Annotated in this window: 71 protein-coding genes, 14 tRNA genes and 4 rRNA genes (2 of these 89 running past the window's edge); 6 read left to right on the top strand and 83 right to left on the bottom strand. The window is 48.3% G+C overall.

What is annotated here, in order from left to right:
* The 15 genes from PGRAT_RS27590 to PGRAT_RS27650 form a co-directional block, all read right to left on the bottom strand.
* Positions 1–197, bottom strand: the start of a protein-coding gene (locus PGRAT_RS27590; RefSeq protein ID WP_042267516.1) for a DUF2793 domain-containing protein. 826 nt of this gene lie to the left of the window's left edge; 197 of the gene's 1,023 nt are visible here — the first part of the coding sequence; it begins with the start codon at positions 195–197; the stop codon falls past the left edge of the window.
* A 1-nt stretch (position 198) separates the two neighbouring features.
* Positions 199–612, bottom strand: a complete 414-nt coding sequence (locus PGRAT_RS27595) for a hypothetical protein (RefSeq protein WP_025705224.1) — start codon at positions 610–612, stop codon at positions 199–201.
* Positions 613–616: 4 nt separating this feature from the next.
* Positions 617–1,675: a baseplate J/gp47 family protein gene (locus tag PGRAT_RS27600; RefSeq protein WP_025705225.1), complete on the bottom strand. Its 1,059-nt coding sequence runs from the start codon at positions 1,673–1,675 to the stop codon at positions 617–619.
* A complete protein-coding gene (locus PGRAT_RS27605) occupies positions 1,668–2,039 on the bottom strand; it encodes a DUF2634 domain-containing protein (RefSeq protein ID WP_238326786.1) in 372 nt (123 codons plus the stop codon). The genes PGRAT_RS27600 and PGRAT_RS27605 overlap by 8 nt, the downstream gene beginning before the upstream one ends.
* Positions 2,040–2,095: 56 nt before the next feature.
* Entirely contained in the window at positions 2,096–2,392 is a 297-nt protein-coding gene (locus tag PGRAT_RS27610; RefSeq protein WP_025705227.1) for a DUF2577 domain-containing protein, read from the bottom strand.
* 5 nt (positions 2,393–2,397) lie between these two features.
* Positions 2,398–3,360 carry an XkdQ/YqbQ family protein gene (locus PGRAT_RS27615; protein WP_025705228.1) on the bottom strand — a complete coding sequence of 321 codons (963 nt, stop codon included), beginning with the start codon at positions 3,358–3,360 and terminating at the stop codon, positions 2,398–2,400.
* Between the two features lie 12 nt (positions 3,361–3,372).
* On the bottom strand, positions 3,373–4,074 hold the full coding sequence (locus tag PGRAT_RS27620) for a LysM peptidoglycan-binding domain-containing protein (RefSeq protein ID WP_025705230.1): 702 nt from the start codon (positions 4,072–4,074) through the stop codon (positions 3,373–3,375).
* A 1-nt stretch (position 4,075) separates the two neighbouring features.
* Positions 4,076–6,037 carry a phage tail tape measure protein gene (locus tag PGRAT_RS27625; protein WP_025705231.1) on the bottom strand — a complete coding sequence of 654 codons (1,962 nt, stop codon included), beginning with the start codon at positions 6,035–6,037 and terminating at the stop codon, positions 4,076–4,078.
* 199 nt (positions 6,038–6,236) lie between these two features.
* On the bottom strand, positions 6,237–6,659 hold the full coding sequence (locus PGRAT_RS27630) for a phage tail assembly chaperone (protein ID WP_025705232.1): 423 nt from the start codon (positions 6,657–6,659) through the stop codon (positions 6,237–6,239).
* Between the two features lie 160 nt (positions 6,660–6,819).
* The gene (locus PGRAT_RS27635) at positions 6,820–7,284 is read right to left on the bottom strand and encodes a phage tail tube protein (RefSeq protein WP_025705233.1); all 465 of its coding nucleotides are present in this window, start codon (positions 7,282–7,284) and stop codon (positions 6,820–6,822) included.
* A gap of 1 nt (position 7,285) precedes the next feature.
* Entirely contained in the window at positions 7,286–8,608 is a 1,323-nt protein-coding gene (locus PGRAT_RS27640) for a phage tail sheath family protein (protein WP_042267517.1), read from the bottom strand.
* Positions 8,608–8,784 (bottom strand): hypothetical protein, encoded by a 177-nt coding sequence (locus tag PGRAT_RS33820; RefSeq protein WP_167337240.1) that lies wholly within the window; start codon positions 8,782–8,784, stop codon positions 8,608–8,610. The genes PGRAT_RS27640 and PGRAT_RS33820 overlap by 1 nt, the downstream gene beginning before the upstream one ends.
* On the bottom strand, positions 8,781–9,194 hold the full coding sequence (locus tag PGRAT_RS27645) for a phage tail terminator family protein (protein ID WP_025706745.1): 414 nt from the start codon (positions 9,192–9,194) through the stop codon (positions 8,781–8,783). The genes PGRAT_RS33820 and PGRAT_RS27645 overlap by 4 nt, the downstream gene beginning before the upstream one ends.
* 100 nt (positions 9,195–9,294) lie before the next feature.
* A complete protein-coding gene (locus tag PGRAT_RS33565) occupies positions 9,295–9,456 on the bottom strand; it encodes a hypothetical protein (RefSeq protein WP_155990450.1) in 162 nt (53 codons plus the stop codon).
* 228 nt (positions 9,457–9,684) lie between these two features.
* Positions 9,685–10,200 carry an ArpU family phage packaging/lysis transcriptional regulator gene (locus PGRAT_RS27650; RefSeq protein ID WP_025706746.1) on the bottom strand — a complete coding sequence of 172 codons (516 nt, stop codon included), beginning with the start codon at positions 10,198–10,200 and terminating at the stop codon, positions 9,685–9,687.
* A 310-nt stretch (positions 10,201–10,510) separates the two neighbouring features.
* On the opposite strand from PGRAT_RS27650, the gene PGRAT_RS27655 reads away from it, so the two are divergent.
* Positions 10,511–10,960, top strand: a complete 450-nt coding sequence (locus PGRAT_RS27655) for a helix-turn-helix domain-containing protein (protein ID WP_025706747.1) — start codon at positions 10,511–10,513, stop codon at positions 10,958–10,960.
* Between the two features lie 37 nt (positions 10,961–10,997).
* Positions 10,998–11,411 carry an ImmA/IrrE family metallo-endopeptidase gene (locus PGRAT_RS27660; protein WP_025706748.1) on the top strand — a complete coding sequence of 138 codons (414 nt, stop codon included), beginning with the start codon at positions 10,998–11,000 and terminating at the stop codon, positions 11,409–11,411.
* 153 nt (positions 11,412–11,564) lie between these two features.
* Here PGRAT_RS27660 and PGRAT_RS27665 read toward each other — a convergent pair.
* From PGRAT_RS27665 to PGRAT_RS27760, 20 genes are all read right to left on the bottom strand, one after another.
* Positions 11,565–11,638, bottom strand: a tRNA-Pro gene (locus tag PGRAT_RS27665).
* A gap of 15 nt (positions 11,639–11,653) precedes the next feature.
* Positions 11,654–11,727, bottom strand: a tRNA-Gly gene (locus tag PGRAT_RS27670).
* 12 nt (positions 11,728–11,739) lie between these two features.
* Positions 11,740–11,813, bottom strand: a tRNA-Pro gene (locus PGRAT_RS27675).
* Between the two features lie 139 nt (positions 11,814–11,952).
* A tRNA-Arg gene (locus tag PGRAT_RS27680) sits at positions 11,953–12,029 on the bottom strand.
* A gap of 14 nt (positions 12,030–12,043) precedes the next feature.
* Positions 12,044–12,118: transfer RNA gene (locus tag PGRAT_RS27685), tRNA-Gly, on the bottom strand.
* A gap of 11 nt (positions 12,119–12,129) precedes the next feature.
* Positions 12,130–12,210 (bottom strand) — tRNA-Leu (locus PGRAT_RS27690).
* A gap of 16 nt (positions 12,211–12,226) precedes the next feature.
* Positions 12,227–12,299, bottom strand: a tRNA-Lys gene (locus tag PGRAT_RS27695).
* A 5-nt stretch (positions 12,300–12,304) separates the two neighbouring features.
* Positions 12,305–12,378, bottom strand: a tRNA-Gln gene (locus PGRAT_RS27700).
* 52 nt (positions 12,379–12,430) lie between these two features.
* Positions 12,431–12,506 (bottom strand) — tRNA-Val (locus tag PGRAT_RS27705).
* Positions 12,507–12,665: 159 nt separating this feature from the next.
* Positions 12,666–12,740: transfer RNA gene (locus PGRAT_RS27710), tRNA-Glu, on the bottom strand.
* An 11-nt stretch (positions 12,741–12,751) separates the two neighbouring features.
* Positions 12,752–12,827, bottom strand: a tRNA-Thr gene (locus PGRAT_RS27715).
* Between the two features lies 1 nt (position 12,828).
* A tRNA-Asn gene (locus PGRAT_RS27720) sits at positions 12,829–12,904 on the bottom strand.
* Positions 12,905–12,910: 6 nt separating this feature from the next.
* Positions 12,911–13,027: ribosomal RNA gene (gene rrf, locus PGRAT_RS27725) — 5S ribosomal RNA — on the bottom strand.
* A 145-nt stretch (positions 13,028–13,172) separates the two neighbouring features.
* Positions 13,173–16,099, bottom strand: a 23S ribosomal RNA gene (locus PGRAT_RS27730).
* A 155-nt stretch (positions 16,100–16,254) separates the two neighbouring features.
* Positions 16,255–16,330: transfer RNA gene (locus PGRAT_RS27735), tRNA-Ala, on the bottom strand.
* A gap of 48 nt (positions 16,331–16,378) precedes the next feature.
* Positions 16,379–16,455, bottom strand: a tRNA-Ile gene (locus PGRAT_RS27740).
* Positions 16,456–16,502: 47 nt separating this feature from the next.
* Positions 16,503–16,619, bottom strand: a 5S ribosomal RNA gene (gene rrf / locus PGRAT_RS27745).
* A gap of 122 nt (positions 16,620–16,741) precedes the next feature.
* Positions 16,742–18,300: ribosomal RNA gene (locus PGRAT_RS27750) — 16S ribosomal RNA — on the bottom strand.
* The 16S, 23S and 5S rRNA genes sit together here with 14 tRNA genes alongside, the layout of an rRNA operon.
* A gap of 382 nt (positions 18,301–18,682) precedes the next feature.
* Positions 18,683–18,913: a hypothetical protein gene (locus PGRAT_RS27755; RefSeq protein ID WP_025706563.1), complete on the bottom strand. Its 231-nt coding sequence runs from the start codon at positions 18,911–18,913 to the stop codon at positions 18,683–18,685.
* Positions 18,914–19,163: 250 nt separating this feature from the next.
* A complete protein-coding gene (locus PGRAT_RS27760) occupies positions 19,164–19,775 on the bottom strand; it encodes a stage II sporulation protein M (protein WP_025706564.1) in 612 nt (203 codons plus the stop codon).
* A gap of 107 nt (positions 19,776–19,882) precedes the next feature.
* On the opposite strand from PGRAT_RS27760, the gene pdaB reads away from it, so the two are divergent.
* A complete protein-coding gene (pdaB, locus tag PGRAT_RS27765) occupies positions 19,883–20,686 on the top strand; it encodes a polysaccharide deacetylase family sporulation protein PdaB (protein WP_025706565.1) in 804 nt (267 codons plus the stop codon).
* Between the two features lie 50 nt (positions 20,687–20,736).
* Here the strand turns inward: pdaB and PGRAT_RS27770 are convergent, their stop codons facing one another.
* On the bottom strand, positions 20,737–21,558 hold the full coding sequence (locus tag PGRAT_RS27770; protein ID WP_025706566.1) for a PPK2 family polyphosphate kinase: 822 nt from the start codon (positions 21,556–21,558) through the stop codon (positions 20,737–20,739).
* Positions 21,559–21,731: 173 nt separating this feature from the next.
* The gene (locus PGRAT_RS27775; protein WP_420329526.1) at positions 21,732–22,340 is read right to left on the bottom strand and encodes a KinB-signaling pathway activation protein; all 609 of its coding nucleotides are present in this window, start codon (positions 22,338–22,340) and stop codon (positions 21,732–21,734) included.
* Positions 22,341–22,450: 110 nt separating this feature from the next.
* Here PGRAT_RS27775 and gerD point away from each other — a divergent pair, with 110 nt between their 5' ends.
* The gene (gene gerD / locus PGRAT_RS27780; protein WP_025706568.1) at positions 22,451–23,134 is read left to right on the top strand and encodes a spore germination lipoprotein GerD; all 684 of its coding nucleotides are present in this window, start codon (positions 22,451–22,453) and stop codon (positions 23,132–23,134) included.
* 46 nt (positions 23,135–23,180) lie between these two features.
* Here the strand turns inward: gerD and PGRAT_RS27785 are convergent, their stop codons facing one another.
* The 40 genes from PGRAT_RS27785 to PGRAT_RS27975 form a co-directional block, all read right to left on the bottom strand.
* On the bottom strand, positions 23,181–24,290 hold the full coding sequence (locus PGRAT_RS27785; protein WP_025706569.1) for an Mrp/NBP35 family ATP-binding protein: 1,110 nt from the start codon (positions 24,288–24,290) through the stop codon (positions 23,181–23,183).
* A gap of 91 nt (positions 24,291–24,381) precedes the next feature.
* A complete protein-coding gene (gene cwlD, locus PGRAT_RS27790) occupies positions 24,382–25,128 on the bottom strand; it encodes an N-acetylmuramoyl-L-alanine amidase CwlD (RefSeq protein ID WP_025706570.1) in 747 nt (248 codons plus the stop codon).
* Positions 25,129–25,200: 72 nt separating this feature from the next.
* The gene (sat, locus tag PGRAT_RS27795; protein WP_025706571.1) at positions 25,201–26,376 is read right to left on the bottom strand and encodes a sulfate adenylyltransferase; all 1,176 of its coding nucleotides are present in this window, start codon (positions 26,374–26,376) and stop codon (positions 25,201–25,203) included.
* Positions 26,377–26,415: 39 nt separating this feature from the next.
* Positions 26,416–27,108, bottom strand: coding sequence for a phosphoadenylyl-sulfate reductase (locus PGRAT_RS27800; RefSeq protein ID WP_025706573.1), 693 nt, complete (start codon positions 27,106–27,108; stop codon positions 26,416–26,418).
* Positions 27,109–27,465: 357 nt separating this feature from the next.
* A complete protein-coding gene (rpsI, locus tag PGRAT_RS27805; RefSeq protein ID WP_025706574.1) occupies positions 27,466–27,858 on the bottom strand; it encodes a 30S ribosomal protein S9 in 393 nt (130 codons plus the stop codon).
* Positions 27,859–27,878: 20 nt separating this feature from the next.
* Positions 27,879–28,316 carry a 50S ribosomal protein L13 gene (gene rplM / locus PGRAT_RS27810; protein ID WP_020427049.1) on the bottom strand — a complete coding sequence of 146 codons (438 nt, stop codon included), beginning with the start codon at positions 28,314–28,316 and terminating at the stop codon, positions 27,879–27,881.
* 232 nt (positions 28,317–28,548) lie between these two features.
* Positions 28,549–29,328 (bottom strand): tRNA pseudouridine(38-40) synthase TruA, encoded by a 780-nt coding sequence (truA, locus tag PGRAT_RS27815; RefSeq protein WP_025706575.1) that lies wholly within the window; start codon positions 29,326–29,328, stop codon positions 28,549–28,551.
* Positions 29,329–29,546: 218 nt separating this feature from the next.
* Entirely contained in the window at positions 29,547–29,912 is a 366-nt protein-coding gene (rplQ, locus tag PGRAT_RS27820) for a 50S ribosomal protein L17 (RefSeq protein WP_020427051.1), read from the bottom strand.
* 34 nt (positions 29,913–29,946) lie between these two features.
* A complete protein-coding gene (locus tag PGRAT_RS27825; RefSeq protein WP_025706576.1) occupies positions 29,947–30,891 on the bottom strand; it encodes a DNA-directed RNA polymerase subunit alpha in 945 nt (314 codons plus the stop codon).
* Positions 30,892–31,022: 131 nt separating this feature from the next.
* Complete coding sequence (gene rpsK, locus PGRAT_RS27830; RefSeq protein WP_019908251.1) at positions 31,023–31,418, bottom strand: 30S ribosomal protein S11; 396 nt, start codon at positions 31,416–31,418, stop codon at positions 31,023–31,025.
* A 19-nt stretch (positions 31,419–31,437) separates the two neighbouring features.
* A complete protein-coding gene (gene rpsM, locus PGRAT_RS27835; RefSeq protein ID WP_025706577.1) occupies positions 31,438–31,806 on the bottom strand; it encodes a 30S ribosomal protein S13 in 369 nt (122 codons plus the stop codon).
* Positions 31,807–31,825: 19 nt separating this feature from the next.
* A complete protein-coding gene (rpmJ, locus tag PGRAT_RS27840; RefSeq protein ID WP_003322638.1) occupies positions 31,826–31,939 on the bottom strand; it encodes a 50S ribosomal protein L36 in 114 nt (37 codons plus the stop codon).
* Between the two features lie 53 nt (positions 31,940–31,992).
* A complete protein-coding gene (infA, locus tag PGRAT_RS27845; RefSeq protein WP_018753971.1) occupies positions 31,993–32,208 on the bottom strand; it encodes a translation initiation factor IF-1 in 216 nt (71 codons plus the stop codon).
* A 2-nt stretch (positions 32,209–32,210) separates the two neighbouring features.
* Entirely contained in the window at positions 32,211–32,519 is a 309-nt protein-coding gene (locus PGRAT_RS27850) for a KOW domain-containing RNA-binding protein (protein ID WP_025706578.1), read from the bottom strand.
* Positions 32,520–32,528: 9 nt separating this feature from the next.
* Positions 32,529–33,281 carry a type I methionyl aminopeptidase gene (map, locus tag PGRAT_RS27855; protein ID WP_025706579.1) on the bottom strand — a complete coding sequence of 251 codons (753 nt, stop codon included), beginning with the start codon at positions 33,279–33,281 and terminating at the stop codon, positions 32,529–32,531.
* Positions 33,282–33,285: 4 nt separating this feature from the next.
* Complete coding sequence (locus PGRAT_RS27860) at positions 33,286–33,930, bottom strand: adenylate kinase (RefSeq protein WP_025706581.1); 645 nt, start codon at positions 33,928–33,930, stop codon at positions 33,286–33,288.
* A gap of 96 nt (positions 33,931–34,026) precedes the next feature.
* A complete protein-coding gene (gene secY, locus PGRAT_RS27865; protein ID WP_025706582.1) occupies positions 34,027–35,325 on the bottom strand; it encodes a preprotein translocase subunit SecY in 1,299 nt (432 codons plus the stop codon).
* Complete coding sequence (gene rplO / locus PGRAT_RS27870; protein ID WP_020427058.1) at positions 35,325–35,765, bottom strand: 50S ribosomal protein L15; 441 nt, start codon at positions 35,763–35,765, stop codon at positions 35,325–35,327. The genes secY and rplO overlap by 1 nt, the downstream gene beginning before the upstream one ends.
* A gap of 40 nt (positions 35,766–35,805) precedes the next feature.
* Positions 35,806–35,991 carry a 50S ribosomal protein L30 gene (gene rpmD / locus PGRAT_RS27875; RefSeq protein ID WP_019908243.1) on the bottom strand — a complete coding sequence of 62 codons (186 nt, stop codon included), beginning with the start codon at positions 35,989–35,991 and terminating at the stop codon, positions 35,806–35,808.
* Between the two features lie 14 nt (positions 35,992–36,005).
* Positions 36,006–36,503 (bottom strand): 30S ribosomal protein S5, encoded by a 498-nt coding sequence (gene rpsE / locus PGRAT_RS27880; protein ID WP_019908242.1) that lies wholly within the window; start codon positions 36,501–36,503, stop codon positions 36,006–36,008.
* Positions 36,504–36,529: 26 nt separating this feature from the next.
* The gene (gene rplR / locus PGRAT_RS27885) at positions 36,530–36,898 is read right to left on the bottom strand and encodes a 50S ribosomal protein L18 (RefSeq protein ID WP_025706583.1); all 369 of its coding nucleotides are present in this window, start codon (positions 36,896–36,898) and stop codon (positions 36,530–36,532) included.
* 84 nt (positions 36,899–36,982) lie between these two features.
* Entirely contained in the window at positions 36,983–37,525 is a 543-nt protein-coding gene (rplF, locus tag PGRAT_RS27890; protein ID WP_025706584.1) for a 50S ribosomal protein L6, read from the bottom strand.
* 30 nt (positions 37,526–37,555) lie between these two features.
* The gene (gene rpsH, locus PGRAT_RS27895) at positions 37,556–37,954 is read right to left on the bottom strand and encodes a 30S ribosomal protein S8 (protein ID WP_019908239.1); all 399 of its coding nucleotides are present in this window, start codon (positions 37,952–37,954) and stop codon (positions 37,556–37,558) included.
* A 32-nt stretch (positions 37,955–37,986) separates the two neighbouring features.
* Positions 37,987–38,172, bottom strand: coding sequence for a type Z 30S ribosomal protein S14 (locus tag PGRAT_RS32855; protein WP_036589425.1), 186 nt, complete (start codon positions 38,170–38,172; stop codon positions 37,987–37,989).
* Between the two features lie 48 nt (positions 38,173–38,220).
* Positions 38,221–38,763 (bottom strand): 50S ribosomal protein L5, encoded by a 543-nt coding sequence (rplE, locus tag PGRAT_RS27900; RefSeq protein WP_025706585.1) that lies wholly within the window; start codon positions 38,761–38,763, stop codon positions 38,221–38,223.
* Positions 38,764–38,793: 30 nt separating this feature from the next.
* Positions 38,794–39,147 carry a 50S ribosomal protein L24 gene (rplX, locus tag PGRAT_RS27905; protein ID WP_019908235.1) on the bottom strand — a complete coding sequence of 118 codons (354 nt, stop codon included), beginning with the start codon at positions 39,145–39,147 and terminating at the stop codon, positions 38,794–38,796.
* Between the two features lie 38 nt (positions 39,148–39,185).
* A complete protein-coding gene (gene rplN, locus PGRAT_RS27910) occupies positions 39,186–39,554 on the bottom strand; it encodes a 50S ribosomal protein L14 (protein WP_019908234.1) in 369 nt (122 codons plus the stop codon).
* A 39-nt stretch (positions 39,555–39,593) separates the two neighbouring features.
* Positions 39,594–39,860: a 30S ribosomal protein S17 gene (rpsQ, locus tag PGRAT_RS27915; protein ID WP_020427063.1), complete on the bottom strand. Its 267-nt coding sequence runs from the start codon at positions 39,858–39,860 to the stop codon at positions 39,594–39,596.
* Between the two features lie 43 nt (positions 39,861–39,903).
* Entirely contained in the window at positions 39,904–40,101 is a 198-nt protein-coding gene (gene rpmC / locus PGRAT_RS27920) for a 50S ribosomal protein L29 (protein ID WP_019908232.1), read from the bottom strand.
* Positions 40,091–40,525, bottom strand: a complete 435-nt coding sequence (rplP, locus tag PGRAT_RS27925) for a 50S ribosomal protein L16 (RefSeq protein ID WP_020427064.1) — start codon at positions 40,523–40,525, stop codon at positions 40,091–40,093. The genes rpmC and rplP overlap by 11 nt, the downstream gene beginning before the upstream one ends.
* A gap of 2 nt (positions 40,526–40,527) precedes the next feature.
* Positions 40,528–41,193 carry a 30S ribosomal protein S3 gene (gene rpsC, locus PGRAT_RS27930; RefSeq protein WP_019908229.1) on the bottom strand — a complete coding sequence of 222 codons (666 nt, stop codon included), beginning with the start codon at positions 41,191–41,193 and terminating at the stop codon, positions 40,528–40,530.
* Between the two features lie 13 nt (positions 41,194–41,206).
* Complete coding sequence (gene rplV, locus PGRAT_RS27935) at positions 41,207–41,539, bottom strand: 50S ribosomal protein L22 (RefSeq protein WP_019908228.1); 333 nt, start codon at positions 41,537–41,539, stop codon at positions 41,207–41,209.
* A 31-nt stretch (positions 41,540–41,570) separates the two neighbouring features.
* A complete protein-coding gene (rpsS, locus tag PGRAT_RS27940; protein ID WP_019908227.1) occupies positions 41,571–41,849 on the bottom strand; it encodes a 30S ribosomal protein S19 in 279 nt (92 codons plus the stop codon).
* 76 nt (positions 41,850–41,925) lie between these two features.
* Entirely contained in the window at positions 41,926–42,756 is an 831-nt protein-coding gene (rplB, locus tag PGRAT_RS27945; RefSeq protein ID WP_020427065.1) for a 50S ribosomal protein L2, read from the bottom strand.
* Between the two features lie 27 nt (positions 42,757–42,783).
* Positions 42,784–43,077 (bottom strand): 50S ribosomal protein L23, encoded by a 294-nt coding sequence (gene rplW, locus PGRAT_RS27950; RefSeq protein WP_019908225.1) that lies wholly within the window; start codon positions 43,075–43,077, stop codon positions 42,784–42,786.
* Positions 43,077–43,700 carry a 50S ribosomal protein L4 gene (gene rplD, locus PGRAT_RS27955; RefSeq protein ID WP_025706587.1) on the bottom strand — a complete coding sequence of 208 codons (624 nt, stop codon included), beginning with the start codon at positions 43,698–43,700 and terminating at the stop codon, positions 43,077–43,079. Before rplD ends, rplW begins: the two co-directional genes overlap by 1 nt.
* 25 nt (positions 43,701–43,725) lie before the next feature.
* The gene (gene rplC, locus PGRAT_RS27960; protein ID WP_025706588.1) at positions 43,726–44,349 is read right to left on the bottom strand and encodes a 50S ribosomal protein L3; all 624 of its coding nucleotides are present in this window, start codon (positions 44,347–44,349) and stop codon (positions 43,726–43,728) included.
* A gap of 39 nt (positions 44,350–44,388) precedes the next feature.
* Positions 44,389–44,697, bottom strand: a complete 309-nt coding sequence (rpsJ, locus tag PGRAT_RS27965; RefSeq protein ID WP_009226637.1) for a 30S ribosomal protein S10 — start codon at positions 44,695–44,697, stop codon at positions 44,389–44,391.
* Between the two features lie 567 nt (positions 44,698–45,264).
* Positions 45,265–45,405, bottom strand: coding sequence for a globin family protein (locus tag PGRAT_RS33570; RefSeq protein ID WP_155990444.1), 141 nt, complete (start codon positions 45,403–45,405; stop codon positions 45,265–45,267).
* A gap of 101 nt (positions 45,406–45,506) precedes the next feature.
* Positions 45,507–46,217, bottom strand: a complete 711-nt coding sequence (locus PGRAT_RS27975) for a Crp/Fnr family transcriptional regulator (RefSeq protein ID WP_025706590.1) — start codon at positions 46,215–46,217, stop codon at positions 45,507–45,509.
* 478 nt (positions 46,218–46,695) lie between these two features.
* Here PGRAT_RS27975 and PGRAT_RS34575 point away from each other — a divergent pair, with 478 nt between their 5' ends.
* The gene (locus tag PGRAT_RS34575; RefSeq protein WP_238326839.1) at positions 46,696–46,827 is read left to right on the top strand and encodes a 4-vinyl reductase; all 132 of its coding nucleotides are present in this window, start codon (positions 46,696–46,698) and stop codon (positions 46,825–46,827) included.
* A gap of 36 nt (positions 46,828–46,863) precedes the next feature.
* Positions 46,864–47,205, top strand: a complete 342-nt coding sequence (locus PGRAT_RS27985; RefSeq protein WP_025706591.1) for a cupin domain-containing protein — start codon at positions 46,864–46,866, stop codon at positions 47,203–47,205.
* A 123-nt stretch (positions 47,206–47,328) separates the two neighbouring features.
* Here PGRAT_RS27985 and tuf read toward each other — a convergent pair whose 3' ends face one another.
* The 6 genes from tuf to rpoC form a co-directional block, all read right to left on the bottom strand.
* Positions 47,329–48,519 carry an elongation factor Tu gene (gene tuf, locus PGRAT_RS27990; RefSeq protein ID WP_020427072.1) on the bottom strand — a complete coding sequence of 397 codons (1,191 nt, stop codon included), beginning with the start codon at positions 48,517–48,519 and terminating at the stop codon, positions 47,329–47,331.
* Positions 48,520–48,628: 109 nt separating this feature from the next.
* On the bottom strand, positions 48,629–50,707 hold the full coding sequence (gene fusA / locus PGRAT_RS27995; protein WP_025706593.1) for an elongation factor G: 2,079 nt from the start codon (positions 50,705–50,707) through the stop codon (positions 48,629–48,631).
* A gap of 48 nt (positions 50,708–50,755) precedes the next feature.
* Entirely contained in the window at positions 50,756–51,226 is a 471-nt protein-coding gene (rpsG, locus tag PGRAT_RS28000; RefSeq protein WP_020427074.1) for a 30S ribosomal protein S7, read from the bottom strand.
* Between the two features lie 45 nt (positions 51,227–51,271).
* On the bottom strand, positions 51,272–51,691 hold the full coding sequence (gene rpsL, locus PGRAT_RS28005) for a 30S ribosomal protein S12 (RefSeq protein WP_020427075.1): 420 nt from the start codon (positions 51,689–51,691) through the stop codon (positions 51,272–51,274).
* 133 nt (positions 51,692–51,824) lie between these two features.
* Positions 51,825–52,076: a ribosomal L7Ae/L30e/S12e/Gadd45 family protein gene (locus PGRAT_RS28010; protein ID WP_025706594.1), complete on the bottom strand. Its 252-nt coding sequence runs from the start codon at positions 52,074–52,076 to the stop codon at positions 51,825–51,827.
* A gap of 183 nt (positions 52,077–52,259) precedes the next feature.
* Positions 52,260–53,137 carry the end of a DNA-directed RNA polymerase subunit beta' gene (rpoC, locus tag PGRAT_RS28015; RefSeq protein WP_025706595.1) on the bottom strand. It continues 2,734 nt past the right edge of the window, so 878 of the gene's 3,612 nt are visible here — the last part of the coding sequence; its start codon lies beyond the right edge, outside the window — the gene reads right to left on this strand; its stop codon occupies positions 52,260–52,262.

The raw sequence follows: 53,137 nt of genomic DNA on the forward strand, positions 1-53,137 counted from the left end.
GCCCGCCCCGCAGAAGCAGCTGCCGGACGTGAAGCCTCCGGACCGGACATCGCCCGGCCCACCATGGAATTGGAAGTGCCGTCACCAATGTAGACTTCCTTCGTATCCGTGCAAAAGCCCATCTCGCCCGCCTGCAGGACTCCATAAGCAGCAAGCTCCGCCCGGGTGCCGCGTTTTAGTTGAATCGTCTGCGCCATTTTACACCTCTCTTCTAAAAGATCCTCCGTCTATGCATCCCGTTGCCTTGTAGCGTTCCAACTCCCTTTGGGCAGCAGTCAACCCCCATTGCAGAACATTAATGTCATCCGCTTCCACAGTATCGCCCGGTGTCTCATAAGTGACATAGACTTCAGGGACTTCGGCAAAAATCTTGATAAGCCGCCGCCAAGGCGCCTCATCTGGAAAGGAAACCGAGAAATTCCGCAACTCCACTCCGCTGTAATGAGAACCTGTATACACCGTGATGCTCTGGTTGTTAATATTGTCATGCGCGAGCAGACCACTGTAAACCCCGTCTGTAAGTAACAGTTTCTCCTCAATAACATAGCTGCCGCCGTTTGATTTTTTGTTCAGCTTGTCCGTAAATTCATCGATCTGCTGCGGGTATCCCATCGTCCTACACCTCCAGCACGACGCTGCTGAACAGCGGCACTTCAGTTTCGCTTAAAGTCACATTGCCCGATCCGCCGTTCAGCTTCAGCCCGCTATAGTCTACAACGCCCTCTGTATCCAGCAGCAGTGAACCAATTACAGATTGGCTGATATAGGAAGCGGTAAAGGCCTTCTCTTTGCGGTATTTTTCCAGTATTTCCTTAAAAGCATCGATTACCGCCTGCAGCGTATATCCGGAAGCAAGGGTAACCTTGGCGGTCACGCTGATGCTTTTCCCGTCTGCAGCCGCTACAGTTACTACTGCTCCTACCGGCGCCTGGCCTTCACCTTGACCCGCAATTGGATCGATATATTGCTGTACCTGCGACACCAGCAGTCCGGAGGCAGGCTGTTTCGCGGCATCCACAATTACCACCTTTACCGTCTTAGGTCCATTCCATAACGGAAAAACCCGCGCTCCCCCTACGCCGTCTATTTGCAGCGCCCACTCCATATAATGATATTTGTTGCCGCTCGTCGACGGACGTCTGGCTGACTCTAAAAAACGCTGGCGCAGCGCCTCGTCATCCTCGGCATTTTCACCGGGAATCAGCAAGGCCGTTATCTCTCCACGTGCTAGACCAGGGATATAATTAATAGGCAGCAAGGAGCCAAAATACCGGTTTCCTTCCTCTCCCGCTGCTTCACTCTCCAGCCTATAGGTTCCCGGAGCCAGTTTCTCCACCGCCGTATAGTGCAGCAAATCTAGTGAAAAGCGGCTGCCTGGCGGAATATCCAGCAGTTCACTCGCGCTATTATAGAACATTGCTTTAAGCTCGGCCTTGCTTGCGGCACGTCTGGTTATTCCCGACCAGGCAATACTGCGCTCCAAATATTCACCAGTAGCCGTATCCGCAAAAAACAGATTGCTGTTCACATCCAGCTCAATATACATCTGCGCCATCTCAGCCGCCGCCGGAGCCAGCGCATCATAGATGATGCTGCCTTCACGTTTATCCAGACTGGATGGTACCCGGTCCAGCATTCGCTCAAGCAGAGCCTCGAACGTCTGATCTTCATACACCCTCACTCATCTCCTTTCTCAGCTCGAAATTCCCGTACTGGGTAATTACCTTGCAGCTGAAGCTCAGATTATCCCCGTTAAAAGAAACCGCAGTGTCCTCCAGCCTGATAATCCGCTCATCCTGAAGCAATGCTTCACTAACAATACGCCTGATTTCAGCTCTCGCCAGCAGTCTGTCTTTTCCCAGCACAAGGCCCCATTCGGTCCCGTAATCAGAACTATAAATCAGATGCTCATAGCGGTCGGTCCGCAAAATTTTTGCCACTGCCTGCTGTACCGCTTCAAGGCCGTCCAGCCGGCCCGTAATTCGTTTCTTGTCCCAATCCATTCTGTAGGTCAGACTGGACATTTCAGTGTTCTCCAAAGAGGTGTCTCCTTCAAGAGTTGCGGTGATAGGGCCTGCATTTCCAATTTCGGGTATCATACCGGATCCACCAGCCTGTCCAGTACAACATAACTCTGCCCGCCCTGCATCCGCACCATCAGGACACGGTCACCCTTCTCAAGTCCCCGGCGCAGAACGATCTCCCTTCCATCCCATTCTAGCTTGCTCTCCATGACGGATTCGGGAAGAACCAGAGCGGCTCCTGACAAAATAAACCGCTGGTCCACCTGAATCTGCAGCGGTGCCGCCACAGTTACCGTCCCATATGAAAAAGCCACAGGATTGGTACTCCCTACGGCGCCGAGACTTGCTTTTTTAATAATATCAAGCATCATTTCTACACCACCTTTATATCAAGAGACATGGTATGCTCCCCGCCGGAAATCTTATGGCTGCATTGCTCCACCAGAAACAGCTTGGTGTCCAGCGCATCCAGCAGCACATAAATCAGGTTGCCTGCACGAACCCGCAGATCGCCTATTGCCTGAACAGAAAGACTTGTTTTTTCCCGGTTATGCATCTTCAGCAGGTTGTCTGCGTTCTCCCGGATTTGAGCGGCGTTCGCCTTGTCATCGGCTTTTTTGTAGAGATGCAGAGTACCCCAGCGTTTCACATTCTCCGGGTCGCTGACCGGGTAGAACTCCCGCTTACCGCTCTCTTTGTTGTCCTTATAGAGATAGATCGTATTGTAGGTATCATCATCAATGCTTTTTTTGAGCGAATAGTCATACAGATAATGTCCTGTTCCCAGCACCAGATCAAGCTTCATCGAGTCCATTCCCCGCAGTGTCAGCTTGCCGAAGTCATCATAAAAAGCCATTAGCTGCCCCTTCTTCTCCATCTCACCGCCAATAGCCCCCATAATAATATCCAGCAGCTTCTTATCATTTTCTATTAAAGAAGGCATGCGGTAGGCCGTCTCTTCCAGCACCCCTGTCTTCAATCCGTAGTCCTTGGCAATTTTTGTGATGAGCTCACTGGCTGTAACATCCTGAAGCACGTAGCTCCCGTTGCCGAGCAGATAGCGGATCTGGTCATAGGCCGTCAACTTGATCTGCTGATCACTTCCGGTATCAATGCTGAACACGAACCCGTAGAACACATTGATGCCATCTTTGCGGAACTGGACAATATCCCCGTTGCTGATCTTAAATTTGGGGTGCTGATAAATGCCACTATCGATAATAGTCATATCCAGCGTTGCTGGCTTACCTGCCCGTGACGTCTTCCAGGAGAGATCTGAGACAATGCCGGCAATATCCCATAAGAGCCCTTCTTTATTCTTCAACAGCAGTTCCATACGCTTCCCCTCCTACGGCAGCTTAAGGACTTTGCCGATGGGCAGCTTTTTCAGCTCAGAGTCCTTGATGCCGTTAAGCTTCTGTATCACTTTATATTTCTGGCCATCACCGAGAACCTTCTTGGCAATGCTCCACAGACTGTCGCCTGCTTTCATCGTGTACGTTTTGGGGGCCGCTTTATCGCTCGCCCGCTTTGGCTCTGCCTTAACTTGGCCCTTTACGATCTTTACAGGACTGGCCTGGTAGAACACGTACTTTTTGAGGGATAGTGAATACTCCACGTCACCGGAGGTGCCCGCGCTAAGCTTCCAGGTAAAGCTCTCGATACTCATGGCCATATTCAAGGCCAAATCATTCGGTACGGACGAATCCTCACGCTCTCCCTTCAAGCTCACTCCAGATAACACAAAACGGATCGGCCTGCGGCTCTTCATCCATTTCTGGATCATCTCCACATATTCAAAAGGCCGCAGCAACCGGTTAGGCCCCTCACTGCGCACCAGTACAAAAGGATAATGCTGCGCCGGGAAGATACTTTCAAGCGTGATCTCCGTCAGCTTCGGATAGGCAATGGCATTGATTTCACCCAGATCGACAATGGTATAGCTTTTGCTGTCTCCCGACTCTTTGATTTCCAGCGTCTCCGGATTCACAGGCAGCCGGAAGAGATCCTCCAGCTCATTAAAACTCAAGAAAAAACCGTATTCTTCCACGTTACGTATACACCCCCTGGGCCGTAGAGACAAATTCCTCATTCAGCTTTTGCCCGATCTTGTTGATGATCGTATCGATGTCCCCGGCATTGTTGATGTTGCCCGTGGTCACCTGCACCGTGGGCGTCAGCTCCACAAAGTTCTGAATGGCCTGAATCTCCGCCAGCTCGCGCATCATTTCAAGATCCTCGCTGGAGATGTCTACGGTGTCGTTGATGGTTCCGACCTCATTTACCCTGTTCACATTGTTCAGGTTGCCGCCCTGATTGGCAAAAAGACTGGTGGTATTCTGGGCCTGTTGTCCGCTTGCTGCCGGCTTTGTTAATTTCTCGGCCGCATCGGAAGCTTCGCGTCCTTTATCAGAAAATGCACTCGAAATACTATCGACCTTGTTGTCTGTCCATTCTTTAGCCTGTGTATAGCTGGAGTTAAAAGCATCTTTCGTATCAACGTAATCTTTATGTTTCGTTTCCTGCTTAGTAATATTCTCAGGCGGTTCCAGCGTTTTGAATTCTTTACGGTACTTATCCACCAGCTCGCTGGCGGCATGGGGAACCTTAAGTCCATCCAGATCAATCTTAATAGTGCCAATCCCCATCTTATCGAAGAAAGGAATTTTGCTTAACGCTTCAGCCATGCCGTTGAACTTGTCAACCACCCAACGGATGGCCTCCGCCATAACCTTCACAAAACCATCAGCAAAGCTCTCAACACCAACCGCCATATTATAGAGGACATCCAGCGTACCCATACCTAAGCCATATAACAATTGCTTCACAAAAAGAATTGCAGTATTAACTCCATTAACAATGCCGTCCCAAACCACGTAAAATCCATTTTGCAGGCCTATCCAAATATTTTGGAAAACCGCCATCAACCAGCTGAACGCCCCCGCGATAGCCCCTACAACCTGCCCCGCCGATATCCCTAGATTCTGAAAGATTAATATCAGAGCCGCGATTACCGCAATCACGATTAGAATCGGCCAGTTCGCAGCCAGCCAGGCTGCAGCAAGCAAATATACCTGAACGATCATAGCCGCCAGATAGACAACCGCTATCGCGATAAGAATCGGTTCAATAATCGCCCAATTCTCCTGCACCACACCAACCAGCCATAATAATCCATCCACAATCATGCCGATTACATTGGCTATCACCAGAAAGCCATTTGCCAGTGCGTCAATCGTTGGGGCCAGTTGGCCGGAGGTGAGCGCTTTACTCAGTGTATCCATTACAGGCCGCAGGGCCCCCAGCGCCTTTTCACCGATTTTGCCCATTGCCGTATCCACATTTTTATTCAACTTGTTCCAGTCGGCAATATCTCCTGGTTTTACAGCAGCCTTAACTGCCTTCTCCCCGAAAGACTTAATCTTGTTGAACGGGGTAACCCAGTCCGCAGTCTTCAAAAAATTCAGTATCTTGGAATCTGGTTGTGGCGGCGTTGGAGGGACTGGCGGAACCGGAGGCTCTTTTTTCAAATTGATCTTGGGTGTAGATACAGGCTCAACTTTAACTTCAGGTTTCTTTTCTTCTTTCTTTTCTTCCTTTTTTGCTTTCTTTTCGAACCCTTTCCACCATTCCACCTTTTTGGCCTTTTCTTCTTCCTTCTTAGCCGCCTGTACGGTTGGAGAAGCATTCAGCATACGCACCCCAAGCTGCTGGGACTGACCCGCCTGCTGACTCTGTCCGGCAACAACGTCTCTGGAGACCAGAATTTGCGGCGGCATTCGCTTGAAGCCTTCCAGCAGCGTATCATTAATATCCAGCAAAGATTGGTTAACTTTGTCCAAGGAACGGTTTAATTCATCACTGGAGCGTGTAAGTGCTGCTTGCATTCCCTTAATTGAACGGTTGGCAAGATCCAGCTTGACACCAATACGCAGGGACTGTTTATTTAACACTTTCCAGATCGCAAGCGACTTGACCGGAAGCATCACGGCTCTAGAAACATCTATTCTCATTCTTCCACCCCCTTCATCCCCTATCTCCTCTTCCCCTTGTTCCGCGACTGCTCCCGCTTCTCCTTCTCCACCCGGACAGCGATCATCGCATAGATGGCAGCGCGCTCGCGCGAAGTCAGCTTCATCAGCTCATGCGGTAAAATGTGCAGCTCGTGGAGGGCGTAATAAGCCAGGTTGGCTTCACTGTCGCCCCCGTTGATTAGTTTTTTACTTCATCCACCAATTCGTTCATGTCAGTGCTGAAGCCGTTAAGCGCCTGCACCCGTTCACCAAGTGCCGCGAATTCGCCGGGGAGCAGCATTTTACGCAGCAAGGCCTCAGCACCAAGTACATTATAGGAACGCTGCAGTTCCGCATTTTTCAGATCGGGATGCACTACGCTCGAAGTCATCAACTTGGCCATATAGTCATTGGGATCAATCTCGGAGGTATACACCCCATTTTTCCCCTTAACCTTGCGGGTAGCCGCCTTGCGGCATTCCTGGTTCTCATCCTCGGTCATGCTGCGCAGCTTCCAGGCCACAGGATGCCCCTCTTTATCCTTAAAGCGCTGGGAAACCACAAATTCCTCCGTTGTATCACAGTCCACATTTTGCGCAAAAAACATACTTAATTCACTCATTGTTTATTCTCCTCCAAAATGTTGTGAGCTTAAGCTACCAGATTCACTTCGTACCAAACCCGCTCTGGAAGCAAAGACTTAGGTTATACCGGACAGATAGAGAAGAGACCCGCCGCCTGCTGCGTCCGGGCCGTACTTGCTCAGATCTGTATTGCTCTTATTACTGAACTCCAGGGCTGCCAAATGCCTGGGCAATCTGTACATCCTCAAAGGTAAAGCTGACTTCTTCCTCCAGTGCATCCGACTCCGTATCCAGTGAAGCCATAATCACGCTGTCCAGGTTTACACCTTTCAGAATGATCCGCTGCGCCCCGACACTTGATGAAGGGTCATCATTAGTAACCTCGATATCGAAGTACTGATCCACACCTGTATGCATGTAGTCGAGCATCATTTGACGGAAACGGCTGGTCATATAAAAAATCGTCATCGTGCCGCTGCCCGACCATCCGGTCGCTTTATGCTGCACCCCCCGGCGTCCGAGTGTTTTCACTTCCGCTTTTGTTTTCTCCACGGTGGCTTCAAGCGTTTTTACATAGAACATCTCTTCTGTTTGTGTGCCAATCACAGCATAAGCACGGCCTTCCTGGCCGGAAAGAGTATCGCTAGCCTTCAAAAATGCCATCTTAGACCACCTTCACTTTCATATATACTTTTTCTACCGAATCGACCGGTTTTACAGCTACATCCAGAACGATGCTGTCGCTATCCGTACCGGCTGCAACCACAACATCACTCTGAGCCTTAAAATCTTCAATGGCCCCGATATTCTGCAGATCATTCATATAAGTCGCACATTGCGACCAGAACAAGGCCCGGCCATCTTCATTATTGGCAACCTTGCCGATGTAGTACGTTTCAAAGATAGACTTCAAATCATTTGCAATCCCATCCAGCACACGGAGTACACGGTTTTTGGAGAAGGCTCTGCCTTTATCCGGTGCATAAGCCGTAAAAGTGTTAATATCCTGCTCCACAACAGCCCGTCCGCCGCTGTAAGTGAAGAGAAATTCACCGCCCAGCAGGGCTTCTGTCGTCTCAGAATGGCTGAGGCGCACATCGGCATCTATGGCATCATCATAGGATTGATGAGTCAGGGACTCGTTTACGGCAGCAGCTGCCGTAGCACCGGCTACCCAGGCAACCGCGTGCTCACCATCAATAGTAGTCCCATCGCTCAGTACAACCCCGTTTTTCACACTGATAATGCCCTCATGGCCGGCAGCAGCATAATCAGACACTACAGCCTGCACCTTTTTGCCTTCCGTATCCCGGAGCCGTTTCACAAAAGCGCTATACAGCGCCTTCAGCGAATTGTCCTTGGACAGCAGCCCGACCGTCTGGAACTCTTGAACTTCAAGGGCACCCAGGAAATCACTATGCGCTGCGTTCGTTACTGTACCACTCGCTCCACCTGCAAGACGCATACCTGCCGTCAGAGTCAAGCCCTCAGTCCCGTTCTTCTGGAACGTGACATAATCGTTAGCTGTGAGATCATCCGCGTTGCCAACAGTTTGTTTATCCAGCTCTGTTCCGCCTACAAGTGTTTTCACATCGAACAAAACATTATTTTCAATATTTTTTTCAATGATTACAGAGATATCATTACCACGCTCGCCACCATACTTGGCCGTAACCTGCAGACCATTATTCGTTACCGCTGCTTTCACGCCTTCATTCAAACGATAGAGCAGCAATGTGCTAGCCCGCTTCAGCGCTTCGCGCACCGGCAGCAGGGAAGGATGCCCCAAATCGTAACCCAACACCTTTTCAAAATCTTCCTGGGCAGTAATCTTTGTAATGACTCCCGGTGCTCCCCAAGAAAGAGAAAGCGCGAGCGCTGTAATGCCACGTGTCCCCATTTTGCCAATTGCACTTTGATTTGATGCTACATTCACGTACACCCCAGGGCGCACCTTATTTTGCGTTGTCCATGTTCCACCAGCCATTAGATAACCTCCTTAGTTAAAAAGCTCTTCAGTTGCTCTCTTGCTTCTTCCAGCGTATAGCTCTGATCCTCGAGCAAAATAACGTTCAGCACATCTTTTTCCCCAGGGGAAAAGTGCGACGAGTTTACAATCTGCTTTGTGCTGAAAGCTGTGTCACTCACTTCATTTGTATTCATTTCAGTCTTTCTCCTCCCGTCATATGACCCATAGGCACCTTCTCAACTGCTGCAGTTTGCAGATAGATCATGAAATCAGCCGTAAACAGCGGTCCTTTCCCTTCAGCGCCTGCCTCCCAAGCTTGTCTAATTACGCGAAAAGCCTCGCCTTCACGCTCCATAGAAGCCAAAGCTTCACTTAAGCCATCAGCCATATTCTCCGCATTCAGGCGGCTTCCTTGTTCATAACGGATACCAAAACGATAGACCGCCAGGTATCTGCCCTCCCGCTGCCTGTCAAGCGTTGCCGAGATTAACCCAGGCTCAAAATAAGCAGCCTGCGGTTTTTCCCCGCTAACATATACCGGTACATCCGGAAAGTAGCGGCCAAGGGCAGCATTGATGTGATTCCGCAATTGTTGTACAGACATAATAAGCATCCTTTCCTGACCCTGCTGGCACGATCACCCGATGGCATTAACCTTTAAGTCCATTAATAATTAGCCTTGTATTCCCCCTCTCATAGGTAAACTAAAAACGGATATCCCCCTCTGCAGGAGTTATATCCGCCTTGTAATGTGGCAGGTGCCAGAAGAAGCTTTCACCGTGAAAAATCAGGTATTCGTCTTTTACAAATGGCTGAATTCTTGGAGCATTCATGCTCCTGCGGTGTCCTTCTGCTTCATTTGCCATGCTAACATCATACCCCCTTTATTTCCGCATGGAGCCGGTATTCGGACGAGATTATAGAGAACATTGAGAGGATTCAGGGCGGTTTTTAAGCGGTTAAAACTTAATTCCCTTTCGATAGGCTGCTAGGGCATATTCCTTCCCAACAAAAAAGCTGCATCATCCCTTCGGACAATACAGCATTCGCTTTTTATTCGAACTTCAGTGTTCTATTTATTTTCACCTCACTCCCTAATATGAGCTCGGCAGTCCCCTGTTGTTCAGCTCTTCTTGCTTCATAGATGATCCGTTTTTCAAAAGTGAATCGAGCGACAACAGCCCCAGGTCCGTCAGTGCAAGAGCCATCTTGTAGAATGCCTTGGACCGTATTTTAACATAAGTATCCTTGCTGACCGGCGGATCAAATACATGATTGTATACGGTGTAATCATATACCTCATCTCTGCGCATATAGCGTTCCCGCACGAGCTGCTGCTCCCGCTTGTCCAGCCTGTCCACTACCGAATCCAATGCAGCACAGTAGGCTCTTCTTGCGGCAGGAACATCTACGTTATGAGTGGCTACGGCAGCGGTCTGGTCAGTAATGGTGTGGGTCGGACCGTGAAATCTCTCGGAGTAGGAATACGTTATACCCGCTTCCTTTGCTTCAAAAGTAACCGTCTTAAAAATACGGTACTTCTCCAACATGCTCTCTATAGTGGTTTGTGTACGACGGCGGTCCAGTTCAGGTAAAGAAGATAAATTCATCATCATATATGCACTCCTTTGCATTTGGGCTGGTTTCGGATGATTATTGCAGAAGTTTCCTGAGATATGTGGTAAAATTCTTCTTGTTCGTATATTGTTCGCCTTTTCCAATAATATACCACCTTATTACCAATTCCGTAAAATCCCATATAAGGCCGTTTGTAAGGAGAAAATACCTATTATCACGATTTCTCTTAGTTACACGACGGGTATTACCTTTTGGCATTATTGTTCACTTCATGTTTACCTATTGACAATAATGGCTTATATTATTATTAATAGAGCAATAGGTGATAAGGAGTGATCAACGATGGCAGAAGAATTCGGCAATTACCTGAAACAGCTTCGGGAACACAAAGGGCTGACAATCAATCAGCTGGCCTCTCTTGCAGGCATAAGCGGTGCGCAGATCTCCCGGATCGAAAACGGACTGAGAGGGGTGCCGAAACCAGCTACCTTGCGCAAGATCGCTGAGGCTGCTGAGATACCCTATGAAGAGCTTATGGAACATGCAGGCTATTTAGCCGGGGATATGCTGAGCGGTGCTGAAGATAAGGTTCCTGAATGGGCCACAAATAAGGATAAGCGGGATTTCCGCAAAATGCTGGAGGATGACGGGGAGCTTATGTTTGACGGGATTCCTTTGAATAAAGAAGACAAACAGCGGATTAAAGATGTGTTGACCGGTCTCTTCTGGGATGCCAAGAAGATGAATAAAAGAACGATACCCAAGCACGATTCAAGCAGCGGCAAGAGTTGAATAACATCACATACATTAATATGCGTGGGTGAAGAATATGGATGAGATCATCAATAAGTTGATCAAAAAATATAAAACGAACAGCCCCTTCGAGCTCTCCGAAGCACTAGGCATACATATTCGGTTCATGAACCTTGGACAGAGTACGAAGGGTTTGTATTACCGGAAGCTTAGACGAAGATTTATCGTAATTCATAATGAGCTTCCTTTGGAGTGGCAGCGTTTTGTTTGTGCGCATGAGCTCGGCCATGACCGCCTGCATAAAGGAATCAACCGTTTTTTTCTGGAGGAGAATTCTTATTTTTCGCCTGGAAAGCTGGAACGCCAAGCTAATTTATTTGCCGTCAAGCTCTTATCGTCCGGGAGTTCACCCGAACAAGAGGAGCCTTTATTGAGCTATTACCTGCGGATTGGCATTCCACCGGAAGTCATCTTTTTTTTGGACGAGTAAGGAACATATGTTCTCTTTAGCGCCAGAATATAGTAATTCATGCCATAAACTTCTTCATGCTATTCGTTTGAATTCAAAAACAAATAAAATTTCTTAAATACAAAAAAACTCTTACAAAAGTAAGAGTTCATTGCCAGCTCACAAGCTGAACGATCGGGATGACACGATTTGAACATGCGACCCCCTGGTCCCAAACCAGGTGCTCTACCAAGCTGAGCTACATCCCGTAACTTATAAAATTATGGAGCGGGTGATGGGAATCGAACCCACGCTATCAGCTTGGAAGGCTGAAGTTCTACCATTGAACTACACCCGCACAGGTGTAAAATCGGGATGACACGATTTGAACATGCGACCCCCTGGTCCCAAACCAGGTGCTCTACCAAGCTGAGCTACATCCCGTTAAATATTCAAGAAATAAAATGGCGCCCTGAGAGATACGGCTGCTTACGCATCCGATTGCGAAGTAATCCTATCGAAGCTTATGCTCCAACGAACTCGTTCGAATCTGGAGGACACTTTGAAGATTCAAGAAGTAAAATGGCGCGCCCTGAGAGATTCGAACTCCCGACCTTTTGATTCGTAGTCAAACGCTCTATCCAGCTGAGCTAAGGGCGCAAAAATTAAACCTATGGAGCGGACGACGGGAATCGAACCCGCGACCCTCGCCTTGGCAAGGCGATGCTCTACCGCTGAGCCACGTCCGCAAATAAAGTAATGCGCGTGAAGGGACTTGAACCCCCACGTCGTAAGACGCCAGATCCTAAGTCTGGTGCGTCTGCCATTCCGCCACACGCGCATGATACTAATAAAAGTGAGCCATGAAGGACTCGAACCTTCGACACCCTGATTAAAAGTCAGGTGCTCTACCAACTGAGCTAATGGCTCCCATTTGGCAGGGGATATAGGATTCGAACCTATGATGACGGAGTCAGAGTCCGTTGCCTTACCGCTTGGCTAATCCCCTATGATGGATACCTATAGTGTGCCCACAATCACTTTCAATATGAGAACGATTATGGTGGAGGCTGAGGGGTTCGAACCCCCGACCCTCTGCTTGTAAGGCAGATGCTCTCCCAGCTGAGCTAAGCCTCCATATGTATGGTTGTCCTCAAGGGAAAATAATTGATCAAAATATTGGGTGACCCGTATGGGATACTCTTCACTCCGTTACGAGATTGCGATGTATTCCTTACGAAGCCGATGCTTCAACGAACCTAATGGATTCTCATCCCAGAATTCGAAGATGTAAATTGGTGACCCGTATGGGATTCGAACCCATGTTACCTCCGTGAAAGGGAGGTGTCTTAACCCCTTGACCAACGGGCCTCAAAAACTTGTGGAGCTCTCAACCGGATTCGAACCGGTGACCTCTTCCTTACCATGGAAGCACTCTACCTACTGAGCTATGAGAGCATGGCTCCCCGAACAGGACTCGAACCTGTGACAACTCGATTAACAGTCGAGTGCTCTACCAACTGAGCTATCAGGGAATATATGCTTGGCGGCGTCCTACTCTCCCAGGACCCTTCGGTCCAAGTACCATCGGCGCTGGAGGGCTTAACGGTCGTGTTCGGGATGGGTACGCGTGGAACCCCTCCGCTATCGCCACCAAACGGGCACTTGCGGTACAAATGCGTAATTCAGGTCTCAGCATCGCCAAATGCTGAAAGCAAATCTTCATCATGTGGCCACTTGGACCGCACGACTTACAATTTGATTCCTGAAAACTGAATCCGAAACGAATCTGCGTTTTACTTTTTGGATAAGCCCTCGACCGATTAGTATTGGTCAGCTCCATGCATTGCTGCACTTCCACCTCCAACCTATCTACCTCGTCGTCTTCAAGGGGTCTTACTAATTGGGAAATCTCATCTTGAGGGGGGCTTCACGCTTAGATGCTTTCAGCGCTTATCCCGTCCGTACGTAGCTACCCAGCCATGCTCCTGGCGGAACAACTGGTGCACCAGCGGTACGTCCATCCCGGTCCTCTCGTACTAAGGACAGCTCCTCTCAAATTTCCTGCGCCCACGACAGATAGGGACCGAACTGTCTCACGACGTTCTGAACCCAGCTCGCGTACCGCTTTAATGGGCGAACAGCCCAACCCTTGGGACCTACTTCAGCCCCAGGATGCGATGAGCCGACATCGAGGTGCCAAACCTCCCCGTCGATGTGGACTCTTGGGGGAGATAAGCCTGTTATCCCCAGGGTAGCTTTTATCCGTTGAGCGATGGCCCTTCCATGCGGTACCACCGGATCACTAAGTCCGACTTTCGTCCCTGCTCGACTTGTAGGTCTCGCAGTCAAGCTCCCTTCTGCCTTTGCACTCTTCGAATGATTTCCAACCATTCTGAGGGAACCTTTGAACGCCTCCGTTACTCTTTAGGAGGCGACCGCCCCAGTCAAACTGCCCGCCTGACACGGTCCCCGTACCCGTTTAGGGTACCAGGTTAGAACCTAGATACGATCAGGGTGGTATCCCAACGGCGCCTCCACCGAAGCTTGCGCTCCGGCTTCTACGGCTCCCACCTATCCTGTACAGATCGTACCCAAATTCAATATCAAGCTGCAGTAAAGCTCCATGGGGTCTTTCCGTCTTGTCGCGGGTAACCTGCATCTTCACAGGTATTAAAATTTCACCGGATCTCTCGTTGAGACAGCGCCCAAGTCGTTACGCCATTCGTGCGGGTCAGAATTTACCTGACAAGGAATTTCGCTACCTTAGGACCGTTATAGTTACGGCCGCCGTTTACTGGGGCTTCGGTTCACAGCTTCGGGTTGCCCCTAACCGCTCCCCTTAACCTTCCAGCACCGGGCAGGCGTCAGCCCGTATACTTCGCCTTGCGGCTTCGCACAGACCTGTGTTTTTGCTAAACAGTCGCTTGGGCCTTTTCACTGCGGCCCCCTCGGGCTATTCACCCTACCGAGGCACCCCTTCTCCCGAAGTTACGGGGTCATTTTGCCGAGTTCCTTAACGAGAGTTCTTCCGCGCGCCTTAGAATTCTCTTCTCGCCTACCTGTGTCGGTTTGCGGTACGGGCACCTTCTCCTGGCTAGAGGCTTTTCTTGGCAGTGTGAGATCATGACCTTCGCTACTGTAATTTTCGCTCCCCATCACAGCCCAGCCTTACGGTGTGCGGATTTGCCTGCACACCAGCCTCACTGCTTAGACGGACATCCATCAGTCCGCGTCACTACCCTCCTGCGTCACCCCATCGCTCATAGCGGATTACGGTGGTACAGTAATTTCAAACTGTTGTCCTTCGACTACGCCTGTCGGCCTCGCCTTAGGTCCCGACTTACCCTGAGCGGACGAGCCTTCCTCAGGAAACCTTGGGCTTTCGGCGGATCAGATTCTCACTGATCTTTTCGTTACTCATACCGGCATTCTCACTTGTATGCGGTCCAGCGCTCCTTACGGTACACCTTCAATCTACATACAACGCTCCCCTACCCCAGATACATACGTATCTAGCCATAGCTTCGGTGGTGTGTTTAGCCCCGTTACATTTTCGGCGCAGAGTCACTCGACCAGTGAGCTATTACGCACTCTTTCAATGGTGGCTGCTTCTAAGCCAACATCCTGGTTGTCTGTGCAACTCCACATCCTTTCCCACTTAACACACACTTGGGGACCTTAGCTGATGGTCTGGGCTGTTTCCCTTTTGACAATGGATCTTAGCACTCACTGTCTGACTCCCGGCAAGAAGTCCATGGCATTCGGAGTTTGACTGAGCTTGGTAACCCTTGCGGGCCCCGCACCCAATCAGTGCTCTACCTCCACGACTCCATTCACCGAGGCTAGCCCTAAAGCTATTTCGGGGAGAACCAGCTATCTCCGAGTTCGATTGGAATTTCTCCGCTACCCCCACCTCATCCCCGCATTTTTCAACATACGTGGGTTCGGGCCTCCAGTGCGTGTTACCGCACCTTCACCCTGGACAGGGGTAGATCACACGGTTTCGGGTCTACGTCCACATACTTAGTCGCCCTATTCAGACTCGCTTTCGCTGCGGCTCCGGCTTCTCACCTTAACCTTGCATGTTAAACGTAACTCGCCGGTTCATTCTACAAAAGGCACGCCATCACCCATAGATCGGGCTCTGACTTTTTGTAAGCACACGGTTTCAGGTTCTATTTCACTCCCCTTCCGGGGTGCTTTTCACCTTTCCCTCACGGTACTGTTTCACTATCGGTCGCCAGGTAGTATTTAGCCTTAGCAGATGGTCCTGCCGGATTCATACGGGGTTTCACGTGCCCCGCACTACTCGGGATCCGTCTCGGAGGGAACAGGGTTTAGGTTACAGGGCTCTTACCTCTATCGCGGGCCTTTCCAGACCTCTTCGCCTACCCTATTCCTTTGTAACTCCATGTGAGACGTCCCACAACCCCAAGGGGCAAGCCCCCTGGTTTAGGCTGTTCCGCGTTCGCTCGCCGCTACTGACGGAATCACTATTGTTTTCTCTTCCTCAGGGTACTTAGATGTTTCAGTTCCCCTGGTCTGCCTCTGCATACCCTATGTATTCAGGTATGAGTAACTGCGAATTACCACAGCTGGGTTTCCCCATTCGGACACCCCCGGATCAAAGCTTGCTTACAGCTCCCCGAGGCAGTTTCGTTGTTCGCCACGTCCTTCGTCGGCTCCTGGCGCCTAGGCATCCTCCGTGTGCTCTTATTAGCTTAACCATGCGTTTTCCCGCAGGGAAAATCGCTGTATCAACTAATAACTATTTCAACTTGCTTACACAAGTTTCAGCTAAAAGATGTTCTAAAACGCATTTTCGTTTCGGTATCCAGTTTTCAAGGATCAAGGTCTTGCCTATACTCTTTTAAAACAAGTTTGGTGGAGCCAAGCGGGATCGAACCGCTGACCTCCTGCTTGCAAGGCAGGCGCTCTCCCAGCTGAGCTATGGCCCCATACATTCATCTCAAAGGTGAGATGCCGTTTGGAGATTAATTGTTATATGGTGGGCCTTGGTGGACTCGAACCACCGACCTCACCCTTATCAGAGGTGCGCTCTAACCAACTGAGCTAAAAGCCCATATAACATATATAACATTTAGGAATCAACCAAAGGATTGGTTGTCCGCTTGGCGGCGTCCTACTCTCCCAGGACCCTTCGGTCCAAGTACCATCGGCGCTGGAGGGCTTAACGGTCGTGTTCGGGATGGGTACGTGTGGAACCCCTCCGCTATCGCCACCAAACGCATACGAAAGAGACTTGCTCTTTCAAAACTGAACACGAGTGAGTGTTCGAACCCAAGGGTTCTAATGGAAGTCAAGCTTCCGATTTGAATGTTTCCATTGCAGGAAACGATTCTCCATAGAAAGGAGGTGATCCAGCCGCACCTTCCGATACGGCTACCTTGTTACGACTTCACCCCAATCATCTACCCCACCTTCGGCGGCTGGCCCCCTTGCGGGTTACCCCACCGACTTCGGGTGTTGTAAACTCTCGTGGTGTGACGGGCGGTGTGTACAAGACCCGGGAACGTATTCACCGCGGCATGCTGATCCGCGATTACTAGCAATTCCGACTTCATGCAGGCGAGTTGCAGCCTGCAATCCGAACTGAGACCGGCTTTGCTGGGATTGGCTCCACCTCGCGGCTTCGCTTCCCGTTGTACCGGCCATTGTAGTACGTGTGTAGCCCAGGTCATAAGGGGCATGATGATTTGACGTCATCCCCACCTTCCTCCGGTTTGTCACCGGCAGTCACTCTAGAGTGCCCAGCCTTACCTGCTGGCAACTAAAGTCAAGGGTTGCGCTCGTTGCGGGACTTAACCCAACATCTCACGACACGAGCTGACGACAACCATGCACCACCTGTCTCAACTTTCCCCGAAGGGCACCTAATGCATCTCTGCTTCGTTAGTTGGATGTCAAGACCTGGTAAGGTTCTTCGCGTTGCTTCGAATTAAACCACATACTCCACTGCTTGTGCGGGTCCCCGTCAATTCCTTTGAGTTTCAGTCTTGCGACCGTACTCCCCAGGCGGAGTGCTTACTGTGTTAACTTCGGCACCAAGGGTATCGAAACCCCTAACACCTAGCACTCATCGTTTACGGCGTGGACTACCAGGGTATCTAATCCTGTTTGCTCCCCACGCTTTCGCGCCTCAGCGTCAGTTACAGCCCAGAAAGTCGCCTTCGCCACTGGTGTTCCTCCACATCTCTACGCATTTCACCGCTACACGTGGAATTCCACTTTCCTCTTCTGTACTCAAGCCACCCAGTTTCCAGTGCGACCCCAGGTTGAGCCCAAGGTTTAAACACCAGACTTAAATAGCCGCCTGCGCGCGCTTTACGCCCAATAATTCCGGACAACGCTTGCCCCCTACGTATTACCGCGGCTGCTGGCACGTAGTTAGCCGGGGCTTTCTTCTCAGGTACCGTCACTCCGGCAGCAGTTACTCTACCGGACGTTCTTCCCTGGCAACAGAGCTTTACGATCCGAAAACCTTCATCACTCACGCGGCGTTGCTCCGTCAGGCTTTCGCCCATTGCGGAAGATTCCCTACTGCTGCCTCCCGTAGGAGTCTGGGCCGTGTCTCAGTCCCAGTGTGGCCGTTCACCCTCTCAGGTCGGCTACGCATCGTCGCCTTGGTAGGCCGTTACCCCACCAACTAGCTAATGCGCCGCAGGCCCATCCTCTAGCAGCAGATTGCTCCGCCTTTCATCCCTAGCCCAGGGGGGCCAGGGAATTATCCGGTATTAGCTACCGTTTCCGGTAGTTATCCCAGTCTAGAGGGTAGGTTGCCTACGTGTTACTCACCCGTCCGCCGCTAACCTACTGGAGTGCAAGCACTCCAGTAAATCCGCTCGACTTGCATGTATTAGGCACGCCGCCAGCGTTCGTCCTGAGCCAGGATCAAACTCTCCAAATAGGTTTTTTCGAGCGGTTACTTCACCCGAATTACTCCGAGAAAATAACCATCCGAAAAAGATATTGAAAAGAGCGATTGCTCATTTTGAAACATCTGACGAGAATAAAATATTCTCTAATTTGGATCTCACTTGCGTGAAATCCCACTCACTCGTTGTTCAGTTTTCAAAGATCAATGTCTTTTTTACTTCATCGTTGCTTGTCAGCAGCGACCTTTATAATATATCACAGCGCCTATGCATTTGGCAAGTACTTTTTTAAAAAAAGATTTTTTCATCTTTACCTGCCATTTGCTGCTCTCCAAAACATTGAAAAGGAGCGCGAGATATAATGTATCACAGCGGCTCCCTTTTAGTCAACCTATTTAATTAAAATCAAATGTTCTAATGTTTAGATTGGGAATAGCGTCCTCCCCATGCATATTTGGACAGCTCCTTCTGCGGGGCAAACCGCGCGTACATCCGAAACACAGTCTTATATCGGTTGGCAATAGCATGCCTGATATTTTGGTCCAAGCGTTGATCACTTAAATCAAGGAGCATTTCATCAAGCTCTTTACGCAAAACATAGTCCAGCTCCTTGCATTCCTTCTCGTTGAACAACATTCCCAACATATGCTTGGCCTCCTTCATGAAATTAAATCCAACAAAATCCGTAAGCGCCGTTGCTTGTGCATAGAAGATAGTCCATGGGATGGGAAGAGGGGGTTATATATCCACTTACACTAGATTAACCGGAGCATCGTATCTGTAACCATAATTATTAAAAAATTCCTTATGGCTTCCTCCGAATCCACGCGTGCATTCCTTCCCGGCAAAACTCAAAATCGAATGCCTTTAATGTTATGCTCATTTCTGTGAAATTTTATGATAAAAGTGAGAATGTAATTGTGCTCTCAATAATGGCTGCCACGAATAATAGTATCACTATCCATATGGAGGCTCTTATGGTTTGGCGCATAAAGGCCGGCCACGCACCGCTTCTCTTTTCTCTTGCAGCAGCTGAACTGAACAGATCGGAGATTACATTCCAGCCAAACTGTAAGCCAAATGCGCAGGCAATGATGATGGCAGGAATTTCAATAATGCCGTGGGGGAGAAGGCCTTTAACGATAAGGTCAAACAAATTCATGCCTTGAATGGCCGAAATATGAATCAGGTAGCCGATTACGCCACCATTAATCAATAAGAACAATGCGGGCAGTATGCCAAAAATAGCGCCCAAAAAGATGATGAGCACGCCTTTGATGCTGTTGTTCATAAAAATAAACTGAAAAAAACTCCACTGCGGATGTGCGGACTCCTTAAGGCTGCCGCTGATTTTACTTAAACCCTCCAACTGCCCGGATAGCAGCGTTTGCAGGCTGCCGGTGCCAATCCAGCCCATCACTCCTCCCGCCACAAATAATAAAAGTGCGAGCAGTAAGGCTTTGCGGATGGTAGATAAATCTCTGGCGAAAGCGGGGAAAGACAGCATAATTACCTCCTGAAAGTATGTTGGACATATATAAGGTCATAAGCGCCCTGTACGAGCATACATTTAGAACAAACAAGCATTTCGCATGGGAGAGGAGCGCTGACATTATGAATTCTTTTTATGTATTCAGCGGCAAAAAGATAAAACGGTTCATTTATATCTTTGCCGCTGCGCTTCTTGCTGCCGGTGTCGTCTATGTCGAGAGAGGCAATATTACCGTTTTTTCGGAAACGGCCCCTTCCGCCATATACAGTGTGCCGACGGAAAAGAAGCTCATCGCCTTAACGTTTGACATCAGCTGGGGAGAGAAACGGCCTGGACCGATTCTGAAGGTGCTCGAAGATAAAAAGGTAGATAAAGCGACCTTCTTCCTCTCATCCCCCTGGAGCAAGACACATCCCGAAATCGTTACAAGCATTAAAGACGCTGGCTACGAAATCGGCAGCCACGGCCACAAGCACGTGAACTACAGTGCCTTAAGCAATGAAGAAATAAAAACCCAAATCACTACTGCACATACTGTGCTGACTGAGCTGACCGGGAAAGAGCCAAATTTGATCCGGATGCCGAATGGGGATTTTGACAAACGGGTACTTCAGGTGGCAACCGACCTGGGCTACAAGGTTATTCAGTGGGATACTGACTCGCTGGATTGGAAAAACATCGGCGTGGACAATATCGTCAAACGAGTAACCAGCAAGGCGCATCCTGGTGATATTGTGCTTTTGCATGCCAGCGATTCCTGCAAGCAGACCCACGAGGCCCTTCCTCAGATTATTGATAATCTGCGCAGCCAAGGGTATGAATTTGTCACGGTCTCCGAACTAATCAGCCAGGGCAGTGCTGACGGCAAAGAAGTCCGGGATTCCGCCATGCTAAATGATGGCTTGGAGGATGCCGCCGGGATGTAAAAATCAGGGTGGTATCGCAGTGCTCCTGGTGCAGGTGGGGCCAACAGTTTTTAATGTCTTGGAGAGATGAGCTTCGAAATATCGGGTGTGGGGGTATCCAGTTTCGGGTAGCTCAGGTCCAACCCCTCCAGGGTTTTGACAACAATGGCTAAAGCCAGGTAATTGCGGTACCACCGGTGATTGGCCGGAATCCAATACCAGGGTGCTGTATCAATACTGGTTTCCTTGAAAACATCATCATAGGCTGCCTGATAATCATCCCAATATTGCCGCTCCTGCAGATCACTTGCATCAAATTTCCAATGTTTGGCCGGGTCCTGCAGCCGTTCCTGAATCTTTTCAAGCTGCTTATCTTTGGAAATATGCAAAAAGAGCTTGATGATGGTTGTGCCTTCTTCGGCCAGCATAGCTTCAAATTCGCGGATGTAGCGGAAACGGCGCTTCATTTCTTCTTTTTTCAAATTTCCATGCACACGCGGCACCAGAACATCCTCATAATGCGACCGGTTGAATGCAGCGATGTATCCCTTGGGCGGCGTCTTCATATGCACTCTCCACAGAAAGTCATGAGCCTCTTCCTCCAGGGAAGGTTTCTTGAAGCTGGTGACCATGAACCCTTGAGGATTAATGCCGGAGAAAATGTGCTTGACCGTGCCATCCTTTCCGCTGGAGTCCATTCCTTGAAGAATGACTAGCAGGGAATGCTTTTTCTGGGCGAAAAGGATATCCTGCAGTTCAGCAAGACGCTCTTTGAGCTTTGCCGTTTTGGCTTCGGCCTCTTCTTTAGATTTGAAGTCCCCGCTCTCGTCGGGATCGAGTTTCTTCAGGACAGATTCATTTGTGTCTTTTATCATATAGCGCTTGATGTTCATATATTCCCTCCTAGTCGTCTCAAACTTTTCAGTTATGTAAGCTGTTCTTAAAGATTAACCTGCTGCTGCCGGTTTTAATCGGATCAAGCTGAAACGCCAACGCCGGCATACTTGTTTTTTCAACAAAACCCCGACTCTCTCATGAACTGAGGACCGGGGTTATTTGCTGCAGCTTATGCGGATATCGGCTTTAAGATACGGTGGAGCATCAGAATTTGGAATGCATTGCAGGCAATCAGCGGAATCACAATAAATACAGTGGCACTGTCCACCCCAATCTGAAGTACACCAATGATCTCAACGATGGTGATGGCTGTCATAAAGAAAAATGTCGGAATCCAGGCCGAGAGGTTCGTGCTCCGCACTTTAAAATAAGCAACAATAAGAGCAGTAAGCAAAATGCCGGTGCCTAAAAGCCAATCGGAGGATACATTTCGTCCACTCCCTATAAATGTGCGCAGAAAAATCAGTTCAAGCAATGCAAGTACGGACAGGCCTACCTGAACATATTGCCAGACCCTCCGCGGAAACACCCCTATACCCGTGTAGTTCAGAATAAGGTACGCAAAAAATCCCAGTTGGGCGTAAACGCTCACAAGCATGCCGTAGCCAAGAAGAATCAAGGGATAGATCAGAGTATCGGCTGTGCTTTTGAAATGAATTGCGCCGTTTACAGTCTGCAGTGCCAATCCGGCAATGACTGCCCCACCAGCCCCGATCAAGAGCGTCGTCCAGAATAAAAAAAACCATTTCTTTATATTCAGCCTGTTCACCTCCCACATGTCAGATTTATTTTACCAAGCTTACCGCCAAAAAACCATTGCCAGGCAACATAAAAGCTTGCCTCTGCGGCATACTACATGCAGGAATCCCATAAAGGAGGGCAGCGCCAATGAAGTGGAGGACTTTGTGGACTGGAAGCTTGGTGCTTAGCATGGTTATAGCCTTAACGGCATGCGGAAGCGAACAGAGCAGTTCCTCTTCCGGACAAGTCAGTTACAAGGAAATGAAGACCATGGTTGTAGATATATTGAAAAGTGAAGAAGGAAAAAAAGCGGTCGAGGAAGCTCTGTCCACTCCAAGCTCCGGCTCCGAAGGAGGCAGCACCAGCGGATTAAGCATGAAAATGATGCCGATGCAAACCACTGAGCAAATTCGTGTCGCTGTAAAGGACACAATTACAGCACCGGAGTACCAGAAGGAAATTGAGAAAATCATGACCGATCCGAAGTTCGCGGGTGACTTTGCCAAAGCAGTCAATTCACAAAGCAAAGAGCTTCACCTGCAGCTAATCAAAGATCCGACGTACCAGAAGTCAGTCGCCGAAATCATGAAATCACCTGAAATGATGAAGATGTTCCTTGATCTAACCAAAACCTCGGATTACCGGAAGCAATCCATGACCATCATGCAGGAAGCCATGCAGAATCCTTTGTTCCGTATGGAGGTGCTCGATCTTCTGAAGACTGTAGTACAGGACGAACTGCAGCCTAAGGTAGAAAAAAAGGGCGGGGGTAAAGAAGGACAGGATCAGGGCGGCGACAGTAAACAAGGCGGCGATGATTCAGGCTCCTAAGTTGACAAAAGAGGCCATCCCGGTAAAGGGAACGGCCTCTTTTTAGTTACTGCTCATGGCTGGCGATCAGCTTGTCAGCAATTTCAGCGAACAGCTGCGCCGTTGCGGTCTCCGCCTTGTATACAGACGGTGAGAAGTCCGGCTCGGAAATGTGATTATCCGGTGCACCCAGAGGTATTTGGGCAAGGAGCTCAGTGTGCAGGGTATCCGCCAGTCTCGCTCCTCCTCCCCGGCCAAAGATATAATCTTTCTTTCCACAGGACGAACACTCATAATAAGCCATATTCTCAATGACTCCAAGGACCTCATGGTCGGTCTGCAGAGCCATTGAACCTGCTCTGGCCGCCACAAAGGCTGCTGTCGCATGAGGGGTGGTAACAATAATCTCCTTACTGTGCGGAAGCATCTGATGGACATCTAGCGCCACATCGCCTGTGCCTGGCGGCAGATCGAGCAGCATATAGTCAAGCTCTCCCCAGCCGACATCGCTGAAGAACTGGCGGAGCATTTTGCCTAGCATCGGCCCTCTCCAGATAACCGGGCTATTCTCGCGGATAAAAAAGCCCATGGACATCACTTTTACTCCGAAACGTTCTACAGGAATAATCGTTCCTTCTTCCACAATCGGGCCTTCTTCAATTCCCATCATATCCGGAATGCTGAAGCCGTAGATATCCGCATCAATCAGTCCGACTTTTTTGCCTTTCCGGGCCAGTGCAACCGCCAGATTGACGGTTACAGTAGACTTGCCCACTCCGCCTTTGCCGCTGGCAATCGCGATGAAGTTCACACCTGAGTTTTCATTGATCAGCTCGTGCCCCTCAAGACCCGCTGCGTGCCCTTTGAGCTTCCCGCTTTGTTCCGGCTCCGGCTTGTCCTCCGTGCTCTCTCCGCGAAGGATAGAGCGCTCATAATCCGTAGCATCCCGCAGCCGGATATGAATATTGCCCGCGCCTCCCTCTGTCAGCAGGTCACGAACCTTCTGTTCGAGCTCCATGCGGCTTTTCTCTTCGGTATCCAGGCATACAAGCGATAGGGAGATCCGGTCTTCTTTGACCATGATATCGCGAATCAGCTGTAATTCAATAAGGCTTTTTCCGGATTCCGGGTCAGTAAGCGGCTGCAATAGTTCAAGAATTTGTTCCCTGGTCAGCATGGAAAACACCTCTATTTCCTCTCCGGACGGGTAAGGTTCCGGTATTTTGGATCTATTATAACATTACCCCTCCGCAAAACGTAGTAACGGCCTAAGGCTGCTCCGAGGTGTACCGCAGAATCCCGCGGTAGATGCTGGTGGCCACCTTCCGCTGGTAGACATCGTCTCCAAGCAGCGCCGACTCCTGCGGATGAGAAAGGAAGCCAACCTCTACAAGGACAGCAGGCATTTTCAGAGCTTTCAGCAAGTATACGGTATTTGCAGTCTTGGCTATCCGGTCGGTATTTTCCAGTGTTGCTTTTAACTCAGCCTGCACAAAACCCGCTAACGCTTTGTTACCTGTGTGATTCGGGTAATAGAAGGTCTGGGCACCGCTCCAGCGCCCTGAAGGCACACTGTTCATATGCACACTTACAAACAGATCTGCTCTCTTCTCTTCAATGCTTCTTACCCGTTGCTTCAGGTCTTCTGTTTTCCGTTTGGAATAACCCTTGGTATCCTGCTGGGCCAGGTCATAATCCCCTTCACGGGTCATCACCACTATCGCTCCCGCCTGCTGCAGGTAATCCCGCAAATATAGAGAAACCGAAAGGTTGATATCTTTCTCAATCAAGCCCTCCCGGCTGACCGCTCCTCCGTCAGGGCCCCCATGCCCGGCATCAATGGCAATGACTTTGCCCGACAGCGGCAGACTCCAGTAATTCAGCGTTTTGGCGGTTGGCATATCATAGGCAATAATGCCGATCATCACCGCCAGCAGGACAGCACCCAGCATGCCTTTTTTAATGCTGCTCCACGAGATCCAGACCGAGACTTTCCCCTGCTTTCGGCCAGACATAACAAAGACCCCCTCGTCCCGATAGATTCTACTCATCTATATGGGACAAGAGGGCCAAATAGTACTGGCTATTTAGGATTGGGCGGTGACTTCCACAGACATTCCCTCGATGAGAATTTCTGCTACTTCAGGACGGGTAAACTCCGGAGGCGGACACTTGCCATCCCGCAGAAGCGCTCGAACCTTCGTGCCCGAAAGCGTCAAATGCTGATCCCCCGGATGCGGACAGGTTTTGCTGGAAGCCATATTTCCGCATTTTACACAGAAGAAGCTGTGTTCAAAAAATAGAGGAGTGATTCCCAGCTCTTCGGCCGTGAAATTCGAGAAAATCTCTTGAGCTTCGTAGGTGCCATAATAGTCACCCACACCCGCATGATCGCGGCCGACAATAAAATGGGTGCAGCCGTAATTTTTACGCACCATCGCATGAAAGATCGCTTCCCGTGGCCCGGCATAGCGCATTGCCGCAGGGAACACGCCTAGAAAGGTACGGTTCTGCGGATAATAGTTCTCCAACAGCGCAAGATAACTCTTCATGCGTACATTCGCCGGCACATCGTCAGACTTTGTCTCCCCCACCAACGGATTAAGGAATAACGCATCCACAACCTCCATAGCGCATTTCTGAATGTATTCATGAGCGCGGTGTACCGGATTGCGGGTCTGGAAGCCTACAACGGTTCTCCAGCCTTTGTCAGCAAAGATTTGCCGCGTCTCTGCCGGATCGAAGTAAAACTCTTTGAACTTCTCAGGTGCAGGACGGTTTAGAACAGTAACAGGTCCTCCAACATAGGTTGATGCTCTAGCCAGCAATTTGCTTACACCAGGATGTGCAGGGTCCGTGGTTTTGAACACATTCTGCGCTTCAAACTGCTGATCCACGTGATAGATACTCTCAATATCCAGCAGTCCATAAATAACACCGTCTTCTTCACCGATCAGTGAAACTCTGTCGCCCACGGCAAGCCCGGAGGCCACTTCTTCCTCAACAGACAACGTAACTGGGATACTCCATACCGTGCCGTCTGCAAGACGCATGCTTTTGACAACGGAATGGTAATCTTCTTCATTCAAAAAACCCGTAAGGGGCGAAAACGCACCTACCCCGATTAAATCCAAATCTGATAAAGTCCAGGTATTCACGGGAATTGATTGGTGACCGGAAGCCTGCTGAAGCAGTTCTTCTCTTTGTGCGCCTTCAGCAACACGTCTAATCAGTGTTCCTCCATGAGGAAGTATCGAAGTCATTTATGCGCTCTCTCCTTCTGTGCAATTCAAATTCTGTTCTTATTTATGCAATCCGCATTCTGTTTTATCTGAGCCTGACCATCTGCCCGCACGCGGATCTTCACCCGGCATAACTGCCCGTGTGCATTGTTCGCATCCAATACTCGGAAAATTGCGGTCATGCAGCGGGTTGTAAACGACATTGTTCTCACGGATATAGTTCCAGACATCCTCGGAAGTCCAGCTGGCAATTGGATTAAACTTAACAAGACCGAACTTATTGTCATATTCGACTTTTTTGGCATTGGCGCGGGTTGGTGCCTGGTCACGTCGGATTCCTGTAATCCATGCATCATACTGCGACAGAATACGGGTTAGGGGCTCTACCTTACGGATCGCGCAGCATTGGTTGGGATCGGTATTCCACAATGCCTCGCCGTACTGGACAGCTTGTTCTTCCGGAGTAATCTGCGGTGATACACGGACAAATTCCATACCGTATTTATCAGCCATGACATCTCTAGTTTCATATGTTTCTTTAAAGTGAAAATCCGTATCCAGATAAAAGACGTCTGTTGATGGGCTAACCTTCTGAATCATATCTACGAGTACTACATCTTCGGCACCGAAGCTGCAGGCAAAGGTTATATTAGGAAAGGTCTCTACGGCCCAGCGGATGATTTCTTCCGGTGCTGCATGTTCCAATTCTTCAGCTTTGACTTTAATTAAAGCTTCTTTTTCCAATAAGTTCATTGTTCTATTCCTCCATCCAGGTATCTCACAAAACATTCAATTCCGCTAATTCCAACTAATCTTATATGGAATAGTATAAGGCATTCAGGGCTGAAGTCAATGGTTTTATCCATTTTGGGTGAAAGTTATGGACAGACTTGGAGCACCACCGGTGCCCAGGGGTTTCTGAATAAAAAAGTGCCCCACCGGTAATCCGGCAGGGCCAACGAGGCATGAATGATTATGATACATACTAACTCGGGATATCTGTAGTGTAACGGAGAAATGTTTTTGGAGTATTTTGAAAGATGCCGGTTTTCTTAAAAATAATCAAAAGCCCCTGACCCAAAGGGCCAGAGGCTTGATATCCAAAAGATATTAACGTTTCGAGAACTGAGGCGCACGACGTGCAGCCTTGAGGCCGTATTTCTTACGTTCCTTCATACGTGGGTCACGAGTCAGGAAGCCGGCTTTCTTCAGTGCACCGCGGTATTCAGGATCAACTTTGAGCAATGCACGGGAAATCCCATGACGGATTGCGCCAGCTTGACCCGAAATGCCACCACCATGTGCAAGAACGATTACATCGTAGTTGCCCAGTGTTTCAGTCAGGTTCAAAGGTTGTTTTACGATCATCTTCAATGTTTCCACACCGAAATATTCGTCCATCTCACGTTTGTTAATGACAATGCGTCCTTCACCCGGTACAAGGCGAACACGTGCTACCGAATGTTTACGACGACCTGTCCCATAGTATTGTACTTGTGCCATGAAACTGTCCTCCTCTATTCTTATCCGCGAAGTTCGTAAACTTCAGGTTTTTGTGCTGCATGTGGATGCTCAGCGCCTGCATATACTTTGAGTCTCAGCTTCATGTGATCCCCTTGGCGAGTCTTAGGAATCATGCCGTGTACGGCGGATTCAATGACACGTTCAGGTTTGGTTTTCAGCAGATCCTCAGCAACAGTAACTTTCAAGCCGCCTGGGTGCATCGAGTGACGGTAGTATTTCTTGTTTTGCAATTTCTTACCGGTCAGGTGAATCTTCTCAGCGTTGATAACAATTACGAAATCTCCAGTATCAACATGTGGAGTGAATTGCGGTTTGTGTTTGCCACGGATCAAAGCAGCGGCTTCGCTGGCCAAACGACCAAGTGTTTTGCCTTCGGCATCAATAATGTGCCAATTGCGTTCAACTTCGTTCGGCTTCGCCATATAGGTGGTACGCATGAATGTTTCCTCCTTGTTCTCGTACGAAAATCATCTGTTTCGTATATCTAAGTTCTCATTAAATTACGATTATGTGAGTTAAAAAAAGCTTGGTTTTGGCATTTCCTTGATCGGGGCTGTGGGATAGCCATCAAGAAAACACAACTTTTATATTACAGCATAAACATAACTAGCGCAAGTGATTTCTAAATATTCAATGCATATTTTTCAGAAAAAATAAATGCGATGAACCCTATAGCCCTGCCTCGTCATATTCCACGCTCCACAGTGCCAATCCCTGAGCTACAGCCGTAGGCCCCGCCGCTGCACGGTCACAGGCTGCAAGAATATCTGCAACCGCCTCCGCACGGATTTTGCCTTCACCCACATGTATCAGCGTCCCCATTATTATGCGGACCATATGCTGCAAAAAGCCGCTGCCCGTAATATAGGTATGAATCACTCCCTGGTCTGCAGTCCCGTTCCGGCACATACTATGGTCTATCTCCATATGGGCCTCAAAAATCGTCCGGACATGAGAAGTCTTCGTAGACTTTCTAGACGCGAACGACGTGAAATCATGGGTACCAATGATATGGGCCAAACCTTGCTGCATTGCAGGAATGTCCAGCTTGACCGGATGATGATACTGCCAGCGCCGCTGGAACGGATCCGGGAACCGGTTGCCGCTAATCGTATAACGGTAAGTTTTGCGCTTAGCTCCTCTGCGGGAGTGGAAGTCAAGCGAAACCTCCCGTGCCTCAGTGACTACGATATCCTGCGGCAGCCTGGCATTCAGAGCCAGACACCACCGCTCTAGCGGAATTTTAGAAGCAGTCAGGAAATTGAACGGCTGGCCATAGGCATGCACCCCCGCATCTGTCCGTCCTGAGCCCGTGATCTTAAGCGCCTCGCCGGTTAGATGGAGAATGGCATGTTCCAGATGGTCTTGAATCGTATTGCCCTGAGGCTGGGTCTGAAAGCCATCATAGCGGGTGCCGTCATAATTGACCTTCATCAACAGATTACGCATTCCGTTCTTCCTTTCACCGTTTCCATACTGCAACAGCTGTTCGACATTAAAAAAGAGCCCCGGCGGGAGCTCCTTCTACTCTATACAAGGTGATTCCCGCGGATATTGTACAGCAGGGCTGAAATGCCCCTGCAGCACAATAACGTTAATACTTCTCTGCCCATACTATTATAAGCATGTGCGTTAAGGGGTACATCCGGAAATCATAACTTGTGATCCTACGCGCGGTCTACCAATTCAAGATAAACCATAGGCGCAGCGTCGCCACGGCGAGGTCCCAGCTTCAGGATACGAGTGTATCCGCCTGGACGCTCTGTGTAACGAGGAGCAATATCAGCGAACAATTTCTGGATTGCATCCTGCTCACCATCTACAGTCTCGCGACGAACAAATGCAGCGACTTGACGGCGAGCATGAAGATCGCCTTTTTTCGCTTTAGTGATCAGCTTTTCAGCGATGGAACGGACTTCCTTCGCTTTAGCTTCTGTTGTCTGAATGCGCTCATAAAGAAACAGATCCGTTACCATGTCGCGGAACAACGCTTTGCGCGCACTGGAATCACGGCCCAATTTTTGGTATGCCATTTGTTTTCCCTCCTTTACTCAAGCAATCTGCCAGCTATTCTTCTGTACGGAGTCCCAGTCCCAGTTCCTCAAGCTTCTCTTGAACTTCTTCCAAAGATTTGCGGCCCAGGTTGCGGACCTTCATCATATCTTCTTCAGTTTTCGTAGTCAGCTCTTGTACGGTATTAATACCGGCACGTTTGAGGCAGTTGTAAGAACGAACAGAAAGATCAAGCTCTTCGATTGTCATCTCAAGCACTTTTTCTTTTTTGTCTTCTTCTTTTTCAACCATAATTTCGGCGTCTTTCGCTTCATCCGTAAGACCTACGAATAAAACGAGGTGCTCGTTCAAAATTTTGGCTCCCAGGCTTACAGCCTCTTCCGGTCTAATACTGCCATCCGTCCAAATTTCCATCGTCAGCTTGTCGTAGTTGGTCACTTGACCGACACGAGTGTTGTCGATGCCGTAATTCACACGGGAGATAGGCGTATAGATGGAATCCACCGGAATAACGCCGATGGGCTGATCGTCGCGCTTGTTACGGTCCGCTTGGACGTAACCGCGGCCGCGGCCTGCAAAAATTCGCATGTGAAGTCTCGCGCCAGGTCCCAGCGTTGCAATATGAAGATCCGGGTTCAGGATCTCAACATCGCTGTCCGCACGGATATCACCTGCGGTAACGATGCCTTCACCTTCAGCATCAATCTCGAACACTTTCTCTTCGTCTGAATGAATCTTCAGAGAAAGAGCTTTAAGGTTCAGAATGATCTCCGTCACATCTTCCATTACGCCAGGAACGGTCGAGAACTCATGCAGAACGCCGTCAATTTGGACCGAAGTCACTGCGGCTCCCGGAAGGGAGGAAAGCAGGATCCGGCGAAGCGAGTTCCCCAGAGTCGTGCCATATCCACGTTCCAGCGGTTCAACTACGAATTTCCCATAGGTTCCTTCATCATTGGCTTCTACGGTCTCAATCTTCGGCTTTTCGATTTCTATCACGAGTGTACCCCTCCTTCAAACGTCGCTCCTATATGAAACTGTCACCCCATCAGGTGCATCATGTAGTATGCCTAAACACCTATTATTAGCAGATGCGTCAGAATTATACCACAATCACAATTCTGATTTCACTATACGCGGCGACGTTTCGGCGGACGGCATCCATTGTGAGGAACCGGAGTTACGTCTTTAATGAGGTTTACTTCAAGGCCAGCGGCCTGAAGGGAACGGATGGCTGCTTCGCGGCCCGCGCCCGGTCCTTTTACCATAACTTCAACGGACTTCATGCCGTGTTCCATAGCTGCTTTTGCAGCAGATTCGGCTGCCATCTGTGCTGCAAATGGAGTCGACTTACGGGAACCTTTGAATCCTTGACCGCCGGAGCTTGCCCAGGAAATTGCATTTCCGTGAGGATCCGTGATCGTAACGATAGTGTTGTTGAACGTGGAACGGATGTGTGCCACGCCAGACTCGATATTTTTCCGGTCGCGACGTTTGGTACGTACGACTTTTTTCGGTTTAGCCATTGTCTCTTATCACCTCTTCTTATTTCTTTTTGTTTGCTACAGTACGACGCGGGCCTTTACGGGTACGAGCATTGGTTTTGGTACGTTGACCGCGAACAGGCAATCCACGACGGTGGCGAACACCGCGGTAACAGCCGATCTCAGTAAGACGTTTAATATTCAAGGAAATTTCACGACGCAGGTCACCTTCAACCTTAACTTGCTTGTCGATCGTTTCACGCAGTTTGCTGACTTCATCTTCCGTCAAATCACGGACACGTGTGTTAACGTCAATGCCTGTTTCATTAAGAATTTTCTGGGAAGTCGTTTTACCGATTCCGAAAATATAAGTCAAGGCGATCTCAACGCGTTTATCACGTGGCAAATCCACTCCAGCTATACGAGCCATTTTACGCTACACCCCCTTCTTAACCTTGTTTTTGTTTGTGTTTCGGATTTTCGCAAATTACCATAACAGTCCCTTTGCGGCGGATGACTTTGCATTTTTCGCAAATGGGCTTTACAGAAGGTCTTACCTTCATGTTAATTACCTCCTCAAAGTTTTGCGAAGCAAAACTTTTGTTGTAGTTCCCATCTATTTACGGTAAGTTATACGGCCTTTAGACAAATCATAAGGCGATAACTGCACGACCACTTTGTCCCCGGTTAGGATACGGATAAAGTGCATCCGCAATTTCCCGGACACATGGGCAAGTATTTGATGACCGTTCTCAAGCTCTACCTTAAACGTTGCATTCGGCAACGGCTCAATGACCGTACCTTCCACTTCAATGACATCTTCCTTAGCCACAGTTAGTCTCCTTTCTCATTAGCACTTTTTCCAGCAGGCTTACCGTACTTCATGACTGCAAAACGCAGTTTTCCGTTCGTCACCCGGCCGGTTTCTTCCAAACTGTCTACAATCTCACTGCTGATGAAGGGTATGAGCTCCAAATGCTGAATATTCTTCTTCTTCGGCGCATCAAACTTGCGTTTGTCCCCATCTGCAATATATACAAATCTGCTATCAACAACTGCGATAACAACGGCAGCCTCTCCGGCATCTTTGCCTTTGAGAATTCTCACGATTTGACCAATCTGCGGGCTGCTCCCAGTATTCACGAAGATCACCTACGCATTCAGTTTTGTGAAAATTTCCATGCCGTCCGGGGTAACAGCTACTGTATGTTCAAAGTGAGCACACAATGAACCGTCTACCGTAACGACCGTCCAGTTATCTTCCAGCGTTCTGACATATCTGTCCCCTGCGTTCACCATCGGCTCAATCGCGAGTACCATACCCGGCTTCAGACGTGGTCCGCGGTCCGCTATGCCATAATTCGGAATTTGCGGTTCTTCATGCAGTTCTGCCCCAATGCCATGCCCAACATACTCGCGCACGACGGAGAATCCGGCATCCTCAATGTATTGCTGAATGGCGTGGGAGATTGTAAACAAGCGCACATCTGGTTTGATTAACGCCAGTCCCGCGTACAAGGAGCCTTCCGTGACGTCCAGCAAACGCTGAGCCTCTTCGGAAATGCTGCCCACCCCGTAGGTCCAGGCGGAATCACCGTGATAACCGCGGTACTCTGCACCAATGTCCAGCGTAACAATATCGCCTTCGATCAGTTTACGCTTACCCGGAAATCCGTGCACCAATTGTTCGTTGACTGAAGCGCAAATGCTGGCAGGAAAACCGTTGTAACCTTTGAAAGACGGCACAGCACCTTGACTGCGAATGTATTGATCGGCAATTCTGTCGAGTTCTCCTGTCGTAATGCCTGGCTGGATAGCCTCAGCGATCAGACGGTGGCTCTCGGCAACAATTCGTCCAGCTTCCCTCATAAAGGCAAGTTCCTGTTCGGATTTACAAATGATCATTACATTAACCCCGCAGCAAAGATACGATTTCGGAAGAAACGACATTGATTTCGTTTTCCCCGTTCACCTGACGCAAAAGACCTTTATTGTCATAAAACGCAAGCAGAGGCGCTGTCTTATTATCATACTCGTCCAGGCGCTTGCCTACGCTCTCTTCGTTGTCATCCGGACGTTGATACAATGCACCGCCATCAATGTCGCAAATGCCTTCTTGCTTCGGCGGGTTAAAAATCAGATGGTAGGATGTTCCGCAAACGGTACAGATCCGGCGCCCGGTAAGACGCGCCATCAGCAGTCCACGGTCCACATTCAAGTTGATTACATGATCCAGCGAACGGTTCAAGCGGCTTAGGATATCTTCCAGCGCTTCCGCTTGCGAAAGGGTTCTTGGAAAGCCATCCAATAAAAAACCTTTTTCGCAATCGGACTGCTGCAGCCGTTCTTCAACAATTCCAATGGTCACATCATCAGGTACAAGCAAGCCTTGATCGATATAAGATTTGGCCTTAAGTCCAACAGGTGTTCCTTGCTTGATTGCCAAGCGGAAGGCGTCCCCTGTCGAAATATGAGGAATACCGAGTTCTTTTACAACTACAGCTGCTTGTGTCCCCTTGCCTGCCCCAGGAGGGCCCATGAATAAAATGTTCACGATTCTCTTCTCCCCCCAAAAGTTCGCCACCAAGCAAGAAACAGCACAATAGGTGCCGGGAAGTCTGAGCGTCCATGCTTCGCCGGAACCTATCGACTATTTATTGATGAAGCCTTTGTAATGGCGTTTGATCAGTTGGCTCTCGATCTGCTTCATCGTATCCAGTGCTACACCGATTACGATCAATAGTGAGGTACCACCAATCTTGACCGAACGGGGCAGACCAGACAAGTTACCAAAGAATACCGGAAGGACAGAGATCAGAGCCAAGAAAATCGCACCTGACATAGTCAGACGGGACATTACCCGGGTCAGATATTTCTCAGTCGCTTTACCTGGACGAATGCCTGGAATGTAGCCGCCGTTTTTCTTCATGTTATCAGCCATTTGCTGCGGATTCATCTGAACGAACGTGTAGAAGAACGTAAATCCGATGATCATGATCACGTAAAGGAGCATGCCGAGCGGCTTATCATAATAAAGATTAGCAGTGACCCATTTAGCCCATTCATGACTTGCCCAGAAACTCGATATTACAATTGGAAATTGTAGCAGTGATACGGCGAAGATAACCGGAATTACACCTGCCGCATTGATTTTAAGCGGAATGTGCGTATTCTGTCCACCGTACATTTTGTTACCGACCACTCGTTTAGCATATTGTACAGGGATTTTCCGGATACCTTGTTGTACAAAGATAACCCCTGTAATAATCGCTACAATCACGATCAGAACAATAACGACTTTAAGAATATTCAGGAACACCTGATCCGGCTGAATAAAGCTTGACTGTGCCGTAGTGGTAATATATCCCGGGATGGCGGCGACGATGCCCGCAAAAATCAGGATCGAAATCCCGTTTCCTATTCCCTTTTCTGTTATCTGCTCACCCAGCCACATCAGGAACGATGTCCCCGCTGTCAGTATGATCGCGATAAGCAGGTAATCCGCAAAGGTTGCATTTGGAATCATCTCAGTTCCATATATCCGGTTAAACCCGATCGATGTAGCAAAAGCTTGAATCAGACCGAGTACTACGGTGCCGTAACGGGTAATTTGCGCCAGTTGTTTTTTTCCGTGCTCCCCTTGTTTGGCCCATTCGGCAAACTTAGGAATAACATCCATCGACAGCAATTGCACAATGATGGATGCGGTAATGTACGGGTAAATGCTGATCGCAAAGATTGAGAAGTTTTTGAGCGCTCCGCCCGAGAAGGTGTTCAAAAGACCCATCAAAGCATCACCGCTCTGATTTGTTGATTCCAGTACTTCTTTGTTCACACCGGGAACCGGTACAAACGAACCGATGCGGTAAATGATCAGAACAAACAGGGTAAACAGGATCTTTTTGCGCAAATCTTCAACATGCCATATATTCTTAAGCGTCTTGAACATTAGATCACCTCGGTTTTACCGCCGGCAGCCTCGATTTTCTCTACCGCAGATTGAGAGAACTTATTTGCTTGTACAGTCAATTTAACGGCTAGCTCGCCATTACCGAGAATCTTAATGCCGCTTTTGGAATTCTTGACAACACCAGTTTCAATCAGCAACTGCGGAGTCACTTCAGTTCCTTCAGCAAAGCTGTTCAGATCTTCCAGGTTCACAATCGCATACTCTTTACGGGTAGGATTGATGAAACCACGTTTAGGCAGACGACGATAGAGCGGGTTCTGTCCCCCCTCGAAGCCCGGACGAACACCACCGCCGGAGCGGGAGTTTTGCCCTTTATGACCGCGGCCGGAAGTTTTACCGTTCCCGCTACTTGGACCACGGCCAACGCGGTTGCGTTCTTTGCGTGAACCAGGAGCTGGAGCAAGTTCATGTAACTTCATCGTTTGCACCTCCTTATTTTTGTTAATTTATGCGAGGCGTTTAGCCTTCAATTTCAGTAACAGACAACAAGTGGCTCACTTTGTTGATCATCCCGCGAATTGCAGGAGTATCATTGTGAACTACGGACGAATTGGTTTTACGCAGGCCGAGCGTCTTAACAGTAACACGTTGTGTTTCCGGACGTCCAATCACGCTGCGTACGAGGGTGATTTGCAATTTTGCCATTGACGTTCCCCTCCTTAACCGCGCAATTCTTCGACAGATTTGCCGCGAAGCTTCGCGACCTCTTCAATGCGTTTCAGACGGGAAAGTCCCTCCAAAGTTGCATTGACCATGTTCATGGAATTCGAAGAACCCAAAGATTTTGTCAAGATGTCGCCAACGCCTGCCAATTCCAATACCGCACGAACAGGACCGCCGGCAATAACGCCAGTACCTTCCGATGCTGGTTTCAGCAACACGCGTCCTGCGCCGAAATGTCCAGTAACCAGATGGGGAATCGAAGTTCCTACGATTGGAATGTGAATCAGGTTTTTCTTGGCGTCTTCAATGCCTTTGCGGATGGCGTCCGGAACTTCGCCGGCTTTACCGATACCTGCACCGACATAGCCGTTGCCGTCGCCCACAACAACAAGTGCGCTAAAGCTGAAACGGCGTCCGCCTTTTACAACTTTTGCTACACGGTTGATGTGTACAACTCTTTCTGTCAGCTCTAAACTGTTCGGATCTATACGCAAGTCGTTAACCTCCTTTTAGAAATATTCTAGAATTCAAGACCAGCTTCGCGAGCTGCGTTAGCCAAAGCTTGAATCCGTCCATGGTACAAGTATCCTCCGCGGTCAAATACAACCACAGCATAACCTTTTTCTTTGGCGCGCTCAGCGATCAATTGACCTACTTTGCTTGCAGCTTCAACGCTGCCGCCATTCCCGATAGTAGCGCTCAGATCTTTATCCAGTGTCGAGACAGATACGATTGTAACGCCTGTCACGTCATCGATCAGTTGAGCGTAGATGTGTTTCGAAGAACGGAACACGTTCAAACGCGGACGCTCAGCAGTCCCCTGAATTTTCTTGCGAACACGCAGGTGTCTTTTGAGACGAGCCTTGTTTTTATCCTCTTTTGTAATCATGACTTCCCTTTCACTCCCTTCAGTTTGCCGTAAACAGCTTCACTTTAAGATGCACGGGGTATCTTACAATTAAGACTCAGCCGATTATTTCTTCTTACCGGCTTTACCTTCCTTGCGGATGATACGCTCGCCTTCATATTTGATACCTTTACCTTTATACGGCTCAGGTTCGCGTACGGAACGGATTTTGGCAGCATATGCGCCAACACGTTCTTTGTCGATCCCTTTAACGATGATCTTGGTGTTCGCAGGAACTTCAAACTCAATGCCTGCTTCCGGTGTAATTTCTACCGGGTGGGAGTAGCCAACGTTCAGTACGATTTTATCTCCGGATTTGCTTGCACGATATCCGACCCCAACCAGCTCCAGAGATTTCGAGAAACCTTCAGTCACACCGCTAACCATGTTGTTGACAACGGAGCGGGTTGTGCCGTGAAGTGAACGATGCAATTTGTTGTCCGACGGGCGAACAACGGTGATTTCGTTATTTTCAACTGTAACCTTCATGTCTTTATGAAGCTCACGAGTCAAAGTGCCTTTAGGACCTTTTACTGTAATAACGGTGTTGTCTAAAGTGACATCTACACCGCTAGGTACTGCGATTGGTTTGCGACCAATACGAGACATGTGTTGCACCTCCTTATCTTGTGACGTTTATTACCAAATGTAGCAGACAACTTCTCCGCCCGATTTAGACTGACGAGCTTCTTTGTCGGTCATAACTCCCTTAGATGTGGAGATAATCGCGATTCCAAGGCCGCCGAGTACACGAGGCACTTCATTGCTCTTCGTGTAAACGCGAAGGCCTGGTTTACTGATTCTTTTAAGACCGGAGATAACGCGCTCCTGGTTCGGGCCGTATTTCAAGAAGATACGGATAATCCCCTGTTTGCTGTCTTCAACGAATTCAGCATCACGGATGAAACCTTCACGCTTCAGAATGTCCGCGATTTGTTTCTTCATTGTCGAAGCAGGCATTTCTACTGTCTCGTGACGCACAGTGTTGGCGTTACGAATACGAGTAAGCATATCTGCGATAGGATCAGACATAGTCATTTGTGTAAACCTCCTTCCCGTTTATAAACTTCTTACCAACTTGCTTTTTTCACGCCAGGAATCTGGCCTTTATAAGCTAACTCACGGAAACAAATTCTGCAAATTTTGAACTTTTGCAGTACCGAATGTGGACGACCGCAACGCTCGCAACGTGTATATGCACGCACTTTGAACTTGGGCTCGCGTTGTTGTTTAACTTTCATTGAAGTTTTTGCCACTTAGCCTGACACCTCCTAAACATTTTCGGAGAAATGGATGAACCGTCCTTATTTTGTGAAAGGCATTCCCAGCTGAGCCAGAAGCTCGCGGGATTCCTCATCCGTCTTAGCAGTTGTTACGATAACGATGTCCATACCGCGTGCTTTGTCTACTTTATCATATTCGATTTCGGGAAAAATCAATTGATCTTTAAGACCAAGTGTATAGTTACCGCGACCGTCAAATGATTTAGACGAAACCCCACGGAAGTCACGTACGCGTGGAAGAGTTACGTTAAGCAATTTGTCCAGGAAGTAATACATGCGATCTCCGCGCAGTGTTACTTTAACCCCGATCGGCATATTTTCGCGCAGTTTAAAACCGGCGATGGATTTTTTTGCTTTGGTGATTACCGGCTTTTGACCAGCGATCAGTTGCATATCGTTTACTGCAGCATCAAGTACTTTGGAGTTTTGAACAGCATCACCCACACCCATGTTGATGACGATCTTCTCGATCTTAGGCACTTGCATAACAGTTGTATAGTTGAACTTCTGCATCAAAGCAGGTGTAATTTCATTCAGAAAACGTTCTTTCATTCTTGCCGCCATGAAGATTTACCTCCTTTCTTTGGGACTGTATTAGTCGATAATCTCTCCGGATCTCTTAGCTACCCGAACCTTCTTACCGTTATCGAGCACTTTGTAACCAATACGTGTAACCTTACCGCTCTTCGGATCAATGTGCATTACGTTAGACACATGAATCGAAGCTTCCTGCTCGATGATTCCACCCTGTGGATTCAACTGGTTCGGCTTTTGGTGTTTTTTCACCATGTTCACGCCTTCGACCAGGACGCGATTTTCACGAGGATAAGCAGCGATGACACGGCCTTTTTTACCTTTGTCTTTCCCGCTGATCACAAGCACCACATCATCTTTTTTCACATGCAGTTTATTGTTATGGGATTCCAGAACTTTTTTCACTCTAGGCATTTATTACACCTCCTATGACACTTTTTGGGACATTTCCTTTAGATTACTTCCGGTGCCAAGGAAACGATCTTCATGTAGTCTTTATCGCGAAGTTCGCGAGCAACTGGTCCGAAGATACGTGTTCCGCGCGGGCTTCTGTCGTCTTTAACAACAACAGCTGCATTTTCGTCGAATGCGATGTAAGATCCATCTTTACGGCGAACGGAACGTTTGGTACGTACGACTACCGCTTTAACAACATCACCTTTTTTGACAACGCCGCCTGGTGTTGCTTGTTTAACGGAACAAACGATCAGATCACCGATTGCTGCTGTACGGCGTCCAGTACCACCCAGTACGCGGATACACATCAGTTCCTTCGCACCAGAGTTGTCAGCCACATGCAAACGTGTAAATGGTTGAATCATTATTAATTTCCTCCTTCCGATCAAGCTTCATAGGTCGTCTTAGATGATAACCGCTGCTTCTACCACTTCAACCAGTCTCCAGCGTTTGTCCTTGGACAATGGACGAGTTTCCATGACTTTCACGATATCACCGATTTTTGCAACATTTTCTTCATCATGTGCCTTGAATTTCTTCGTGGACTTGATGCGTTTGTGGTACAAATTATGCTTTTTATAGGTTTCAACAGCAATTACGATGGTTTTATCCATTTTGTCGCTGACTACTTTACCGATCAGCACTTTACGTGCATTACGTTCTTCGCTCATAGTTAGCCTCCTTCCTGATTACGGATTAAGAATCCGCCGTCACTTAACTGATCCCAAGTACTCTTTGATGGATAACGGTTTTAGCACGAGCTATTTCCTTGCGCACATCACGAATCCGAGTCGGGTTATCCAGTTGGCCAGTTGCCAATTGAAAACGGAGATTGAAGAGTTCTTCTTTGAAACCAGCGATCTTCTGTTCAATCTCGGCAGTGGTTAAGTTGCGAAGTTCATTAGCTTTCATTTGCTTCACCACCCAATTCTTCACGTTTCACAAACTTAGTCTTAACAGGCAGCTTGTGAGCGGCAAGACGCATCGCTTCACGAGCGATTTCTTCCGACACGCCTCCGAGTTCGAACATAATCTTGCCCGGTTTAACTACAGCTACCCATTTCTCAACGTTACCTTTACCACTACCCATACGAACCTCGAGAGGCTTCTGAGTAATCGGCTTATCTGGGAAAATCTTGATCCAAACCTGACCGCCACGTTTGATGTAACGTGTCATTGCGATACGGGCAGCTTCGATCTGACGGTTAGTAATCCAAGAAGGTTCCAGAGCTTGCAGACCGAATTCACCGAAGTTGAGTTCAGTACCGCCTTTTGCCATACCCTTCATGTGACCGCGTTGTTGCTTGCGGTGTTTAACGCGTTTTGGTACCAACATGATTAGTTGCCTCCTTCCTGAGCAGCTTGTTTCTTAGCTGGGGGAAGAACTTCTCCACGGTAGATCCATACTTTTACACCGATACGGCCGTAAGTTGTATGTGCTTCAGCCGTTCCGTAGTCGATATCGGCACGAAGCGTATGAAGTGGAACTGTTCCTTCGCTATAACCTTCTGAACGGGCAATCTCAGCGCCGCCAAGACGTCCGCCTACTTGAGTTTTGATTCCCTTTGCGCCGGAACGCATAGTTCTTTGAATCGCTTGTTTCAGTGCACGACGGAACGATACGCGACGCTCCAATTGTTGTGCAATGCTCTCAGCAACCAGAATAGCATCCAACTCAGGGTGTTTGATTTCATTGATGTTGATGTGCACTTTTTTGCCGCCAGCGATAGTTGTAACTGCGCTGCGAAGTACTTCTACTTCAGCTCCGCCTTTACCAATTACCATACCTGGTTTGGCAGTGTGAATTGTAACATTCACCCGGCTTGCCGCTCTTTCAATCTCGATGCGGGAAACAGAGGAATCCTTCAACTTACCTTTAAGGTATTCCCGGATTTTGACGTCTTCCATTAAAAGAGTACCGAAATCTTTGCCTGCATACCATTTAGATTCCCAATCGCGAATAATACCGATTCGGAGTCCGACTGGATTTACCTTTTGACCCACGTGTTATCCCTCCTTATTTCTCAGATACCACCAAAGTAATGTGGCTGGTACGTTTATTGATCCGGCTTGCACGGCCCATGGCGCGCGGACGGAAACGTTTCATAGTAGGACCCTGGTTAACGAAAACTTCGCTAACAAACAAACTGTTCACGTCCATAGAATAGTTGTGCTCAGCATTGGCAATCGCCGAGTTAAGCAGTTTCTCAACTACCGGAGAAGCGGATTTTGGAGTGTGGCGAAGAATTGCAATTGCTTCCCCCACTTGCTTGCCGCGAATCAAGTCAACAACCAGTTTCGCTTTGCGAGCGGAAATCCGCACCGATCTTGCATGTGCTTTTGCTTCCATTGTTTTCCCTCCTCTCAAACGAAGACCTTAATTATCTTCTGGTTTTCTTATCGTCACCCGCATGGCCTTTGTAAGTACGTGTTGGCGCGAACTCGCCCAACTTGTGCCCTACCATATCTTCCGTTACGTATACAGGCACGTGTTTGCGGCCGTCATATACACCAAACGTATGTCCGATAAACTGAGGGAAAATAGTTGAGCGACGGGACCAGGTTTTAACTACGACTTTCTTATCTGCCGCGTTCAATTCCTCAACTTTTTTCAGCAGGTAGCCATCGATAAACGGCCCCTTTTTTAAACTGCGACCCATGTATGAATCCTCCCTTCATCCGGTTCTTCAAACCGCGAATCGACGCTTCGCGTTAAGCTGACTTACCAGAAGCGTCTTATTTTGTGCGGCGGCGAACGATATATTTATCAGATGCCTTATTTTTCTTACGCGTTTTGTAGCCGAGGGTTGGTTTGCCCCAAGGAGACATAGGCGATTTCCGTCCGATTGGAGCGCGGCCTTCACCACCACCGTGCGGGTGATCGTTCGGGTTCATGACAACACCGCGTACTTCAGGACGTTGGCCGAGCCAGCGACTGCGTCCGGCTTTACCGATTTTGATCAATTCATGATCTTCGTTACCTACGGAACCGATCGTTGCACGGCATACGCTGAGGATTCTGCGTACTTCACCGGAGTTCAGACGAACGGAAACGTATTTTTCTTCTTTACCGAGCAGCTGAGCTTCTGTACCAGCAGCGCGAACCAGTTGTCCGCCTTTGCCTGGTTTCAACTCGATATTGTGGATAACTGTACCTACCGGAATGTTTTCCAGGGGAAGGCTGTTACCAATTTTGATATCCGCAGCAGGGCCGGACTCTACTTTATCCCCAACTTTGAGGCCTTTAGGAGCGATGATATAACGTTTCTCTCCATCAGCATAGTGGATCAAAGCAATGTTCGATGTACGGTTCGGGTCATACTCGATTGTAGCAACGCTACCTGGTATGCCGTCTTTAGTCCGTTTGAAATCGATGATACGGTATTTACGTTTGTGTCCGCCGCCATGGTGACGAACCGTAATTTTACCTTGGTTGTTGCGTCCTGCTTTTTTGCTCAGAGGCGCAAGCAACGATTTCTCTGGCTGGTTTGTTGTGATTTCTTCAAACGTAGACACGGACATTGCGCGTCTTGCCGGAGAGGTCGGTTTGTACTTTTTGATTGGCACTATATTTCCCTCCTTACTTCACAGAATTTATTCTACCGCTTCAAAAAATTCGAGCGGTTTGCTGTCCGGGCTAAGCTTAACAATGGCTTTTTTCCACTCTGGAGTGTAACCAGAATATTTGCCATAACGTTTCAGTTTGCCAGGTACGCGCATTGTGTTCACACTAACTACTTTCACTTTAAAAATAGCTTCAACAGCTTTTTTGATTTCGGTCTTGTTAGCACGGATATCCACTTCAAAAGCGTATTTCAATTCGCTCATGTATTCGGATGTGCGTTCCGTAATCACCGGACGTTTGATAATATCACGAGGATCTTTCATTACGCGAACACCTCCTCTACCTTCTGAACTGCTTCTTTAGTGATAATCAGTTTGTCGTACGTCAGTACGTCAAGAACATTGATGCCGTCAGCCGCCAGGAATTTCACCCCAGGGATGTTACGAGCGGAAAGAGCTACATTGTCGTCATAGCTAGGAGCTACGATCAGAGCTTTGCTGCCCACTTTCAGATTGTTCAGAATTGCCGCGAATTCTTTCGTCTTCGGAGCATTCATAGTCAGGCTATCCAATACGATAATGTCATTCCCGATGACTTTCGAGGACAGAGCGGATTTAATGGCCAAACGGCGAACCTTCTTAGGCAATTTCCAGGAATAGCTGCGTGGTGTTGGTCCGAAGACAACGCCGCCGCCTTTCCATTGTGGAGAACGGATGGAGCCTTGACGAGCGCGACCTGTACCCTTTTGTTTCCAAGGCTTACGTCCGCCGCCACGCACTTCAGAACGTCCTTTTACTTTGTGTGTACCACGACGCAGGGAAGCTCTCTGCATAAGCACAGCTTCGTGCAGGACATGCACATTCGGTTCAATACCGAATACTGTATCGCTCAGTTCAACTTCGCCAACTTCGTTACCACTGATATTAAAAAGTGTTACTTTTGGCATTTCATGTTCCTCCTTTCTTCAGTAATTATTTCTTTACGGTTTCTTTAACTTTCACGAAGCTGTTTTTAGGGCCCGGAATCGCGCCTTTAACCAGCAACACGTTACGTTCTACGTCTACTTTGATGATTTCAAGCTTTTGAACCGTTACAGTTGTGTGACCCATATGTCCTGGCAGGCGTTTACCCTTAGGAACACGGTTAGCTTGAATGGAACCCATGGAACCCGGTCTTCTGTGATAACGCGATCCGTGAGCCATTGGTCCGCGGCTTTGGCCCCAACGTTTGATAACACCTTGGAATCCTTTACCCTTAGTTGTGCCAGTTACGTCAACAAATTCGCCTTCAGTGAAGATATCAGCCTTCAGTTCTTGTCCAACCTCGAGAGACCCGAGGTCAACACCGCGAATTTCACGAACGTAGCGCTTAGGTGTTGCATTTGCCTTTTTGGCGTGACCCTGCTCAGGCTTGTTGGAGCGGCTTTCCTTTTTATCGGAAAATCCCAACTGCACTGCTTCATATCCGTCGATATTCAGGTCTTTCTTTTGCAGTACCACACAAGGTCCAGCTTCGATAACCGAAACGGCAATTACATTACCTTCTGGAGTAAACACTTGAGTCATACCGAGTTTTTTTCCTAAGATACCTTTCAATGTTGACACCTCTTTTCTTTTCCTAATTGCTTAGTAATATTACAATTTGATTTCGATATCTACACCGGACGGTAGATCCAAGCGCATCAAGGCATCCACAGTTTGTGGTGTTGGGTTCACAATATCGATCAAACGTTTGTGAGTCCGTTGTTCAAACTGTTCACGGGAATCCTTGTACTTGTGTACCGCACGGAGAATAGTAATAACTTGCTTCTCAGTTGGCAACGGAATCGGCCCGGATACACCAGCACCCGAACGTTTTGCTGTTTCAACGATTTTCTCTGCGGATTGATCAAGAATTCTGTGGTCGTATGCTTTCAAGCGGATACGAATTTTTTGCTTTGCCATTTTAGTCCCTCCTTCTATCGCCCAATTTATTATCGGACATACTCCGTGAAAATTTTCCGACGTCGACCTCATGGCAAAGGGGCCGGGTGTGTCAGTAACCTCTCACATCATCGCAACGTCTCAGAACAACATTTATTATTATATATAATAGGCGGTAACATTGCAAGTAAAAATAGAAAAACAGTGCATATTTTTTTCAGGCACTGTTTTCTTCCTATTATATAGAAGTTATCGGGGAACTAAGGCTGTTTATCGCTTAAAGATTGTCTGTAGCTTTCTTAAAGTACTCTGCAGAAGCTGCTGTTTGTGCTGTACTTGATCCGATTCAGCAGCCGCATTTTTTTGAATTTGCTTGGATGAGCTGATTAACTCATTTACTGAGCGTTCCATTGCATATGTACTCTCATAGATCAGGATAATCTGTCCTGTAAGACCATCCAGATGTCTATGGCCTTCTGTGGCCATTCCTTGTGACTCTAAGGCAGTCGCAGCGGTACGGCGAAAAGTATCGGATTTAGCAGTTTGGTTACCGTCTGAACTTGGAGCCGTTCATCATCCCTAACAGTATCATTGTAGATGACGGTGATAAATACATTCTGCAATACTGCTGTGTTCCAGAATGATCGCCTGCAGCTTGTCCACACCCAGCACCGTCTTATAAAACTGGTCGATAATGTAGTCGATATCTTTCTCCACAATTGGTTTCATACGTTATAGCAGGTTGAGATCTTCTACAGATAAAGCTATCATTTGCATCTGCTTATTCAACTCATCATGGCCATCAAGGGTATATAAGGAACTTCCCCCTCTCAGTAACCCCCTATCCGGCAGAGGGCTTCCATATCGATAATTTCTACACTTCTTTTGTGCACAGCAATAATATTTTTGGCTTCTAATTTATGCAGCTTACGGCTTAAGGTTTCGGCGGTAGTTCCAATCATGGCTGCGATTTCTTTTTTCGCTGAAGGAAGTTCAATCACTTGGTTTCTGGTTGGAGAGAATGTCCCTGTTTTGTTGCTAGATGTTAATTTCACCAGCAGTCTTGCAAGCCGCGTTTCTACCTCAAACATATGCATGACGCCAGCTGTTTCCTCAGCCTGCTGCAGCTGCTCGCTCATGGACATCAAGAAACTGAACGCCAAGGACACATTTTGCTCTAAAAGAGGCAGAAAATCTTTACGCCGCAACCGGCACACACTTCCACTCTCTACAATTTCTGCAGTAAAGTTATTCTGTTTATGGTGCAGCAGCGCAAACTGCCCGAAATAATCACCCGGAAAAAGATATCTCACCACATGCTGCTTTCCCTCTTCATTGCTTTGGGTCAATTTAATCAATCCGCTTTTAACCACAAACAATGAATCGGACTCTTCCCCCTCTCTGAACACCTGATTGCCTCTATTATAATGATGGGATTCAATGATAGATTCGATTATAAACAGTTCTTTGTCCGAAAGGGCTTCAAATACAGGTACTCCCCGGACACAGGATAACGACTCACAGGCATTACAGTTCATCATTTTTACCCTCCCTTTTTTTCTCTGCTATTCCACCATAACAAGGAATCTAAGGGGCGCGAGTGATTGCCCGCACACAATTCCAGAAAAATTGATCTGCATCAAGGAAATGTATCCCTTCCTCCCATAGAATCAGAGTATAGAAATAGAAACATGAAGGAGATGAAGCCGGCCATGCTGCAATATACCTTTGAAGATATGAAAAGGATGGACCGTTCACAGCTGGGCAATATGGTTATTCCGGACTATCCGTCTTATTGGCTTGAATCAAGGACTGCCACTCGGCGGCAAAGGGACCACGCTTACGATCGGAAGGAAAATTGGTGAAAGTCTGCCTGCCACCACAGTTGAAGAGCTGCTTATGCTGTTCGAGTCCCTTAAGATTGGAATTCCTCGTATAGTTTACTCAGATGAACACAAAATTAATATTGCTGTGGAGGATTGCTTCTGTAAAGGTCTTCCTTCACTTGAGGAAGAGAAGATGATTTGCGATTTGGAAGGAGCCATTCTCGAAGGATCTCTTTCTACAATAATGGGACGAAGAGTTCCCGTAAAAGAGATCAAATGCAATGCTACCGGGCATGAGCATTGTGAGTATGAGGTTAAGCTGTAACTGCAGTAAATAAATTAATTGAAAGCAGGGATTAGCATGGAGAAAAAAATAGTAGCAGAAGCGATTCAGTATCAGGAGGAACATTTTACGAAGAGAGTTCTTTTTCAAAAAGGCGACAGTTTGGTATTTGTACTTAACTTCATGCCCGGCCAGCAGCTGCCTGTCCACAAGCATCCTGGAGCCGAGGTATACCTCTTAGCCTTAAAAGGAAAAGGAAGCATACAAGTGAATGATGTGGATTATGCTTTTGTTGAGGGGGAGATTCTTCATATTGCTGGTGATGAATCATTCGCCTACAAAAACACCAGTGATCAGCCAGCAAGTTTACATGTTGTCTTAAGCAAAACTCCTGCTCCTATGTTTGCCAAGGAAATCTAAAATACATTGCCGCTCTGCTTTCAGATATTTGAAAGTGGAGTTTTTTTGTATAAAAAAACAGGGACTCTTCGTTAGAAGAATCCCTGTACTTGGTTCAGATCTACCCTAACGGGTAGAGCCGAATTATTTCTGGATGGATGCTACAGTACCGGCGCCAACTGTACGTCCGCCTTCGCGAATGGAGAATTTAGTACCTTCTTCAATAGCGATAGGGGAGATCAGTTGTACGGTTACAGTGATGTTGTCACCAGGCATAACCATTTCAGTACCTTCTGGCAGGTTGATGATACCAGTTACGTCAGTTGTACGGAAGTAGAACTGTGGACGGTAACCAGTGAAGAATGGTTTGTGACGTCCGCCTTCTTCTTTAGTCAGAACGTAGATCTGTGCAGTGAACTCAGTGTGTGGGTTAACGGAGTTTGGCTTAGCCAATACTTGTCCGCGTTCGATCATGTTGCGGTCAACACCACGCAGCAGGGCTCCGATGTTGTCACCAGCTTGTGCGGAATCCAGCAATTTACGGAACATTTCAACGCCCGTAACAACGGATTTTTTCTTGTCTTCGTGAATACCCACGATTTCAACTTCTTCTCCGACTTTAACTGTTCCGCGTTCTACGCGACCAGTTGCCACAGTACCGCGGCCAGTGATGGAGAATACGTCTTCGACAGGCATCAAGAAAGGCTTGTCAGTGTCGCGTTCTGGAAGCGGAATGTACGTGTCGATCGTTTCGAACATTTCAACGATCTTCTGTGCATAGTCGCCATCAGGGTTCTGCAGAGCTTCACGAGCGGATCCGCGGATGATTGGAGTATCGTCACCTGGGAATTCATATTCGTTCAGCAGATCGCGTACTTCCATTTCAACCAGTTCCAGAAGCTCTTCGTCTTCAACCATGTCGCATTTGTTCAGGAATACGACGATGTAAGGAACGCCTACCTGGCGGGACAACAGGATGTGCTCGCGAGTCTGTGGCATAGGGCCGTCAGCTGCGGATACAACCAGGATTGCTCCGTCCATCTGCGCTGCGCCAGTGATCATGTTTTTAACATAGTCGGCGTGTCCAGGGCAGTCTACGTGTGCGTAGTGACGGTTAGGAGTTTCATATTCAACGTGAGCTGTGGAGATAGTGATACCACGTTCGCGTTCTTCTGGAGCTTTGTCGATTTGGTCGAATGCTACAGCAGCGCCACCGTATTTTTTGGACAATACAGTAGTGATTGCAGCAGTCAGAGTCGTTTTACCATGGTCGACGTGACCAATAGTACCGATGTTAACGTGTGGTTTGTTACGTTCAAACTTTGCCTTTGCCATTTGAACAGTTCCTCCTTATTGTGGGGTTCCTTATATTTGAGCCGCCCGCCTGCATGCAATTCTTAGGTGACTGAGTGGTGATATCCGGACGGCAAGTTAAAAATAGTAACTATTCTCCACCTTTGTTCTTGGAAACGATCTCTTCTGCAATGGATTTAGGCACTTCTTCATAGTGAGAAAGTTCCATTGAGAATACACCGCGTCCTTGAGTACCGGAACGGAGAGTTGTGGAATAACCAAACATTTCGGAAAGAGGCACCTTCGCACGGATAATCTGCGCTCCACCACGGGAATCCATACCTTCGATTCTGCCGCGACGGGAGTTCAGCATACCCATAACATCGCCCATGTATTCCTCAGGAACAGTTACTTCCACTTTCATGATTGGCTCAAGCAAGACAGGCTTACACTTGTCTTTAGCCGCTTTGAGCGCCATCGAACCAGCGATTTTGAACGCCATTTCGTTGGAGTCAACATCATGATAGGAACCATCTACGATGGTAGCCTTAACGTCTACAAGCGGGAAGCCTGCAAGAACGCCGTTTTTCATTTGCTCTTCAATACCGGCAAGTGCAGGAGCGATGTATTCTCTAGGAACGGAACCACCGACAACTTTACTTTCGAATTGGCTGCCAGTACCTGGTTCGAGAGGTTCAAATTCAACCCATACGTGACCGTACTGACCGCGACCGCCGGATTGGCGAACGAATTTACCTTCTACGCGTGCTGGTGCTTTGAAAGTTTCACGGTAAGCAACCTGTGGTTTACCCACGTTGGTTTCTACCTTGAACTCGCGGCGCATGCGGTCGATGATAATGTCAAGGTGAAGCTCACCCATACCTGCCAGGATGGTTTGGCCAGTTTCTTCATCAGTATGCGCACGAAGAGTTGGATCCTCTTCAGTCAGCTTACCTAGAGCAACGCCCAATTTATCTTGGTCAGCTTTGGTTTTTGGTTCAACCGCGATTTCGATAACCGGATCAGGGAAGTTCATGGATTCCAGGATAACCGGATGTTTCTCATCGCACAGTGTGTCACCAGTACTAGTGTCCTTCAGACCAACGGCTGCGGCGATATCACCAGCATATACGATGGAGATTTCTTGGCGGCTGTTCGCATGCATCTGCAGGATACGGCCGATGCGCTCACGTTTGTTCTTGGTAGCATTAACTACATAAGAACCGGATTCCAGGATACCTGAGTATACACGGAAGAACGTAAGCTTACCAACGTAAGGGTCTGTCATGATTTTAAATGCCAGTGCTGAGAATGGCTCTTCATCCGAAGAGTGGCGAACCGCTTCAGTACCGTCATCCAGATGACCTTGAATAGCAGGTACATCCAGAGGAGATGGCAAGTAATCTACAACAGCGTCCATCATCAGCTGAACACCTTTGTTGCGGTAGGAGGATCCGACAATTACAGGGAAAATCTTAACTTCACATACGCCTTTGCGCAGTGCAGCTTTGATTTCATCAACTGTAATTTCTTCGCCTTCCAGGTACTTCATAGTCAGATCTTCGTCAAGTTCTGCAACCTTCTCGATCAGCTCGAGACGGCGCTCCTCAACTTGTTCCAGATATTCAGCGGGAATATCCGTTACTTCGATGTTTTGTCCCAGGTCATCTTTGAAGATGTGAGCTTTTTGCTCAACCAGGTCAATAATACCAACGAAGTCGTTTTCGGCGCCAATTGGCAGTTGAATGGCAACTGCATTGGCTTGCAAGCGATCACGCATGCTTTCTACAACGTTAAGGAAGTCCGCGCCGATGATATCCATTTTGTTGACATATGCGATACGGGGAACGCCATACCGGTCAGCCTGTCTCCATACAGTTTCAGACTGAGGCTCAACGCCCTCTTTCGCACTGAAAACGCCTACTGCCCCATCCAATACACGAAGGGAACGTTCAACTTCAACAGTGAAGTCAACGTGTCCCGGAGTATCAATGATATTGATGCGGTGACCTTTCCACGCAGCAGTTGTAGCCGCAGAAGTAATCGTGATTCCGCGCTCTTGTTCTTGTTCCATCCAGTCCATTGTAGCAGCACCCTCGTGAACTTCACCGATTTTGTGCGTACGGCCCGTGTAGAATAGAATCCGCTCAGTGGTAGTAGTCTTACCAGCATCAATATGTGCCATGATCCCGATATTGCGTGTATTTTTCAAGGAGAACTCTCTTGCCATGAAATGGGTCTCCCTTCAAAATATAAGTTATTTGAACGGCTTTAGATCCTACCAGCGGTAGTGAGCAAACGCTTTGTTCGCTTCAGCCATTTTGTGCGTATCTTCGCGTTTCTTAACGGAAGCGCCTGTGTTGTTGGAAGCATCGATGATCTCAGCCGCCAAACGCTCTTCCATAGTCTTCTCACCGCGGTTGCGTGAGTAGTTCACGAGCCAACGTAATCCCAGAGCAGTACGTCTCTCAGGTTTAACCTCGATAGGCACTTGGTAGTTAGCACCGCCGACACGACGAGCTTTAACTTCCAATACCGGCATGATGTTCTTGATGGCAGCTTCAAAAACTTCCATCGGTTCTTTGCCCGTACGTTCTTGGATCAATTTAAACGAATTGTACAGAATGCTTTGAGCGACACCTCTTTTACCACCCAGCATAATACGGTTGATCAAACGGGTAACCAACTTGCTATTATACAATGGATCTGGCAATACATCTCTCTTAGTAACTGGACCTTTGCGTGGCATGGATATCCCCCTTTCTTAAATGTTTAGTATTCAGATATTGCAATCTTATTTCTTAGCCTTAGGACGTTTCGCACCGTATTTGGAGCGAGCCTGCATCCGGTTAGCTACACCTGCTGTATCCAGAGCGCCACGTACGATGTGGTAACGAACTCCTGCAAGGTCCTTAACTTTACCTCCGCGCAGCAATACTACACTGTGCTCTTGAAGGTTATGTCCGATCCCCGGAATGTAAGCAGTCACCTCAAGACGGTTCGTCAAACGAACACGGGCATACTTACGAAGTGCAGAGTTTGGTTTACGTGGTGTCATTGTGCCTACACGAGTACATACACCGCGTTTCTGCGGAGCGCTCAAGTTTGTAGCCTCACGCTTCAGGGCGTTGAACCCTTTTTGAAGAGCGGGAGATTTGGACTTTTCGATTTTGGCTTGACGGCCTTTACGAACCAATTGATTAATAGTTGGCATGTTGTGCCACCCCCTTCCTGAAATGATAATCCATTTACGAACATTAAGTCCACAGACCCAGGCGGTTCATAAAAAGACAAATGAAAAGTCTTTGCTCCCGGAGTGTACCCCCGGTACAAAAACAATTTCCTTGCTATTGTTTTAAGACGGCTGCCATAGCAGCACCAACTTCTATACCACAGGCTTTGCCCAAGTTCAGCATGGTGTCCACATAAGTGATCTTCACGCCTTGTTTGTTGCAAAGCATAACAATTCTGGAAGTAAGCCGTTGATCTCCGTCCTCCGCCACATAGACTTCTGCGGCTTGGCCCAACTCTACCGCCTTAACGGTTTGTTTGGTACCGATCTTGACCTGAGCATCCTGAAATCCCATATCATCAGTCATAATAAAATATTACCTCCAATGAATAAGAATAACGCGGCTACTCACGCACCTTAGACATATTAGCATTATCATTGGATGATGTCAAGAAGATCTGTAATAATTTTATTGAAAAATCACAGCAGCCAGCCGCGCCACGATCCCATAAGGAACCGTGACGCGATTAAACTGCTTATGGTGACTCCATTATTCAGCAGGTACAGTCTCTAAGTCTTCCAGCATGCTTTCTTCATTCGGATCGCTCAGTTTGACATTGCGGTAACGGTTCATACCCGTACCGGCAGGAATCAACTTACCAATCAGAACGTTTTCTTTCAGGCCGAGAAGCTTATCCACTTTTCCTTTGATTGCAGCATCCGTCAGGACACGAGTCGTTTCCTGGAAGGACGCAGCAGACAGGAAGGAATCTGTCTCAAGTGAAGCCTTGGTGATACCGAGCAGCACTGGCTTAGCGACTGCAGGCTCTTTACCAGTGAGAATGGCTTCCTTGTTGGCAGCTTCATATTCATGGATATCCGAGAAGGCACCTGGCAACAGATTTGTATCGCCAGCTTCGATGATGCGGATTTTGCGCAGCATCTGCTTGATCATAACTTCAATGTGCTTATCATTGATTTCTACGCCTTGGTTACGATATACACGCTGCACTTCCTGCAGAATGTAGTTCTGTACCCCGCGGATCCCTTTGATGCGCAGCATTTCTTTTGGATCGATCGAACCGTCCGTCAGTTCATCCCCTGCTTCAATCTCCTGGCCTTCACTGACACGCAGACGGGAACCATAGGTAATGGAGTAGGTCTTGGATTCTGCTTCACCCTGAACCTCGATTTCGCGGCGGTCCTTGGTTTCGCGGATTTCCTTGATTACTCCGTCAATTTCACTGATTGTCGCCTGTCCTTTAGGGTTACGGGCTTCAAACAGCTCTTGAATACGCGGCAAACCTTGCGTGATGTCATCACCGGCAACACCACCGGTATGGAACGTACGCATGGTAAGCTGGGTTCCTGGTTCACCGATAGATTGAGCGGCGATAATCCCTACGGCCTCACCGATATCCACATGTT

This window comes from Paenibacillus graminis (assembly GCF_000758705.1).
Lineage (GTDB): Bacteria > Bacillota > Bacilli > Paenibacillales > Paenibacillaceae > Paenibacillus_AQ > Paenibacillus_AQ graminis.

What these genes read in the sequence shown, in the direction of transcription:
- PGRAT_RS27595 (WP_025705224.1), bottom strand. Translation starts at nt 612, where the DNA reads ATGGGATACCCGCAGCAGATCGATGAATTTACGGACAAGCTGAACAAA.
- PGRAT_RS27610 (WP_025705227.1), bottom strand. Translation starts at nt 2,392, where the DNA reads ATGCTTGATATTATTAAAAAAGCAAGTCTCGGCGCCGTAGGGAGTACC.
- PGRAT_RS27615 (WP_025705228.1), bottom strand. Translation starts at nt 3,360, where the DNA reads ATGGAACTGCTGTTGAAGAATAAAGAAGGGCTCTTATGGGATATTGCC.
- PGRAT_RS27625 (WP_025705231.1), bottom strand. Translation starts at nt 6,037, where the DNA reads ATGAGAATAGATGTTTCTAGAGCCGTGATGCTTCCGGTCAAGTCGCTT.
- PGRAT_RS27630 (WP_025705232.1), bottom strand. Translation starts at nt 6,659, where the DNA reads ATGAGTGAATTAAGTATGTTTTTTGCGCAAAATGTGGACTGTGATACA.
- PGRAT_RS27635 (WP_025705233.1), bottom strand. Translation starts at nt 7,284, where the DNA reads ATGGCATTTTTGAAGGCTAGCGATACTCTTTCCGGCCAGGAAGGCCGT.
- PGRAT_RS27640 (WP_042267517.1), bottom strand. Translation starts at nt 8,608, where the DNA reads ATGGCTGGTGGAACATGGACAACGCAAAATAAGGTGCGCCCTGGGGTG.
- PGRAT_RS33820 (WP_167337240.1), bottom strand. Translation starts at nt 8,784, where the DNA reads ATGAATACAAATGAAGTGAGTGACACAGCTTTCAGCACAAAGCAGATT.
- PGRAT_RS27645 (WP_025706745.1), bottom strand. Translation starts at nt 9,194, where the DNA reads ATGTCTGTACAACAATTGCGGAATCACATCAATGCTGCCCTTGGCCGC.
- PGRAT_RS33565 (WP_155990450.1), bottom strand. Translation starts at nt 9,456, where the DNA reads ATGGCAAATGAAGCAGAAGGACACCGCAGGAGCATGAATGCTCCAAGA.
- PGRAT_RS27650 (WP_025706746.1), bottom strand. Translation starts at nt 10,200, where the DNA reads ATGAATTTATCTTCTTTACCTGAACTGGACCGCCGTCGTACACAAACC.
- PGRAT_RS27655 (WP_025706747.1), top strand. Translation starts at nt 10,511, where the DNA reads ATGGCAGAAGAATTCGGCAATTACCTGAAACAGCTTCGGGAACACAAA.
- PGRAT_RS27660 (WP_025706748.1), top strand. Translation starts at nt 10,998, where the DNA reads ATGGATGAGATCATCAATAAGTTGATCAAAAAATATAAAACGAACAGC.
- PGRAT_RS27755 (WP_025706563.1), bottom strand. Translation starts at nt 18,913, where the DNA reads ATGTTGGGAATGTTGTTCAACGAGAAGGAATGCAAGGAGCTGGACTAT.
- PGRAT_RS27760 (WP_025706564.1), bottom strand. Translation starts at nt 19,775, where the DNA reads ATGCTGTCTTTCCCCGCTTTCGCCAGAGATTTATCTACCATCCGCAAA.
- pdaB (WP_025706565.1), top strand. Translation starts at nt 19,883, where the DNA reads ATGAATTCTTTTTATGTATTCAGCGGCAAAAAGATAAAACGGTTCATT.
- PGRAT_RS27770 (WP_025706566.1), bottom strand. Translation starts at nt 21,558, where the DNA reads ATGAACATCAAGCGCTATATGATAAAAGACACAAATGAATCTGTCCTG.
- PGRAT_RS27775 (WP_420329526.1), bottom strand. Translation starts at nt 22,340, where the DNA reads ATGTGGGAGGTGAACAGGCTGAATATAAAGAAATGGTTTTTTTTATTC.
- gerD (WP_025706568.1), top strand. Translation starts at nt 22,451, where the DNA reads ATGAAGTGGAGGACTTTGTGGACTGGAAGCTTGGTGCTTAGCATGGTT.
- PGRAT_RS27785 (WP_025706569.1), bottom strand. Translation starts at nt 24,290, where the DNA reads ATGCTGACCAGGGAACAAATTCTTGAACTATTGCAGCCGCTTACTGAC.
- cwlD (WP_025706570.1), bottom strand. Translation starts at nt 25,128, where the DNA reads ATGTCTGGCCGAAAGCAGGGGAAAGTCTCGGTCTGGATCTCGTGGAGC.
- sat (WP_025706571.1), bottom strand. Translation starts at nt 26,376, where the DNA reads ATGACTTCGATACTTCCTCATGGAGGAACACTGATTAGACGTGTTGCT.
- PGRAT_RS27800 (WP_025706573.1), bottom strand. Translation starts at nt 27,108, where the DNA reads ATGAACTTATTGGAAAAAGAAGCTTTAATTAAAGTCAAAGCTGAAGAA.
- rpsI (WP_025706574.1), bottom strand. Translation starts at nt 27,858, where the DNA reads ATGGCACAAGTACAATACTATGGGACAGGTCGTCGTAAACATTCGGTA.
- rplM (WP_020427049.1), bottom strand. Translation starts at nt 28,316, where the DNA reads ATGCGTACCACCTATATGGCGAAGCCGAACGAAGTTGAACGCAATTGG.
- truA (WP_025706575.1), bottom strand. Translation starts at nt 29,328, where the DNA reads ATGCGTAATCTGTTGATGAAGGTCAATTATGACGGCACCCGCTATGAT.
- rplQ (WP_020427051.1), bottom strand. Translation starts at nt 29,912, where the DNA reads ATGGCATACCAAAAATTGGGCCGTGATTCCAGTGCGCGCAAAGCGTTG.
- rpsK (WP_019908251.1), bottom strand. Translation starts at nt 31,418, where the DNA reads ATGGCTAAACCGAAAAAAGTCGTACGTACCAAACGTCGCGACCGGAAA.
- rpsM (WP_025706577.1), bottom strand. Translation starts at nt 31,806, where the DNA reads ATGGCTCGTATAGCTGGAGTGGATTTGCCACGTGATAAACGCGTTGAG.
- rpmJ (WP_003322638.1), bottom strand. Translation starts at nt 31,939, where the DNA reads ATGAAGGTAAGACCTTCTGTAAAGCCCATTTGCGAAAAATGCAAAGTC.
- map (WP_025706579.1), bottom strand. Translation starts at nt 33,281, where the DNA reads ATGATCATTTGTAAATCCGAACAGGAACTTGCCTTTATGAGGGAAGCT.
- secY (WP_025706582.1), bottom strand. Translation starts at nt 35,325, where the DNA reads ATGTTCAAGACGCTTAAGAATATATGGCATGTTGAAGATTTGCGCAAA.
- rplO (WP_020427058.1), bottom strand. Translation starts at nt 35,765, where the DNA reads ATGAAGTTACATGAACTTGCTCCAGCTCCTGGTTCACGCAAAGAACGC.
- rpmD (WP_019908243.1), bottom strand. Translation starts at nt 35,991, where the DNA reads ATGGCAAAATTGCAAATCACCCTCGTACGCAGCGTGATTGGACGTCCG.
- rplR (WP_025706583.1), bottom strand. Translation starts at nt 36,898, where the DNA reads ATGATTACAAAAGAGGATAAAAACAAGGCTCGTCTCAAAAGACACCTG.
- rplF (WP_025706584.1), bottom strand. Translation starts at nt 37,525, where the DNA reads ATGTCTCGTATTGGTCGCAAACCAATCGCAGTACCTAGCGGTGTAGAT.
- rpsH (WP_019908239.1), bottom strand. Translation starts at nt 37,954, where the DNA reads ATGACTATGTCTGATCCTATCGCAGATATGCTTACTCGTATTCGTAAC.
- rplE (WP_025706585.1), bottom strand. Translation starts at nt 38,763, where the DNA reads ATGGCGGCAAGAATGAAAGAACGTTTTCTGAATGAAATTACACCTGCT.
- rplX (WP_019908235.1), bottom strand. Translation starts at nt 39,147, where the DNA reads ATGCCTAGAGTGAAAAAAGTTCTGGAATCCCATAACAATAAACTGCAT.
- rplN (WP_019908234.1), bottom strand. Translation starts at nt 39,554, where the DNA reads ATGATTCAACCATTTACACGTTTGCATGTGGCTGACAACTCTGGTGCG.
- rpsQ (WP_020427063.1), bottom strand. Translation starts at nt 39,860, where the DNA reads ATGAGCGAAGAACGTAATGCACGTAAAGTGCTGATCGGTAAAGTAGTC.
- rpmC (WP_019908232.1), bottom strand. Translation starts at nt 40,101, where the DNA reads ATGAAAGCTAATGAACTTCGCAACTTAACCACTGCCGAGATTGAACAG.
- rplP (WP_020427064.1), bottom strand. Translation starts at nt 40,525, where the DNA reads ATGTTGGTACCAAAACGCGTTAAACACCGCAAGCAACAACGCGGTCAC.
- rplV (WP_019908228.1), bottom strand. Translation starts at nt 41,539, where the DNA reads ATGGAAGCAAAAGCACATGCAAGATCGGTGCGGATTTCCGCTCGCAAA.
- rpsS (WP_019908227.1), bottom strand. Translation starts at nt 41,849, where the DNA reads ATGGGTCGCAGTTTAAAAAAGGGGCCGTTTATCGATGGCTACCTGCTG.
- rplW (WP_019908225.1), bottom strand. Translation starts at nt 43,077, where the DNA reads ATGAAAGATCCTCGTGATATTATCAAACGTCCGGTGATTACGGAACGC.
- rplD (WP_025706587.1), bottom strand. Translation starts at nt 43,700, where the DNA reads ATGCCAAAAGTAACACTTTTTAATATCAGTGGTAACGAAGTTGGCGAA.
- rpsJ (WP_009226637.1), bottom strand. Translation starts at nt 44,697, where the DNA reads ATGGCAAAGCAAAAAATTCGTATCCGCTTGAAAGCATACGACCACAGA.
- PGRAT_RS33570 (WP_155990444.1), bottom strand. Translation starts at nt 45,405, where the DNA reads ATGAAACCAATTGTGGAGAAAGATATCGACTACATTATCGACCAGTTT.
- PGRAT_RS27975 (WP_025706590.1), bottom strand. Translation starts at nt 46,217, where the DNA reads ATGATGAACTGTAATGCCTGTGAGTCGTTATCCTGTGTCCGGGGAGTA.
- PGRAT_RS34575 (WP_238326839.1), top strand. Translation starts at nt 46,696, where the DNA reads ATGATTTGCGATTTGGAAGGAGCCATTCTCGAAGGATCTCTTTCTACA.
- PGRAT_RS27985 (WP_025706591.1), top strand. Translation starts at nt 46,864, where the DNA reads ATGGAGAAAAAAATAGTAGCAGAAGCGATTCAGTATCAGGAGGAACAT.
- tuf (WP_020427072.1), bottom strand. Translation starts at nt 48,519, where the DNA reads ATGGCAAAGGCAAAGTTTGAACGTAACAAACCACACGTTAACATCGGT.
- fusA (WP_025706593.1), bottom strand. Translation starts at nt 50,707, where the DNA reads ATGGCAAGAGAGTTCTCCTTGAAAAATACACGCAATATCGGGATCATG.
- rpsG (WP_020427074.1), bottom strand. Translation starts at nt 51,226, where the DNA reads ATGCCACGCAAAGGTCCAGTTACTAAGAGAGATGTATTGCCAGATCCA.
- rpsL (WP_020427075.1), bottom strand. Translation starts at nt 51,691, where the DNA reads ATGCCAACTATTAATCAATTGGTTCGTAAAGGCCGTCAAGCCAAAATC.
- PGRAT_RS28010 (WP_025706594.1), bottom strand. Translation starts at nt 52,076, where the DNA reads ATGACTGATGATATGGGATTTCAGGATGCTCAGGTCAAGATCGGTACC.